At 58.6% G+C, this 54,918-nt stretch carries 41 protein-coding genes and 2 pseudogenes; 10 read left to right on the plus strand and 33 right to left on the minus strand.

The window, feature by feature from the left end; translation table 11 throughout:
* Positions 1–511 precede the first annotated feature (511 nt).
* Positions 512–814, minus strand: a complete 303-nt coding sequence (locus HYH07_RS36895) for a hypothetical protein (RefSeq protein WP_409363931.1) — start codon at positions 812–814, stop codon at positions 512–514.
* A 492-nt stretch (positions 815–1,306) separates the two neighbouring features.
* On the opposite strand from HYH07_RS36895, the gene HYH07_RS32830 reads away from it, so the two are divergent.
* Positions 1,307–1,666, plus strand: a complete 360-nt coding sequence (locus HYH07_RS32830) for a hypothetical protein (protein ID WP_220006347.1) — start codon at positions 1,307–1,309, stop codon at positions 1,664–1,666.
* A gap of 992 nt (positions 1,667–2,658) precedes the next feature.
* Positions 2,659–2,958: a hypothetical protein gene (locus HYH07_RS32835; RefSeq protein WP_220006348.1), complete on the plus strand. Its 300-nt coding sequence runs from the start codon at positions 2,659–2,661 to the stop codon at positions 2,956–2,958.
* Between the two features lie 127 nt (positions 2,959–3,085).
* Here HYH07_RS32835 and HYH07_RS32840 read toward each other — a convergent pair whose 3' ends face one another.
* On the minus strand, positions 3,086–3,361 hold the full coding sequence (locus tag HYH07_RS32840; protein WP_220006349.1) for a helix-turn-helix transcriptional regulator: 276 nt from the start codon (positions 3,359–3,361) through the stop codon (positions 3,086–3,088).
* Positions 3,362–3,789: 428 nt separating this feature from the next.
* Here HYH07_RS32840 and HYH07_RS32845 point away from each other — a divergent pair, with 428 nt between their 5' ends.
* Positions 3,790–4,860 (plus strand): serine hydrolase, encoded by a 1,071-nt coding sequence (locus HYH07_RS32845; RefSeq protein WP_220006350.1) that lies wholly within the window; start codon positions 3,790–3,792, stop codon positions 4,858–4,860.
* Between the two features lie 262 nt (positions 4,861–5,122).
* On the opposite strand, the gene HYH07_RS32850 is transcribed toward HYH07_RS32845, so the two are convergent.
* The 8 genes from HYH07_RS32850 to HYH07_RS32885 all read right to left on the minus strand — a co-directional run bounded on the left by HYH07_RS32850 (position 5,123) and on the right by HYH07_RS32885 (position 14,631).
* A complete protein-coding gene (locus HYH07_RS32850; protein ID WP_220006351.1) occupies positions 5,123–6,064 on the minus strand; it encodes a sulfotransferase domain-containing protein in 942 nt (313 codons plus the stop codon).
* 52 nt (positions 6,065–6,116) lie between these two features.
* Complete coding sequence (gene cysC / locus HYH07_RS32855) at positions 6,117–7,985, minus strand: adenylyl-sulfate kinase (protein ID WP_220006352.1); 1,869 nt, start codon at positions 7,983–7,985, stop codon at positions 6,117–6,119.
* Positions 7,985–8,881, minus strand: coding sequence for a sulfate adenylyltransferase subunit CysD (gene cysD / locus HYH07_RS32860; protein WP_220006383.1), 897 nt, complete (start codon positions 8,879–8,881; stop codon positions 7,985–7,987). Before cysD ends, cysC begins: the two co-directional genes overlap by 1 nt.
* Positions 8,882–8,883: 2 nt before the next feature.
* A complete protein-coding gene (gene leuD, locus HYH07_RS32865; RefSeq protein WP_220006353.1) occupies positions 8,884–9,561 on the minus strand; it encodes a 3-isopropylmalate dehydratase small subunit in 678 nt (225 codons plus the stop codon).
* A gap of 3 nt (positions 9,562–9,564) precedes the next feature.
* Positions 9,565–10,986 carry a 3-isopropylmalate dehydratase large subunit gene (locus HYH07_RS32870; RefSeq protein ID WP_220006354.1) on the minus strand — a complete coding sequence of 474 codons (1,422 nt, stop codon included), beginning with the start codon at positions 10,984–10,986 and terminating at the stop codon, positions 9,565–9,567.
* A 139-nt stretch (positions 10,987–11,125) separates the two neighbouring features.
* The gene (locus HYH07_RS32875; protein WP_220006355.1) at positions 11,126–11,425 is read right to left on the minus strand and encodes a chorismate mutase; all 300 of its coding nucleotides are present in this window, start codon (positions 11,423–11,425) and stop codon (positions 11,126–11,128) included.
* Positions 11,426–11,497: 72 nt separating this feature from the next.
* Positions 11,498–13,555, minus strand: coding sequence for an aminodeoxychorismate synthase component I (gene pabB, locus HYH07_RS32880; protein WP_220006356.1), 2,058 nt, complete (start codon positions 13,553–13,555; stop codon positions 11,498–11,500).
* Positions 13,556–13,761: 206 nt separating this feature from the next.
* Positions 13,762–14,631 carry a prephenate dehydrogenase dimerization domain-containing protein gene (locus HYH07_RS32885; RefSeq protein WP_220006357.1) on the minus strand — a complete coding sequence of 290 codons (870 nt, stop codon included), beginning with the start codon at positions 14,629–14,631 and terminating at the stop codon, positions 13,762–13,764.
* A 339-nt stretch (positions 14,632–14,970) separates the two neighbouring features.
* Here HYH07_RS32885 and HYH07_RS32890 point away from each other — a divergent pair, with 339 nt between their 5' ends.
* Both HYH07_RS32890 and HYH07_RS32895 read left to right on the plus strand, forming a co-directional pair.
* Positions 14,971–16,317 carry an isopropylmalate/homocitrate/citramalate synthase gene (locus HYH07_RS32890; RefSeq protein ID WP_220006358.1) on the plus strand — a complete coding sequence of 449 codons (1,347 nt, stop codon included), beginning with the start codon at positions 14,971–14,973 and terminating at the stop codon, positions 16,315–16,317.
* Positions 16,318–16,336: 19 nt separating this feature from the next.
* Positions 16,337–17,173, plus strand: coding sequence for an aspartate/glutamate racemase family protein (locus HYH07_RS32895; RefSeq protein ID WP_220006359.1), 837 nt, complete (start codon positions 16,337–16,339; stop codon positions 17,171–17,173).
* A 170-nt stretch (positions 17,174–17,343) separates the two neighbouring features.
* On the opposite strand, the gene HYH07_RS32900 is transcribed toward HYH07_RS32895, so the two are convergent.
* The 3 genes from HYH07_RS32900 to HYH07_RS32910 form a co-directional block, all read right to left on the minus strand.
* On the minus strand, positions 17,344–20,748 hold the full coding sequence (locus HYH07_RS32900; RefSeq protein ID WP_220006360.1) for an amino acid adenylation domain-containing protein: 3,405 nt from the start codon (positions 20,746–20,748) through the stop codon (positions 17,344–17,346).
* 514 nt (positions 20,749–21,262) lie between these two features.
* Positions 21,263–22,315 (minus strand): serine hydrolase, encoded by a 1,053-nt coding sequence (locus HYH07_RS32905; protein WP_220006361.1) that lies wholly within the window; start codon positions 22,313–22,315, stop codon positions 21,263–21,265.
* 119 nt (positions 22,316–22,434) lie between these two features.
* Positions 22,435–23,466 (minus strand): MupA/Atu3671 family FMN-dependent luciferase-like monooxygenase, encoded by a 1,032-nt coding sequence (locus HYH07_RS32910; RefSeq protein ID WP_220006362.1) that lies wholly within the window; start codon positions 23,464–23,466, stop codon positions 22,435–22,437.
* A 10-nt stretch (positions 23,467–23,476) separates the two neighbouring features.
* On the opposite strand from HYH07_RS32910, the gene HYH07_RS32915 reads away from it, so the two are divergent.
* A complete protein-coding gene (locus HYH07_RS32915; protein WP_220006363.1) occupies positions 23,477–23,752 on the plus strand; it encodes a hypothetical protein in 276 nt (91 codons plus the stop codon).
* A gap of 228 nt (positions 23,753–23,980) precedes the next feature.
* Here HYH07_RS32915 and HYH07_RS32920 read toward each other — a convergent pair whose 3' ends face one another.
* The 13 genes and pseudogenes from HYH07_RS32920 to HYH07_RS32980 form a co-directional block, all read right to left on the minus strand.
* On the minus strand, positions 23,981–25,549 hold the full coding sequence (locus HYH07_RS32920) for an MDR family MFS transporter (RefSeq protein WP_220006364.1): 1,569 nt from the start codon (positions 25,547–25,549) through the stop codon (positions 23,981–23,983).
* A 222-nt stretch (positions 25,550–25,771) separates the two neighbouring features.
* A pseudogene (locus HYH07_RS32925) lies at positions 25,772–26,686 on the minus strand (prephenate/arogenate dehydrogenase family protein); the annotation flags it as partial.
* Entirely contained in the window at positions 26,683–27,786 is a 1,104-nt protein-coding gene (locus HYH07_RS32930; protein WP_220006365.1) for a histidinol-phosphate transaminase, read from the minus strand. The pseudogene HYH07_RS32925 and the gene HYH07_RS32930, both read right to left, overlap by 4 nt.
* A 90-nt stretch (positions 27,787–27,876) precedes the next feature.
* Positions 27,877–28,698, minus strand: a complete 822-nt coding sequence (locus HYH07_RS32935; RefSeq protein WP_220006366.1) for a D-alanyl-D-alanine carboxypeptidase family protein — start codon at positions 28,696–28,698, stop codon at positions 27,877–27,879.
* A 146-nt stretch (positions 28,699–28,844) separates the two neighbouring features.
* The gene (locus HYH07_RS32940; RefSeq protein ID WP_220006367.1) at positions 28,845–29,678 is read right to left on the minus strand and encodes a radical SAM protein; all 834 of its coding nucleotides are present in this window, start codon (positions 29,676–29,678) and stop codon (positions 28,845–28,847) included.
* 182 nt (positions 29,679–29,860) lie between these two features.
* Positions 29,861–31,240: a nucleotide disphospho-sugar-binding domain-containing protein gene (locus HYH07_RS32945; RefSeq protein ID WP_220006368.1), complete on the minus strand. Its 1,380-nt coding sequence runs from the start codon at positions 31,238–31,240 to the stop codon at positions 29,861–29,863.
* A gap of 55 nt (positions 31,241–31,295) precedes the next feature.
* Complete coding sequence (locus HYH07_RS32950; RefSeq protein WP_220006369.1) at positions 31,296–31,526, minus strand: MbtH family NRPS accessory protein; 231 nt, start codon at positions 31,524–31,526, stop codon at positions 31,296–31,298.
* Between the two features lie 70 nt (positions 31,527–31,596).
* Positions 31,597–33,435: an ABC transporter ATP-binding protein gene (locus tag HYH07_RS32955; RefSeq protein WP_220006370.1), complete on the minus strand. Its 1,839-nt coding sequence runs from the start codon at positions 33,433–33,435 to the stop codon at positions 31,597–31,599.
* A 33-nt stretch (positions 33,436–33,468) separates the two neighbouring features.
* Positions 33,469–38,115 carry a non-ribosomal peptide synthetase gene (locus HYH07_RS32960; protein WP_220006371.1) on the minus strand — a complete coding sequence of 1,549 codons (4,647 nt, stop codon included), beginning with the start codon at positions 38,113–38,115 and terminating at the stop codon, positions 33,469–33,471.
* Positions 38,116–38,380: 265 nt separating this feature from the next.
* A complete protein-coding gene (locus tag HYH07_RS32965) occupies positions 38,381–39,673 on the minus strand; it encodes an isopropylmalate/homocitrate/citramalate synthase (protein WP_220006372.1) in 1,293 nt (430 codons plus the stop codon).
* A 37-nt stretch (positions 39,674–39,710) separates the two neighbouring features.
* Entirely contained in the window at positions 39,711–40,799 is a 1,089-nt protein-coding gene (locus HYH07_RS32970; protein WP_228749912.1) for a TauD/TfdA family dioxygenase, read from the minus strand.
* Between the two features lie 61 nt (positions 40,800–40,860).
* Positions 40,861–41,751 carry an NAD(P)-dependent oxidoreductase gene (locus HYH07_RS32975; RefSeq protein WP_220006373.1) on the minus strand — a complete coding sequence of 297 codons (891 nt, stop codon included), beginning with the start codon at positions 41,749–41,751 and terminating at the stop codon, positions 40,861–40,863.
* A gap of 30 nt (positions 41,752–41,781) precedes the next feature.
* Complete coding sequence (locus HYH07_RS32980; RefSeq protein WP_220006374.1) at positions 41,782–43,638, minus strand: amino acid adenylation domain-containing protein; 1,857 nt, start codon at positions 43,636–43,638, stop codon at positions 41,782–41,784.
* A gap of 483 nt (positions 43,639–44,121) precedes the next feature.
* Between HYH07_RS32980 and HYH07_RS36900 the strand changes: the two are divergent.
* Positions 44,122–44,222: pseudogene (locus HYH07_RS36900) on the plus strand (transposase); the annotation flags it as partial.
* A 403-nt stretch (positions 44,223–44,625) separates the two neighbouring features.
* Here HYH07_RS36900 and HYH07_RS36905 read toward each other — a convergent pair.
* From HYH07_RS36905 to repA, 6 genes are all read right to left on the minus strand, one after another.
* Positions 44,626–44,835, minus strand: coding sequence for a hypothetical protein (locus tag HYH07_RS36905; RefSeq protein WP_228749913.1), 210 nt, complete (start codon positions 44,833–44,835; stop codon positions 44,626–44,628).
* 45 nt (positions 44,836–44,880) lie between these two features.
* Positions 44,881–45,411 carry a ParB/RepB/Spo0J family partition protein gene (locus HYH07_RS32995; RefSeq protein ID WP_220006375.1) on the minus strand — a complete coding sequence of 177 codons (531 nt, stop codon included), beginning with the start codon at positions 45,409–45,411 and terminating at the stop codon, positions 44,881–44,883.
* The gene (locus HYH07_RS33000; RefSeq protein ID WP_228749914.1) at positions 45,401–46,207 is read right to left on the minus strand and encodes a ParA family protein; all 807 of its coding nucleotides are present in this window, start codon (positions 46,205–46,207) and stop codon (positions 45,401–45,403) included. Before HYH07_RS33000 ends, HYH07_RS32995 begins: the two co-directional genes overlap by 11 nt.
* 461 nt (positions 46,208–46,668) lie before the next feature.
* Entirely contained in the window at positions 46,669–47,901 is a 1,233-nt protein-coding gene (repC, locus tag HYH07_RS33005) for a plasmid replication protein RepC (protein ID WP_220006376.1), read from the minus strand.
* A 200-nt stretch (positions 47,902–48,101) separates the two neighbouring features.
* A complete protein-coding gene (repB, locus tag HYH07_RS33010) occupies positions 48,102–49,121 on the minus strand; it encodes a plasmid partitioning protein RepB (RefSeq protein WP_220006377.1) in 1,020 nt (339 codons plus the stop codon).
* Positions 49,118–50,332 (minus strand): plasmid partitioning protein RepA, encoded by a 1,215-nt coding sequence (gene repA, locus HYH07_RS33015; protein ID WP_220006378.1) that lies wholly within the window; start codon positions 50,330–50,332, stop codon positions 49,118–49,120. Before repA ends, repB begins: the two co-directional genes overlap by 4 nt.
* A gap of 1,564 nt (positions 50,333–51,896) precedes the next feature.
* Here repA and HYH07_RS33020 point away from each other — a divergent pair.
* From HYH07_RS33020 to HYH07_RS33030, 3 genes are all read left to right on the plus strand, one after another.
* Positions 51,897–52,142, plus strand: coding sequence for a type II toxin-antitoxin system VapB family antitoxin (locus HYH07_RS33020; RefSeq protein ID WP_220006379.1), 246 nt, complete (start codon positions 51,897–51,899; stop codon positions 52,140–52,142).
* The gene (locus HYH07_RS33025; protein WP_220006380.1) at positions 52,142–52,537 is read left to right on the plus strand and encodes a type II toxin-antitoxin system VapC family toxin; all 396 of its coding nucleotides are present in this window, start codon (positions 52,142–52,144) and stop codon (positions 52,535–52,537) included. The genes HYH07_RS33020 and HYH07_RS33025 overlap by 1 nt, the downstream gene beginning before the upstream one ends.
* Positions 52,538–52,820: 283 nt before the next feature.
* Complete coding sequence (locus tag HYH07_RS33030; RefSeq protein WP_220006381.1) at positions 52,821–54,020, plus strand: RHE_PE00001 family protein; 1,200 nt, start codon at positions 52,821–52,823, stop codon at positions 54,018–54,020.
* A gap of 424 nt (positions 54,021–54,444) precedes the next feature.
* Here the strand turns inward: HYH07_RS33030 and HYH07_RS33035 are convergent, their stop codons facing one another.
* Positions 54,445–54,657, minus strand: coding sequence for a hypothetical protein (locus tag HYH07_RS33035; RefSeq protein WP_220006382.1), 213 nt, complete (start codon positions 54,655–54,657; stop codon positions 54,445–54,447).
* Positions 54,658–54,918: the final 261 nt, after the last annotated feature.

Consider the following 54,918-nt stretch of genomic DNA (forward strand, 5'->3'; position numbering starts at 1 on the left):
CGGTCGCATAGATGAAGAAGTCATAATATTCGAGAGCCGACCCGATCCAGCCGCTTGCAGCGGCCTTCCTTGACTGGCTCATGTCATGGATCGCGCGCGTCGTAGCCATTAGGTTATTTGCTCTCGCTCAGTTGTTTGGCGACGTCCCGCGGGCGGGCTTCGCTGACAATTGGACAGCAATCGCGCGCTCTCATATCCCGCGCGACACCCGGGAGAGGAGGGCCACGGCTTTCGCTCCGTCCGGGGCAAAGTCGGGCCGCCGGCGTCGAGAACCGCGGCCGCGCCGGGGTGAGGAGAGCTTCCGGCAAGGGCAGACTGCATTGCATCATGCCGATGCCGCCTCCGACTTGACGAGTGTGAAGTACATCATTTGCTCCAGAGGCCGCCATGCGATCGCGGTAACACAACTCTAAGTTACAAACTGGCAATGCGCTTGAACGTCTTGGGCCACGATTGATCAATGCATGCCTCGAAAGCTGATCCCGCACGATCGACCTACAAAAATCACATTTCACCGAATAGAATCCGGCCGCAATTTGCCGCACTCGCAAACGCGTGATCGACCAGAGTTCCCTGCACTCGTCGCCGCGACGGCCGCGCTGAAGGACCGAATCATGGCCGTCGGCAATGTACCCGCGGCGATGTCCCCCGAGGAGTTCCGGAAATCCTTGCCGAAGCGCTTGTTGAGCTGGTCGGCTTCCCGGTGCTGCTGCGCGATCTCCTCCTCCGACAGACCTCCGGCATAGTGCGCAGACTTGGAGTGGTCGGCGACCCCGAAATACACGAACCCGTGCTGGCGCGTCGCCTTGGCCATCGTCCCGAGGGTCTCGGTGCCGTCCGAGGCATCGGTGTGGCAGCGCAGGATTCCGCGCAGGTCCTTAGGGGATCAAAATCGCATGGCATCGCCTATCAGGTGTCAATTTCCGCAGCGCAGGAGCTCTCTTAGGCGTTCTCACGTTCCCTGAACTTTCTTACCTCGGTGGAGGAGAGAATTGCTATGATGCAGCATAAGGCCGTCATGTCATGCGATCGCTATACTTTGGCTTGAATGACCCGATCTTGAGCTCGACGATCAAGTGTTGGCCAGTCGGATTGACGATCTCAGAAGCCGCCGAATTCATGCGCAACTACGAAGGCGCCAGCTCAAACGTTTCTCATCGAGATGATGGGAGCTTCCGATGCTTTGAGTCGCATGACGCAGGTAGAAACGCGGACGTTCCCATCGTTATTGCGGCTAGGGTTCCAAAGACTGAAAATTTCCAAGAGGACAAACGCCGTGCACTTGAAATGATCGATATTCAGGTCGTTGAGCGGGATTTCCACTTTTGGGGCGGTAACGTGTCTACTGAAGCGGAATTCCAGCCCCTACGTCAGGCTGATCGCAAACCTATTGTGGCGCAACAATTCCTTTCATTGCCATGTTCTAGGGGGCGATGAATCGCTCAAGGACTCCAGCGTTCGCGACGGCTTTTTGAAATTGCTGCTCGACTACTCCGGCTGGGTCCAGCTAATTGTCACGAAAGAGAACGGCGCCAATTGCGTATGGCTGAATTTCCGCGATGCAGCGGCTGGCTGGGATGTCATCGAAGACCACAGTGAAGAACTTTCATTTCTGATCACTCCGATCATCGAACAGTATCAACCAGACTACTCCAACGAGCGATAAGACGTTGCTCGACAATTCGAACCGACGAATTGAACTGCAGAAAACGGGCTCTGCCCGCGAAGCGCTGCCGCATCCGCGCACCACCACCGGCTAGAGTAGCGACCCAGTCTACACGGAGCAAACGAGGCGGACGATCTAAGGTGTGCCAGCCGGGCGCGGATCAGCGGGCCTGCTGATCAACAAGGTGCCGCAGAGCGATAGCGACATAGCGACCAGACAAGCGTCAGGAGCATTCTCAACGTTCAGGCGAGAAGCGCCTTAAGAGAGCTGACAGTCAGAATCTTCCCATATAATCAACGATTTATTGCTGATTCCGTAGACTCAAAATTCAACTCACTTTTGATTCCGTAGACTCAGAATGTGGCTTCTAAAGACTCAGAATTGATAGCGCATGTGTACTGAAATCCTTGCCCTTTTCTCTTTCCCAGACTCAAATCGCATCGGACGGCACACTTTACTTGAACACGCAGTGACCCAGTAGCAGTCCGGCGAGGCACCAGTGTCACGAGCGTGCGGGTCAATTCCGTCCCATTGCCGCGAGCACACCATCTTCTGATGCTTAAGTATCGGAACCAACCACATACACTAACTGCGAGGATCCCAACCGCAGCCTCGCAACTGCGCAGCTCGCTCGAATTTCCACGTCCATACCGTGTCCTTTGACTTCCTTGTCTACTCTACATAGAAAGTGTAAGACATTACTAGCTTCGAAGAGTGGGAGAATTTGTTCGTGGATGAACTTGTCGACGAAAATGTCGGTCGCAGTCTCTCACTTAAGCGTTTAGGCCCGCCTTCAATCGAAATTCAACGCGCACCGTTTATCGAGCTTTCTCTGCATTCAGCTCACGGTAGGCTGAGCGTTGCAACTCGCAACGGCGCAGGCACCTTCGGCGCGTAGGACAATCCGAAATATCGAATCAACAACTTCGCGTATGGCGCCCAGATGCCATCGCGTGACCCGTTATGCCCGGCGCAATGGAGGAGGGAGCGTTATGTCTGAAGGTCGTCAGGCGCTTTCGGATTTGTTTTGTGACGAAGCCGGAAGTTACGTCCCCAGCGAGAGTCTCGGCGGTCCTATGGACCAGATATTGCTAAGGCTAAAGAGTATGCCCCGACAAGCGGCAACGCGACATATCGGCTGGCGCTTGGTGGCGGCTTTTGCTCATGATCGAACCAAGGACCTAGTTTTCTGGGCTCTCTTATGTGCCCGCTTTCAGGGATGGGAAGGCGATGCTGATGTGTTTGCCGAGATGAGAAAGATGTTGTCCCTCCCAACCGGCACCATCGAATAGGAGCGAGTGGCTTCCGATGGCAGAACGTGAGAAATTCGATCTAAGCAGCGGCACCACAATGCGAGGGCTACCACAGGACGTTTCTCAACGGCCCAGACGGCTCGCGCGCAGGTAAACGCCTCATAGATCAGCGCTTCTTATCACCGGAGCGCCGCTTCGCCCTTAGAAAGGTTGGGTGAAACTCAAGATCGAGCTTGGAGGCCATCACATCCAGAGTTTCGAGAGTGGGATTTCCCTCGCCGTTAAGTAGCTCATGAAGAAACTGCTTTGAGATGCCAAGTTTCTCTGCAAATGCTTGCTTCGTCAGCTCGGCGTCCAAACGGTGTTGCTCAAGAGTTTCTGCCAGTTCTTGAGCAGCTTTCCGTATCATCCGATTGTTTCTGTTCGGTACACGCTCGCTCATTGGTCATAGCCCCCATTCCGCTCTGCAATTCGTCAGTCAAAATCTGCGCGACCAAGGCGCCTGATGCCACACATGGCTGTCATATTCTATTCGAGAAACGGATTAGACATCGGGAAACACGGGCAATTTTTCTGGCGGCGTAATACCTAAATACCTCTATCAGGTATATTCAGAACCGGCAAATTCCAAGGCACATCAAGGTCATCCAATCGCCTGAGCATACCGGCGCCACCGCGTTTGCAGTTGCCATACGCCGCTCCGCTCTTCTTTGACCTGCTGCTCGCCCGCTGATTCCATTTCGACAAATCGTTTGGATGTTTAACCGACAGCCCGAGAAGACGACGCCATTGCCCCGGTCCGATCATCAACTATAGTAGACTATCAACAGGCCCGCCCGAATCACACGTTGGACTAATAGCGGTGAGTTCATGCATCATGGCAATCGAGAAGACCGCGGCATCGGGTCGCGCCAAAGACCTGCTGTCGAACGAGCACCGCTGAGTGCACTCAAAATTGTTCTGACCAAATTCGTCGTTGCCGGATTGGCCCTTGCAGTGCCGATACAAGTTGTTTGGGCCGCCTCAGCCTACGTCGCGGCTCCCGCCACCAGCGAACTCGTCGCCGAATACGTTCGGGCAAACAAGCCGACTGCAATCATTGCGGTCCAAGCCGATCAAACGATTGCAAACTGGGGTGAGATACACCGCAGAGTCAACCTGCGATCGATTCGAAAGAGTTTGCTCTCTGCCTTGTACGGCATTGCGATTTCGGAGCACAAGATCAATCTCACCCAAACGCTGGAACAACTCGGCATCGACGACGTATCGCCACATCTGACTGCGATCGAAAAAAAGGCAACTGTCCGCGATCTATTGATGGCCCGCTCCGGGATCTTCCACGCCGCGGCCTACGAAACAGGCGACATGCGCCGAAAACGACCGGCACTCGGAAGTCACGGTCCTGGCAGCTTCTGGTACTACAACAATTGGGATTTCAATGCCCTTGGAACCATCTACAGGGTAGCAACGGGCGAGGACATCTTTCAGAGCTTTAGCCAACGCATCGCGAAGCCGATTGGTATGGAGAACTTCTCCGCAAACGACGGTCGATACGTGCGTGAGGCATCCTCAATTCATCCCGCCTATGTCTTCAACATGAGCGCTCGCGATTTATCACTGTTTGGACTGCTGTTTCTGGATGGTGGTCGCTGGCACAAACTGCAGATCATTCCATCAGCATGGGTCAACGAATCCACGACGTCCTATTCACGGACCGATCGCGATGATCGCGGCTACGGATATCTTTGGTGGACGCTGCCTCCCGAAGACTGGGGTCCAAATGCCTTCATGGCCTCCGGCTACGGGGGGCAATTCTTGATAGTGGCCCCTTCCAAACGACTGATCGCGGCTCAAACCGTCGACCTTCAAGACAACCCTCGTGGTGTTCGAGCTGCCGAGTTTCTCAAACTCATCGAAAAAGTTGCAGCTGCCACGCCCTAAGTCGCAATCTGGAATGACTGCAAGCCCTGCGACTTACCCGCCCATGCAGCATCGGATACGGCGGCTTCAACACGGCGAGTCCAGGATCGTCGGCCTTAGGCGGCGAGAGACGCAAAAAGAGGGCTGAATATCTGCTCGTCGGAGTTCGCGAGACGGGCGCGAGCACCACACGCCATCTGGCTGCAAGCGGGCCTCGCCGAGCCTTGCTCATCGTCATGATCGCCGCGGCCCGCCTTGCTACTCCGGGTAGTTCCGGCGCGAGCTAGCCCTTCACATCGATGCCGGCACAACCATGAGCGAGCCAATGAGCACATTCCCGAGATAGCATGTTGTCAACATTAGCCGCGTAATGGGCCAAGTCATCGTCCCTAAAGACTCCCTCCCATCTCCGGTTATTGCCGCGAAAGAAAAATCTCTCGGCCCCGCCGTCAAACATATCGGTCAATCCAGACAGCAAGACCGCCCCGTCCCGACTCATTGCCTCAAAGCTTGCGGCGTCCACCAGGGACGGCCAGAGGGCTTCCGGGATTACGATATGCAGAAAGTCCGCTATCCGCCTCATTTCGCCGGCCAGGTTGGCCTTTAGATCGTTATAGTGGACCAGCAGGATATTGGGGCGCGACCTTTCGCTCCAGAAGGTGCGCACGAAATGAAGAAAAGAGACATAAGGCCATCCGTCGCGTTGCTTCTCCGATACTCCCCGTCCGACCCATTCGTGGAAGAAGTCCGCCGGATCGGTGGGCGCTCTCGGAAATGCAGCTCCAATTGTTGGATCTGCCAGCCCAATTGCATCCAACATCCCCAATGCTGCCTGGCTGAATCCCGTGCAATGATTGTGGTATGACATGCAGGCATCGCGCCCGTCCCGAGCGACATAGATGTAATTCACCTCATCGTAGACCGGCAATCCATCGAGCGGGAGATGACTCTTGAGTGACCGCCGGCCCTCTTGCCGCTCGATCGAGGCAATCATGGACTCGATCGACGAGAGAGACCGTCTGTCAATTCGGGGGGAATTCTCTGGTATCGCCGCAGGCATCGGTGATTTGGAAATCAGCAGCCTCACGATCTGCTGCATCCAAGTCGTTCCGCACTTCGGATATGTCGCAACTATGATGTCGCCATGGCGAGGCAAATATTTGTCCCAATGGCGACTGTCTGCAACCCAGGTTCGATACACGCATTGGGCCGGCCTGCTCAGCATGTGACACTCCGCTGTTCCGAAACGCGAAGCGGTACCATCCGGAGTACCGCCACTAACCTACAATTCGCCGTGCCTTCAACATTTCGATCACTTCCGTTGCGGCGTCGAAAGCCGACATCGTTCGCGTCGGAATCACGATCTCCGAATTTTCAGGCCGCTGATACGGCGACGAGACGCCAGTAAATTCCTGGAGATGGCCAGCCAGCGCCTTCTCGTAGAGGCCCTTCGTATCTCTCGCGATACAATCCTCGATTGGAGCATCGACAAACGCCTCCAGATACTCGCCAGGCTCCACTAACTCTCGCACGAACTGCCGCTCTGCAGAAAACGGCGAGATGAATGCGCACAAGACTATGATCCCGGCTTCAACGAACAGCCTCGCCACCTCTCCGACACGGCGGATATTCTCCACACGGTCGCCGCTCGTGAACCCGAGGTCCTTGTTGAGTCCGTTGCGCACATTGTCCCCGTCGAGCAGCATGGTATGCACGCCGATTTCGTTCAGCCGGCTCTCGACGAGATTTGCGATCGTCGACTTGCCTGAACCCGAGAGTCCGGTGAACCATACAATCGCACCCCTTTGGTGCTTGATCCTTGCTCGGGCCATCTTGTCGACGGAGAAGGAAACGCGCCGGACATTTGCGTCAAGCGCGGAGTGAATCATTCCGGCAGCAACCGTCTGGTTCGTCGATCTGTCAATCAGAATAAGGGATCCCGTCAGCCGGTTATCGCGATAACTATCGAAGGCGACGGGTGTGCTGCTCCACAAGCCAACGCTTCCGATCTCGTTGAGAGATAGTGTCTTCGCGTCGACTTTCTCCCGTTTGGCCATATCGAGCTTGTGGTGAATAGCAGTCACAGTTGCGAGGGTCGATTTCGTCCCAATGCGCATGAAATAAGAGCGGCCAAACAGTAGCGGCTCTTCGGCCATCCAAATCAAATCTGCGGCGAAGCGATCCGAAACGTATGGCGGCTCCATTTGCGAGGCGACCATATCGCCGCGCGCAACGTCGACGTCGTCCGAAAGCTGCAACGTCACTGCATCTCCGGCGTGCGCCGTCTCGCAAGCACCGTCCTGCGCAGATATCTGCGCGATTGTGGTCCGTTGCCCCGATGGGTGAATCACCACTGCGTCCCCCCGCCTCATCGTGCCGGACGTGAGTGTCCCTGCGAGGCGGCGCTGTTCTTGTCCGCAACGGTTGATCCACTGCACTGGGAAACGAAGCGGGTTGAATGACCTCCGACAGGCGGTATCAATTCTTTCAAGATACTCCGCTAAAGGCATTCCCTGGTACCAAGGAGTACGCTCCGATCGTGCCGTGACGTTATCGCCGTAACGTGCGGATATGGGAATCGACGCGATCGTCGCAAAGTCCAATTCGGCCGTGAACTCCCTCAGTGCAACGTCAATTCGGTCGTATGTTTGGCGGTCGAATCCAACCAGATCAATCTTGTTGACTGCCGCAACGATGTGGCGAATACCGAGCAAGGAACAGATCGTTGCGTGACGACGCGTTTGAGGCAGCAATCCCTTTCGAGCGTCGATCAGGAGCACGGCGAGTTCCGCGGTTGATGCCCCACTGGCCATATTGCGGGTATACTGTTCGTGCCCCGGTGTGTCGGCCACGATGAACGACCGCCTTCGAGTCTGGAAAAAACGGTAGGCTACATCAATCGTGATGCCCTGCTCCCGTTCCGCCTCCAATCCGTCGACAAGGAGCGAAAACTCGATCTCCTCATCAGCGGCACCGTATCTGACCGAATCTCGCTTCAGGTCAACGAGCTGATCATCCAGAATTAGCTTAGCATCGTATAGGAGGCGACCGATCAGCGTCGACTTTCCATCGTCAACGGAGCCGCAAGTCAGAAAGCGCAACTGGCTGCTTGCGCACGTCGCGAGAAACGAAAATTTCTGATTCACTAGAAGTAGCCCTCGCGCTTCTTTCTTTCCATCGAAGCGCACTCGTCAGTGTCAATGAGACGCCCTTGGCGCTCGGATGTGCGGCTCGAAACTATTTCCCGAATAATTTCCGCGGCTGAGGCGGCTTCACTTTCGATCGCGCCCGAGAGCGGGTAGCAACCAAGCGTCCGAAAGCGGACTTTGCGCATTTCCGGCAACTCACCGGCACGGAGCGGCAGCCGGTCATCATCAACCATGATGAGAGCCTCGCCCCGCTTCACAACCGGCCTGACTTTCGAAAAATAGAGCGGCACGACAGGGATATTTTCGGCCAGGATGTACTCCCAGACATCCAACTCCGTCCAATTTGACAGCGGGAAGACTCGAATCGATTCACCGCGACGAATACGGGTATTGTAAAGACTCCAAAATTCCGGCCTCTGATGCCTTGGATCCCAGGAATGATTGGAGCTACGGAAGGAAAAGACGCGCTCCTTCGCGCGACTCCTTTCTTCATCACGGCGGGCACCACCAAATGCGGCATCGAAGGCATGGAGATCGAGCGCCTGACGCAGGCTTTCGGTCTTCATGACTTGTGTGTACATGACTGAGCCCGACATGATCGGATCCACGCCCCGCTCAATTCCATTGCGGTTGACGTGGACGATAAGCTTCACTCCAAGCCGTTCCGCGGTGTCGTCGCGGAACGCAATCATTTCGCGAAACTTCCACGTCGTATCTATGTGCAGGAGCGGAAACGGCAATTTGCCAGGATGGCACGCCTTGAGCGCGAGATGTAACATCACGCTCGAGTCCTTTCCTATGGAGTAGAGCATCACCGGATTTTTGAACTCGGCGATTACCTCACGCACGATTGCGATCGATTCGGATTCGAGAGCGCGCAATTTCGGCGACATCGTCATGAACGTGCCAGGTCCGTATTGTCGTTCAATGCGTCGCCACGGGCCCTTCGTGATAGATAGGCCCATGGCCGCTTCGCAGCATCGAGCTCCCGGAACCTCCCGATTTCCGCCTCGAAAGACAGCGTGACTTCGACTTCGTCCAGCCCATGAAGCAACATGCGACGAAATAGTTCTGGCGTGTCGAAGGTGAGTGCGATCCCCTCAGGTCCTATGATCTTTTGGGCCGCGAGGTCGACGCTGACGTTTTCCGTGCCCCCGGACTCGATCACTTGCGCCGCCAGCCTGGCAATTTGCTCCTCTGCGAGCACAACTGGCAGTATCCCGTGCCGAAAGCAGTTGCCGTAAAAGATTTCGCCAAAGCTCGGCGCAATAATTGATCGAAAGCCGAACCCTCGTAACGCCTTGACTGCCCATTCTCGCGAGGATCCGCAGCCGAAGTTTCGTCCCGCGAGCAGGATCACAGCCTTGCTCCAGGGTGCCTTGTTCAGAATATAGTTTGGATTCGGACTTCCGTCCTGCCGATAGCGGTGCTGCGCAAATAGTGTCTGCGCCCATCTATCGTAACCATCATCCACGGACCGCAGCAGTTCAGTTCCCGGGCTTATCTGATCCGTGTCGATGTCGCACTCCAGGAATGGTACAGCTGCGCCGCGAATAGCCACAAATCGTTCCACGCCTCAGACTCCAGTCATCAGTTCCTGCGGATTGATGATACGCCCAGCCACCGCGGCAGCAGCAGCGCTGGCCGGGCTGGCAAGATGCGTCCGCGTTCGCGGGCCTTGCCTTCCCGCAAAGTTCCGATTTGTGGTGCTTATGACGCGCAGATTCGACAGCCGATCATTTCCCATGTGCCCGCAGAGGCCACACCCGGATTCATGCCACTCGAACCCCGCATTCTTGAATATCTCATCAAGTCCCTCCCGCTCGGCTTCCAACTTCACAGCGCTCGAACCGGGAATACATATCCCCGTGACTCCCGGTGCAATTTTCCTGTCTTTCAGCACCGTGGCGGCGATGCGAAGATCCGATAGGCGCGCATTGGTGCACGAACCGATGTAGGAAACATCGATACGAACGTCCTGCATTCTTGTGCCGGGCGTAAGCTCCATATAGGTCAGCGCCCTCAGCATCTCCTGCCTGACCGCGAGGTCATCGTGATCCGAGGGATTTGGCACCACCCCGTCAATTGGCAAGACGTGCTGAGGACTGATGCCCCAAGTGACCTGTGGTCCTATCTCGCGACAATTGATTGTCTCTTCGCGGTCAAACCTCGCCTCGTCCGCTGTACACAGACCCCGCCAGTGGTCGACGGCTCGATCCCACGCATGGCCGGCGGGCGAATACTCGCGTCCGGCGAGGTATTGGAACGTCGTGTCATCAGGCGCGACGAAGCCATGTTTTGCAGATAGCTCGACGGCCATATTGCAAAGGGTGAGCCTTGCCTCGACGGGGAGAGAGCGAACAACGGATCCAGAAAATTCTACCGCATGACCGGCCCCGCAGTTCACCCCAAAACGTCCGATGAGATAGAGAATGAGGTCCTTCGCGGATACAGCTCGCGTGAGCTCTCCCTCAAACGAAATCCGCATCGTCTTCGGCTTTCGTTGGATCAGTGTCTGGGTCGCGAGAACGTGCTCTCCCTCAGTCGATCCGATACCCCACCCAAGCGCACCCACGCCGCCGACGGTGCATGTATGGCTATCGCCGCAAACGAGCGTCGAGCCGGGCAACGCAATGCCAAGCTCCGGTGAAATGACGTGGACAATCCCCTGCCGAGGATCTCCCACCCCAAAAAACTCAAATCCGTACCTCTCGGAACCTTCCCGCGCCTCCGCAATGAGTTTTGCTCCCAACTCAGACGGCGACTGCATCGCCCCACGGTCTGGTACGGTATCGATGAGATGGTCGATGGCGGTGAAGATCAACTCAGGCTGCGCGGGCCTTCGGCCCGACGCGACGAGCTTTCGTATTGAGGCAGCTCCGGTCAATTCATGAAGGAATAGACGGTCGATCTGCAGGAGATCCATCTCGCGCGAGATGCTCGCAATCACGTGCTCCGCCCATACTTTGTCAAAAAACGTCGTCTTCGCTCGCTCCATGTTTCCCTCAATCGCCCAACCGCGCCGCCTCACCACGTCCACAAGTCAATGAGTCTCTCCGCACTCGCCAGCGCCAGCCACGACTTTGTCGCGATCAGCGCTTTCTGTACCTCGGATCCAATTCATATCCGGCAGGGACTCAGGTCGGCCGCGCGCCAATCTCCTCCTCCACACGACACGCTTCTTCGACTAGAACCTCCCAGATCTTCCGAACGACCTCACCCCTAAGTCCTAGTGCAGCTCCCTGCGCCGCGCGCGAATCCAGCACGATCTGCACCCGATCGGGTTGCATTACGGGTGCTCCGAGCCTCTTCTTGAGCTCTCCAACCTGCCGAACAACCTCTGCTCGGCTTGCCAGTAGGCGCACCACGTCTTGATCGATGCGGTCTATCCGATCCCGAAGATCCAGTAGCCCGCAGGTCGTCGCCTCCTCTTCCACGGTCCATCTCCCTCCTTGGCTGGAACGTCGGCATCGGAACTCGCTCATGGCTTCAACGCTTGCAGCAGAGCATTACCCGGCCGCTCGCAAGGCGGGTACCGACCTGGTGAGCGCATTCAACAGGGCTTTTGCCTTGAGCCGCGTCTCGTCGAGCTCCTCCAACGGATCTGAAAGAGCCGTAATGGCGCCTCCAATCCCGATCGACAGAGAGTTCTCCCGAAGCACGATCGTCCGAATGACAATGTTCAGGTCCGCCGCTCCGTTGATGGAGAGATAGCCGATCGCGCCGGAGTAGATACCTCGTGGAGCGTTCTCCAATGCGTCGATGATCTCCATCGTTCTGATTTTTGGCGCCCCCGTCATCGATCCTCCGGGGAACATCGCTCGCAGCACGTCGATCGTATTTGCGCCTTGTTTGAGCTTCCCCTGAACTGTGCTGACGAGCTGGTGAACTGTCGCATAGCTTTCGATGGAGAACAGCGACGGAACGTTGACGCTGCCGATTTCGCAAACCCTTCCTAGATCATTTCGTATCAGATCAACGATCATGAGATTCTCGGCTCTCTCCTTCTCGCTTCCACGGAGGCTCTCGCGGAGCTGAAGGTCCTCGGCCGCAGACACGCCGCGTCTGATTGTTCCCTTGATTGGTTTCGATTGAACCATGCCGTCGCTCGAGCAGCGGATGAACCTCTCGGGAGACGAGCACAGTACGCTCGTGTCGCCGAAGCGCAGAAACGCGCTAAACGGAGCCGGATTGATAGATCGCAACGCCAGATAGGTGGTCAAATCATCTAACTGCGATGCTGGAGCAGTGATCTGATTTGTCAGACAGATTTCGTACGACTCGCCATCTCGTATCGCCTCTTTGCACCTCTCGATCAGGAAGCGGTATTCCTCATCCTCGCTTCGCAACACAAACGAACCGACAGCGCCTTCACGCTCCTGGTTCGTATGCACCTCGAACCCTTCACCCAACTCAGCCAATCGGCACTCGACCGATTCAACCCATTGGGCCGCTCTCTCTGCTTCAGTCTCATAATCGCAGCATACCAGCCAAATATTCCTCTCCTGATGATCAAAGCAAATGACACGGTCTGCAAAAATTTGCTGCACATCCGGACTCTCGCTTTTGTGCACCCTGGCGCCGGACGTCTCGGCCTTCAACTCATAACCGAAATAGCCAACGAATCCCGGCGTGAATTCAAACGGCAGGTCGCTGACGGGCGCAATCCTCAAGTCTCGCAGGCGCTTGTCGAGGTAGGTTAAGACGCTACATGCCTCCTCGATCGACTGGTCCCCACGCCTAATCACGAGCTTTGACGTGGAAACGTCGTAACAGACCGTTTCGGAAAGCGGCCCGCACGAATCCCCCATGAAGGAGAAACGAGACATGCCTTCCGTCACCAAGCTGCTATCAAGCCAGAAGCTGGGATTTGCCGTGCCGAACAGCGCGTTAAATACCCTATCCGGCGCAAGCCAGCGTTCGATCTTCTTGGCAAAGACACGGACGGTCTTCTCCGCATCGCGCACACCGCTTCTGCCGACGCTTTTAGTCGACACACCGGACAGCGAAAGGAAGTTCGAAAGCAGTGCTTCCCCGTGCTCGGTGCAAATCGACTCCGGATGAAATTGAACCCCCCACATCGGACGCTCTGAATGCCTCAGCGCCATCAGGAGTCCATCTTCTGACCAGGCCGATGCAAGCAGGGGCTCCGGCAATCGATCGGCAAGCAGCGAATGATATCGAACGACGCTAAACGGAGAGGGTATTCCGCGAAACAGCTCCGAACCGTCGTGACGAACCAGGCTCGTGCGGCCATGCATTGGTTCTGGCGCATGCCGGACATCACCGCCAAACACATGGCAAATCCCCTGGTGCCCCAGACACACGCCCAAGAGGGGCCAGCGACCATCCAGAATCGCATCGCGGGATATGCCGAAATCGTCGCCCCGGTCTGGACGCCCGGGCCCAGGCGAAATGACAATGTTTCCAAAATCCAATCGCGATATGTGCGCCCAATCCGCCTCATCGTTGTTGACGACAAGCGGCTCAATACCGCTCAGCTCCGCAATCATTTGATAGAGATTGAATGTAAAGCTGTCGTAATTGTTGATGAGCAACGTGCGCACTTCAGAACGCTCCAATGGGAAAGCTCTCACGCCAAAAGCCGCCGTTGCGACAAGGCGAACTGCGCCGCGCCGACTCTCGTCGAAACGCTCATGCGCGGCGCCTCGCTTCGATCACGCCACCCTCGACTGAGATCAAACATACGCCTCTCGAGCGGAGAGTCAACGATAGACGACCGGTAAGAACGGATTTGTCCATTCACCGGCCGTCACGCATCCATGCTTCGAAACATCGTCGCGCATCTTTCTGCCAGATGGGCCGCACAAGGAAGAAGGTTTTCGGAGGCTTTCGAAAGAAGCGCCAGGAACCTGTCGCGATCATCGGCCTGTATCGCTTCATCGATCACCGTTGCAGCCTCCAAGAACGCCTGACGCACCTCCTTGGAGAATTGATTCTCCCGCTGGATGCTCCAGTATGTATCAGCATGCCCACAAAGAATTCGTGCGGCCAACATCTTCACCACGAGGCTTGGCGGCGTATCGATGGCCACTTGAACGTCGCGGGTGGGCTTCGAGAGCGCGAGGGCAACGCTCAACACGGAGAAATGAACCAACGCCTGAATTTCTGCGGCCAACCGGTCGTGCTCATGACTCTCCAATTCGCAGACCTGCGCTCCCGAACCGCGGAGGAATTTTGCGAACAGATCTCCCCGGGCGCCACCTCTCCGATTTACGAGAACGATCGTTCGTCCGGCAAGCCCTAGATCCGGAGCGAACAGCGGATTTATCGAAACAAATTCGAAGAGTTCCTGTGGTTGGACCACGACAGCCGGATCCGACATCACCGACTGAATTGTTACGAGAAGGCATTCGGGCCCTATCGATGCACAAATCCTCGAAAATGCTCGTCGCAGGACCTGATCGGGGAGGCAGAGAATGACGAGGTCGGCAGCGGCCAATGCCTCCGACAGGAAACTGTCCGGGCGTTCGGCGTCTCCGATTGAACAACCCGGCGCTTCGACGACATCGAAGGCGGCGAGCTCTGCACATACGTTGGAGAGCAGCCCTCGAAATAACCGGCCGAAGCCTCCGTTAGCCCCCACTATGACTGCTCGAGCGGCGACGGACGATTGCTCCATGAGGCTTCAACTCCATGACACTTCAACTCCATGACACGTCCTGTCCCGCGGGTCGGAGAGACCCACTCGTCTCCGCGTCCCGCCTCTTTCGACGTAGATTGACGTTTCGTCGTTCACGACAGAACACGCAATCTGCAGCAAAAGGGTCTTTCATCCGCGCCCAATGGTGGTAATCTATAGACGACGATCTCGTTGCTCAAGGCTTTGCTCAAGGCCCTTCGGCAACGTGTCGTGCTTGGAATGGGCAGGTGTGAGGTTCAGGAGGGGAATGGCCCGCTGCTTGCCCGGACAAGCCGGCAGGATTATCACGCCATGCGCAGGTCGTAACTGGAGCATCCGATGCCCGATTTGATAAGAGAAGCCGCTCGGTCCGGAGTCGTGGTCTTTCACGAGGAAGTCGCCAGAGACGGCTCCCAGGGCAAGACTCTCATGCTTGGCCAACATCGCGTTTCGCTCGCCAAGCGGCATAGTTCGATTTTAGGAGCTAATGCGTCCAGACAACTCGTGTTCAATGCCGGATTTCCGAGTTGCGGGACGGAAGAGTTCGAGGCGGTACGGCAAGTGATGTCCGAAGTCGATTGCTGCTATGTCGGAGCATCGGGCCGAGCAACAAGAGACGAGGCACACCTGCTTCTTCGCGCCGTTGAGGGGGCCCGATTTGGACGGGTTTCCGTGGCCGTCCCGACGTCAGTGGCGATGTGCGCGACAATGCTGCATAAGCCGCCGCCGGCATGCATCGACGACGCCGTCGCAATCGTCAAGATTCTGATGGACGCCGGCACGGCCTCATGCGTCGATTTTGCGCTGGTCGATGCGACCCGATCGGATGTCGGGTTTGTCGCGGACGCCGCTTCAAGGCTGACGGAGGCCGGAGCATCCATGATCATCATTTGCGATACCGTGGGAGCGCTCTTCCCGGCCGAAAGCAGGCGACTATTTTCTCAATTGGTGGCCCGCGCGTCGGCTGAAGTGACCTTTGTTGTCCACATGCATAACGATCTCGGCTTTGGACTGGCCAATACGCTCGAGGCGCTTAGCTGCGGGATACGCGGAGTGACCGGTTCCTGGTTATCTTTGGGCGAGCGGGCCGGCATGCCGGCGACTGAACAGTTGTTGTTCGCGCTGGGGCACGAACCTGAACGTTTGCCTGAACGAATGGGCATCAAGGCCGACATTTGGATTGAACGGCCGAACTTGAGAGCCATCGTCCCGGTTGCCCGCTACGTTAGCCAGGTGACGGGACGAGAGATCCTCGTAACGGATCCGATCGTCGGCACTGGCGTCAACTCGATTTCTACAGGTACTCCATTTGTCAATCCGACACTTTTTCAACCCTACGACCCGCTGAGTATTCTCGGCATCGGGCCTACGATCCTCCTGACTCCGCTCGCAAGCAGGAGAATAGTCGTTGCGGTTGCTAGTCGTCTTGGATGCCGTTTAAGCTCCGCAGACGTCGACCGCGCCTTGTCATGGGTGAAGTCGGAGTCTTTCGACCGAGGCGTCGGCGTTATCGATGAGGCTGATTTCGCGCAGTTCCTGGAGGAGCTGGGATATCCCGCCAGCTCTTGTGCCTCCGTCCAGGGCCCTGCTCTCTTGTCCGCCGCAGTTGGCAATCGAACGGACCATGTTGAGCGAACGGGAGACCGACCATCATCGGCCAACATGGCCCATCGGCATGTCAAATGAGCCGTCCGCGGCGCGGAACGTGGGACAGGCGAAGCACGCGGCGAAGTCATTTTGGGGCAGCAACATGCTGATGGCGCTTGCTGCCAGATGGGCTCTGGACAAAGGTGGAAGAATGATCGGCGTTCTCGGCGGGATGGGCCCCGTTGCAACCGTAGATTTTCTCAACAAGATGCTGGCCGCCACGCCGGCTCGGACCGACCAGGAGCATGTCCCCTTTGTAACGTATTCTGACCCAGCGGTGCCGGATCGTAGCACTGCAATACGCGATGGGCGCGCACCGTCTCCTCTCCCTCGAATGGTGAATGGTGTTCGTGCCTTAGAGAAGGCTGGCGCCGATCTGATCGCGATTCCATGCAATACGGCGCATTATTGGTACGACCAGCTGACCGAGGCGACCAGTATCCCCGTACTCGACATGGTCGCGCTAGCGAGCAAGACGATTGCGGCAGACCTTGCCGATGGCGCAGAGGTCGGCATCCTCGCGACCCGGGGCACGCTTGCAGCGCGCCTGTATCAGAAGAAGCTCGAGCAACTTGGGCTTCATCCGCTCGAGCCGGCGCCGGACCGGCTTTGCGCGATCGATAAGGTCGTGTCTGCGGTGAAGGCAAACCAGGCCAAGAGCGCAGCATCTACTTTGAAGACGATTGCAGCGGAGCTGAGAGAACGAGGCGCCCACGCGATAGCTCTCGGGTGCACAGAGCTGCCCGTTTGTTGGCACTTCGTCGCGGCTGAGATTTCCGACTTCGGGATACCGATCATCGACCCGACTACGATCCTGGCAGAAGAATGCGTACGTCTGGAGCTCGCTATTCGGCGACGACGATATTCCGCCGCCCAGGATATGACTGCGGTCTAAACCGGCAGCTGGCGAACGCCTGTGGCCGGCCGTTCGGCCTTGGAGACCTATGCAGACCGTCCCCTCGGGAGACCTTTTGCACCGTTGCGATCGAGCATTACGGGCCAAGAGAACTCAATATGGCTGCCAGCTCCGATGCATTGGCCGCGACACCCGCAGCCTCGCTGAACTCACGGGAGATTTCCGCCTTCTGCAGATTCGATAATTAGGTCTATCATGGTCTCCAGCGGGTAGTTCTTTCGCCCCGTCAGCACAGCTACAATGTTCAACCTGGGTATCAAGATTGCGAGCTGGCGATGATTGCCGTTGGCAATATAGACCTGCTTGTGAGGCAGACACCAAAAGAAGTTTCTATAGGCCCGCCCACGATAAACCTCGCCTGATGCCTCCACCAATTGTCGCGTCCAGGCCATCGGCAACAGCCGTTTGTCCTTCCAAACGCCTCCACGGAGATAAAGGTATCCAATCTTGGCCAAATCTTCCGGGAGCAACGACAGCCCCCAGCCACCTATCGTGATCCCCTGGGGATCGCTGGCCCATTCAAAATCGACAATATTCAAATGATCGAACAGGTTCTTCTGAACAAATCTCGCCATGTCTACACCCGCGATTTTGGTGACAATCGCGGAGAGCAAATGCGCATTCGCGCTGCAGTAGTTGAAATATGTCCCGGGCCGATGCGACATTGGCTGCTCAGCAATGAACTCAACCCAATGGGCACCTTGCTTCATTCGATGCGATGTTTCGATGTCTTCGTCATGGGGCCCCAGAGGCTCGGTCCAATCAATCCCGGATCTCATATTCAACAGATGCTGGATTGTGATGTCCCGAAAGCTGTCGCGTCTTTGGAAGCAGTCAGGCAGAAATTCAACAACGCGCCGATTCACGTCACTTAGTAACCCTTTCTCGAGGGCTATAGCAATCGCAGTCGCAGTTACCGCCTTGGTGGCGGAGTTCAGGGCATGTTTGATGCCGGCGCGGAACGGGCTGACGTAAACGTTCTCGACAACAAATCCGTTTCTCGCGATCAACACGCTATCGATCTGGTTCGCGATGCCGAAGTCCACCAATTTCTTGATGGCTTCTGATTTCAGTCCTTGGCTCTCCGGACTCGTGACCTGCCATCCTGTGATTGGCCAGGGAATTGATTGTCCCTGGAGCTCGGATTGTCCTGCATTTGGCACTTTGGTGCCGGTCGTTCCCGCGGAGGGGCCTGCAAGAAGAGCTGTATATTGATCGCCAATCTCTGCAGCTGCCACACCAATCGATCGCTCACCAAGGCTTTCGCTGGGGAGTTGCAGGATATGATCCTGCGGTGCCAAGCGCCACAACCGCAATCTGCCGGGCGTCTCGTCGTGAGCCTCTACTGCACTTTGGCGACGGCCGCCCGTTATGCTCCGGGTTTGCCGCGGCTCTGAGGGATGCGAACCTGTCCAGTGCTCGACTGTCAATTCTTCCGACATGGCCGGCTTCCATGTCAGCTCGTGGTTCCTGGAAAAATAGTGTCTTACCGCTGACTTCAACGACCCGAGCATCAGGTCTCCAACGAGGCGAATAGTGTAGTAATCGCCCTTAGCATGCCGATCTCCACTCCTACGAACATGTGCCTCCTGTCGCGTCGGCAAAAATATCAACGCCTTTCTCGAGGGATCACGGGCCACCGCCTGATCAACAACGCCCGCCAGCCGGGAAATACTTGGGTTTTCGAACAGCGTCCTCAGGGGTAAATTGAGATGGAATGTCCGATTTACCCATGTCATCAGATGCATCGCGTTGAGGGAATGCCCACCTTGGTCAAACAGGCTCGCTTCCACGTCTACGCATTCGATCTGCAAAACATCCGACCAGATCACGGAGAGTGCCTCCTCGATCGGCGTTTGTGCACTCCGCGCAACCGCAGACGAGAACTTTGGCGCGGGTAGAGCCCGCCGGTCGAGCTTGCCATTTGGCGTCAAGGGCAGCGCGTCAATCACCACAATCGCGGCAGGTATCATGTGGTCTGGCAGCAGGTCGCCCAAATAGCGGCGCAACGTCGACGCTTCTGCGCTTTTATGTGCGGATGAGACGACATAGCCAATCAACTGCTTGTCGCCGGGCCGATCCTCACGGGCATCGACCACGGCCTGGTCAACCGCCGGGTGACGCACCAGCGCCGCCTCGATCTCGCCCGGCTCGATACGGAAACCGCGGACCTTGACCTGCTGGTCGCTGCGGCCGAGAAATTCCAGCTCTCCGTCCGTGCGCCAACGAGCGAGGTCACCCGTCTTGTAAAGTCGCTTCCCGACACCAAACGGATCTGGCACGAACCGCTCCGCCGTCAGATCGGGACGGCCAAAATAACCCAGCGCGATGTAAGGACTCCTCACCGCGATTTCACCCGTGTCGGCGGCCGGACGACCTGCCGGATCCAGCAGAACGATCTCGGCACCGCCAACCGGCCGCCCGATGGGAGCGCGCATCCCCTCGAATTTGGTTTCCACCTTCATCACATATTGCGATGCAATGGTTGCTTCGGTGGGACCAAAGCCGTTGATGACGCGACAGTGCTCGGCAGAACGAGCGCGCGCCAATTCGACGTCTCGCGCCGACACTTCCTCACCACCGAAAACGACGAAGCGCAACGCGTCAGGCACCTCGCGGGTCGAGCTGGCCATGGCGGCACGAAACAACGTCGGTGTCGAGTGCCATACCGTTGCGCCGGAGGTATGAAGCCAATCGCACAACCCTGCCGCGCCCCGCTTCTTCACATCATAGAGGCAAAGGCACGCTCCATTCAGGAGAGCGCCAAAGATGTCCATCACGGCGGCATCGAAGCCAAACCAAGGCAGCAGCGTCAGCCGATCATGATGGCTCAGTTCAAGTGCCCCCGCATACACGTCCGAGAAGTGCAGGACGTTGCGATCGCACTGCAGAACACCTTTTGGCACGCCCGTCGTGCCCGAAGTGCAAAGAATATAGGAGAGAGAGCCCAGATGTCGTTTTGGTGCATCGGCAAGCCGTTCCTGCTCGGATCGACGAGATATCAGGATGAGTTCGCAGCGACCGGAATTCTGCTGGAGGAGTTCATTCGCGTCCGGGTCAGCCAGAACAGCCGATGCCGCACTCAGGTCGAGTATCGCCTCTATCCTGGTCGGCGGATCACCGGGATTCAGCGGCACATAGAACTTACCAGCCTTGAGAATACCGAGCAAACCAGCCAGCGTAGACGCATCGTGCCCAGCGAGAAGCCCGACGGGCTCGGCATGGTGCTTGCGCACCCGGAGAAGCCTCGCGGCGATGTCGTTCGCCCACCCGTCGAGTTCGCTGTAAGTCAGGACTAACTCGCCATCCTGCACTGCAGGCCGTTCCCGGTGGATTTCGACCTGCTTCTCAAAGCGCGCAACCAACGACCGAGCCGCCGACATCGCAGGCTCTGCCATGAAGCGAGCGCCACCGACGCCGTCCGAGACCACCCGCTCTCGTTTATCGTTAGATACAGCCCCGGAGTCCGGCATCACGATTCCCTGCAGGTGCTCGTTCTTGGCGTTGCCGCTACGATTACCGACGCCTCGCGCTTTGGATGCAAGGCAGCCCACCGCTCACATTCACAAGGCCGGAGAAGAGCCGTTCGCACAGCCTTCCGAGGAATGTTCACGAGCGGACATCGATCTCCCCGTAGCAATACGCCATGTCCAATGGGTCGTCTATAGATTACTACCTCGGGGAGCAGAGCAAAATGCCTTCTAAAGATCGATATGATCGTTCATTGTCATCGGTTGACCCCGGCCAACCTCCTCCAGGCGACGCCTGGCAACGAGCTCCGTCGCGATAAGGCCAGCATCGCCCTGCTGGACCGGCGTTCGGTAGTCGGGGCCGACCGGCTCGCGTCCGCATGCGGCGCAGGATGTTGGAGCTCGCGTGGGATCAGATCTCGTGCTTCGAGGGCGAGCGCGCCTGCCTCGGGGTAGCGGAAGCGAGCTGCCGAAACGCCCTGTGAGGCGCGCCGATCGTTCAAATGCGTCCGTTGCGATTAATCCGCGGACGGCGGCTAGCGCCTTGGAAGTCGGCTGCCCAGAAGACGACATCGCCGTGCTCTGACAAACGGCCGTCTCAATCCTTCGAGAGCGCCGGCAGTATGTATTTGTCGAGGAGTTGAATTTCGGGCGCGACCATCTGGACGGACTCAAGGGAAGCATTGAAGACGACGATCATGTCCAGCCCTGGAACGATGACGACCTTTTGAGCATTGAAGCCCATCGCGGCAATCCACTCTACGACGCGGCCCTCGATCCGCGATCGACCTAACCACCACTGAAAGCCATATGATAATGGCTTTCGAGCTCCTTTGATTTGCTCTGCCGTCGATTGAGCGATCCATGACGCAGGAACGATCTGCTTCCCCTGCCAAGCTCCACGGTTCAAAACGAGCTGGCCAATTTTCGCCCAGTCGCGGGGACGCAGGCTAAGCCCTGTGCTGGACGTCGGAACGCCGTTGCTGAGGCGTCCATGCCAGTCGACGTCATTGATGCCGAGGGGCTCGAAGATATTCTCTCGCGCCAAGGCATCAACGGGTTTTCCTGACGCCTTTTGAAGAACGGCTCCGATCAGTTCTGTTGCTGCCCCGTTGTATTCGAAGGCGACCCCGGGAGCTCGTGCAAGGCTCTGCTCGAGCGCGTGCCGATAGGGATCACGATCGTGGTGCAAGATTGGATGCGCCAGGGTTGAATTTAGCCCGGCCGACATCGTCAGGAGGTTACGTAGTGTGATTCGATCCTTTGCCGGGGTACGAAGACTGGCATACTCTGGGAAATATGAAAAAATGGAAGCGTCCAGGTCATCAATCAAACCACGATCCATTGCAATTCCAACCAGAAGCGACACCACGCTTTTTGTCATCGAATTGCCGTCATGCTTGACGGTTGCATCGAAGGACGAGTGGTTCGGGTAGTTGAAGTAGCGTTCGTAAACGACTGCGCCATGGCGAACGACAACGATCGAGTCGACGTTGGGGAGCTTGCCATCAACTACCCCTTTTCCCATTGCGCAGAGCATGCCGGCATCAAGCCCCTGTTGCTCCGGCGAACTGATGCGCCATCCGTCGTGGACATCTGATGGTCTGCCGCACTCGGGGCTAACTTCGCCGCCGATTGCGAAGGCGATCATGGAGAGAAATAGCGACAGGGAAGTCGAGGCGGCAACCAGGCGACGCGCGGTGAGCCTCTGTCGTCCACGACTGCCGCCCAGAGAGCAGCAGACCCACCAACATATCTCGTGCCCGTACACTATTGAAATCGCCGTTTGAGCCACTCGACACAGTCAAGGCTCGACATGACCGAATCGAAATCCACGCCGAAGTCGACGAGACAGGCAATTTCATCCACTCCCGCCTCACGAAAGTGACCTACTTGCTCGAGGCAATGCTCCGGCGGACCGATAAGACCAACACGTCCGATCATACGATCGACGGCGCGCGAAATAAGGAATTGCTTATCTTCTTCGCTCGCTTCAACGGTGAGCCCCAACCCCTTGGCTCTCTCCGACTGCAGATCGAGGTTCGTCAATAGATATTCCGCGTATGCCGGCTTGGCTTTCGTTTCGATCGCAGATACATCTCCAATATAGGTATGAACCATAAGGGTTACGTGACCTCGCCCCGTCGCGCCACTCGATGCGTAGGCGGCACGATATTCTCCAATCTTGGCACGCAGCATCTCCATGGACTGATAATTCATGTTCGTAAGAAGGTTTGCGCCGAACCCACCCGCTTTTGCAAACGTTGCGTCCGTTTGCGCCGTGATCCAAATGGGAATCCGAGATTGCGCCGGTCGCGGATAGATCGCGACCGAGACCTCTCGACCTTGCCCGTTGGGCAAACCAATCGATCGGCCTTGCCAAAGCTGCTGGACCGTTTCGATGCCTTCATACATCAGCTCGCGACGATGCTCGTACGCCTGCGGACTGAGAACGAAGTCGTTGATATGCCAACCGGACGCGAACGACACCCCTACGCGGCCGCCGCTCAAATTGTCGATCATCGCCCATTCCTCGGCCACACGCAGCGGATTTTGCAAGGGAAGCACGACACTACCCGCCCGCAATCCGATGTTTGTGGTGATGGTGGCCAGCGCCGCACTCGTTACCGATGGACTCGGATATAGTCCGCCGAACTTGCTGAAGTGCCGCTCTGGCGTCCATACGGATTCAAAACCGTTACGATCCGCATAAACGGCACTTTCGCGGAGCATGCGATAACAATCTCCATGCGGCTCGACCCATTTCGCGGAAAAAAAGAATAGGCTGAATTTCATCGGCATCGCTTCTTTCGTGCTCGTTTTTGTTGTCAGCTATGCCGTGATGATCGGCTTCAATCTTGAGGATACCGTTGGGTCCGCGCCGTACGTGACCACCAGGTCCGACTCACCTCTTCGTTCCATGGGAGGTCTGGAAGACGACGAAGGAGTGCTCATCCAGAAGCTCCACGAACTCGACTTGCTTCCCACCTCGCAGCAGAAGCTCGACGGTAAACCAGGAATGGCTCGCCATTCCGCGTTGCAGGTAGATCACGATCCGATCAAAGTACGCACGATGCGCCCCGAATAGGTCGTCGATAGATTACCATTGGCGCCCCACAATGGGAATAGCTTTCTTCTGCTCTGCGCATTGTTCGTAGCTATCGGCTCCATCAACCTGCACGGCTCCAAACACTGACGTGCTGCACCGAGTTTCCTGCCTTGATAAAGAGACTATCGCCCGCCCGGATAATCGTTTGTTATCGGTCATGACCGCCGGTTTGCTCGAACCGGTAGCGAAGAACTCGCAACCCGACAGCTATCTTGCATCGGGCGGGCGATTGGCGGTACCGCCATGAGCGCGGAGTGGAAGTTCGGGTAGAAATAGAACTGCGACGAATGCAACGACGACGATGCACGCACTGACGCAGAGTGTCGTTGCGATCGCGTGCCGACAAATCGAGATGAGAGCAGCGTGGGATTCAGGGGACTGGCTCAAGACCAGCGAAAGACCTTCTGTATTCGAACCAGAGGCGGCATCAACCCCGACAGACGTTCCGTTTGATGCGTTAAGGTGCTGAGCAAGGATTGCGCCCGCACTCGCAACCCCGACCACGCCACCGAGCGAGCGAAAGAAGGCTAGCGTTGCCGTGCCTACCCCACGGTGGATCACGGGCAGCGCATTCTGCACAGCGACGCTCATGTTTGGCATGACCAGACCGAATCCCAGCCCGAGCACGAAGAGCGACGAGCCGATGGTGGCAATGCGCTGCTCAGTGCCGACCTCCCAAGCCAAGACCGCCAGCGTCACGCTAGCCACAGCCAGGCCGGCTGTCTGCGCTGGTTTGTAGCGCCCCCAACGGAGCAGGACACGACCGTTGACAACTGATGATACGACTACCCCAATCATCTGAAGGCCCGTCAGCAAGCCGGAGTCGGACGCGCTGATGCCCATAACGATTTGGAAGAACAGCGGGAGCAACAGGCTTCCGCCCAGCATTCCCATGAACGTCAGCGTCATGACGATGTTGGCGACAACGAAGAGACGATTGTCGAAGAGATCGAGCGGCAGGACCGGCTCAGGCACGCGACGCAGGTGTAGGACGAATAGAGCTGTGCCGAATACGGCAGCAGCAGACAGCCCTCCAATTTGAGGTGAAAACCACGGCCATTCAGATCCACCGAGGGTGAGGATCAGCAGAAACAGGATTGTACAGCAGGTCAGCAGAGCAACTCCCAAATAGTCGTTCGGTCGCACGAGAGTGGGATTAGGCCTGCGGAGCGATCTGCCGATGACAACAAACGCAAGCGCGCCGGTCGGCAGATTGACGTAGAAAATCCAGTGCCATGAGAGCCAATCAGTGATGACGCCGCCGATCACGGGTCCTAGGACACTGCAAACGGCGAAGACGGCGACGATTGCTCCCTGTCTGCTGCCTCGCTTGGCCGGTGGCACCAGATCCCCAATAATGATTTGGCTGAGCGGCAAAAATCCACCTGCTCCAAGCCCCTGGATCGCTCGGAAGATGATCAACTGTGTCAAGCTTTGGGCAGTTCCGCTCAACGCCGATCCGAGCAGAAAGATCGTGATCGCGCCATATATCAGCGGCTTGCGGCCATACTGATCGCTCAGCCTGCCATATAGCGGCATCGCAGTGGTTGAGGCCAGCAAATAGGCTGTCACGACCCAGGATAGTTGGTAGATGCCGCCGAGATCGCCAACGATGCGCGGCAGTGCTGTGGCAACGACGCTTTGATCAACGGCGCCGAGTCCGAGCACAATCATGAGCCCAATGAAGACGGCACGAATTTCACGCGCGGTCGGCTCCTCGGGTGGCAGGACGCTGGTCTCTGATTCAGCCAAGATCCGCAGGGTTTGCTCCGTCATTGGTCTATTTGCCCAAACGGCCCGGTCTCATGGCAGATCAATCGCGGTCGATCTCAGCAACGACGCAAGAACGGAGTAGACACCTGTCACGAGCTCACAACCAAATGCTTCGGTTCCCTAGAGCGCACGCTCCATCGAGGAGCTTTTCTCCAGTTCATCGTACCGAGTGCCGCCCTGATCAATTGGCGAATACTCAAGGCTACCAGGAACGACACTGGCCTCTAACGTACCATCCGGAGTGCTTCCAGGGACAGCGGCCGACGCCTTGCCAAGCTCGGGCAGGCTTCGGCGGATTTCGCGGGCTCGTGTGAAGTGATTAAAGTGCGCCTCGCCATCACCGCGACGGATTGCCCGCGTCAATTTTGTCAGATCCTCGTTGAAGGTGCCGAGCATCTCGAGCACCGCCCCCTTGTTGTTGAGGAGGACATCGCGCCAAGCCGCTGGGTCGGATATTGCGATGCGTGTAAAATCGCGAAAGCCGCCGGCGGAGAATTCAATGACCTCGGACTTTGTGACCTGGCTAAGTTCATCCGCGGTCCCAACGATCGTGTAGGCCAGCAAATGAGGAAGATGGCTCGTGATCGCGAGCACGAGGTCATGATATCGAGGCGTCATGATCTCAACCCGGGCGCCAAGCGCGGTCCAGAATTCACGTAGCCGTTCGATCGCCCGAACGTCGGCCCGCTCCGGCGGGGTCAGGATGCACCGTCCGTTGACAAACAGCTCGGCGAGGCCCGACTCGGGGGCGGCGCACTCCATGCCGCCGACTGGATGAGCTGGAACGAAATGCACACCGGCTGGCAGATATGGAGCCATATTTGTTACCACGAGCCTTTGGCCGCACTTACATCGGAGACGATCGCACCGGGCTTCAAGTGCGGTGCAATCTCCTTTGCAACTGCCGCACAAGCGCTGGCGGGAGTGCAAACGATAACAAGGTCGGCGTCACGCGGCCTCTGCATTCGTTTCCAGGACACCGTCAACGATCCCGAGTTCGGCGACGCGCGCGCGTATCTTCGCTGAGCTTGCCGCTGCAACGATCCTGGACGCTCTCCCCCGCAACCGCGCAGCCCGTGCGATCGAACCGCCGATCGGGCCGAAATCGATGAGCGCCAGCCTGTCAAATTGTTGGATCACGCGGGACTCCCTGCCATGAAGTCGCGCAGGGCCTCGACTACTAGCCGGTTCGCTTCCTCGGTGCCAATCGTCAGCCGCAACGCATGTGGCAAGCGGTAATTTTTTAGTGGACGCAGGACGAGACCGCGTCGGGTAAGAAACCTATGGGCTTCCTCCGCGGTTTTTCCTGGCTCGATTGGGAAGTGTATCAAGACGAAGTTCGCAACGCTATGCGTGACCTTCAACCCGACCCTTCCGAGCTCCGGTATGAGCCAGTCCCGCCATCTTTCGGTATGCATCTTCGACATCTGTTGATGCGCTCTGTCTTCGATCGCCGCGGCCGCAGCCCGCATGGCCGACGTCGAGACGATAAATGGCGGCCTGATCCGGTTGACCGCGTCGACAATGTGAGCCGGCCCGAACATCCAGCCAACCCGTAACGCTGCGAGACCATGGATCTTGGAGAACGTGTGAGTCACGACAGTGTTTTCCGTGCCCGCCGCGAGTTCGATACCGGACTCGTAGTCCCTACGGGATACGTAGTCCGAATAGGCAGCGTCCAGCACAAGCAGGACATGCGAGGGCAGGCTCGCGCGCAATCGCTTGACTTCATCAGACGGCAGATAGGTTCCGGTCGGATTGTTCGGATTCGCGAGCCATACGATCTTGGTGCGAGGGCCGACCTTCGAGAGGATCGCATCGACGTCAGCTGCGAATTCGACCTCCGGTGCAACGACATTCGTTGCGCCGTTCGCCGAGGTCGCAATCGGAAAAACCATAAAGCCATGCGCAGTCGAGATCGCCTCATCACCAACGCCCGCGAAGGCTTGCGCTAACAGATTGAGGATGACATCCGACCCCGCCCCGCAAACAATGCGATTCGGATCTATTTCGAAAGCCCGGCTTATTGCTTCGCGGAGGACCCGCGACGTTCCCTCCGGATAGTCACCGAGATGCGAGGCCGCCTCTTGGTAGGCCTCGATTGCCTTGGAAGAAGGTCCGAACGGCGATTCGTTGGCTGAAAGCCTGAACAGCTTGCGGCCCGGATCCGGCCCGACACTCTTGTTCATCGTGTACTGCGGAATATCAAGAACACCAGGCCTGGGCACAGGGTGAGACATTTTTCAACTCCGAACTGGCGGTGCGCCGAACCATCGCCTATTGCAGGCGCGGATCGGCGTTGGCATGTGAGGGTGGTTTTTCGATTTCGATCATTCGGCAAATGCGGAATCGAGCAGGATTGCCATGTGGTCGTCCCTGGCGACCGGAGATCGCCCGCCCAGCACTATGCCGACGAGACGTCTGCCATCTTGTTTCGCCGACGCCGCGAGGTTGAAGCCTGCGGCGCGGACGTAGCCGGTTTTTAGTCCGTCCATGCCGGGGTAGCGTTCCATGAGATGGTTGTGAGTGGCGATGGTGCTCCCCCGCCAATTGAAAGCCCTGCGGCTGAAATATGGATAGAATTCGGGATGATCGGCAATCAACGCGCCGGCAAGGATAGCCAGGTCGCGTGCGGTGCTGCGCTGTTCTGGGTCCGGAAGCCCCGAAGCGTTGCGGAATATGGAATTTTTCATTCCAAGCTCCTTTGCCTTTCGCGTCATCGCCTCGGCAAACGCGTCTTCCGTGCCACCCTGTGCTTCGGCGAGAACAACGGCTGCGTCGTTCGCCGACCGTGTTATCAGCGCCAGAATCGCGTCCTCCACCCTCAGATGCTGTCCCATCCTCACGCCGAGCTTCGTAGGGACCATGCTTTCTGCCCGCTCGGATACAGGAAGAAGCTGTTGCAGCGTCAGGGTGCCCTTCTCGAGCGCATCGAAGGTGAGGTACAACGTCATCATCTTGGTCAAGGAGGCTGGGTAGGTGATCCGGTCCGGGTCATCCTCTTGAAGGACCTGACCGCTTTTCCAATCGACGACAATCGAGGAGTACCTGACACCCGCGTCGACCGGCAGCCCACCCCGATGGTGTGACCGATGCGCGGCCGTCGCAGGGACGGCCGACAAAAACGCAGCAACCGCCAATCCCAGGGCCACTCGGGTCCTTCCATCAGGTCGAGAGAGCGATGGCCACTGTGACGAGGCAAACCGTTGCATACTATCTCCTTGCGACAGACACGGATTGAACGACGCATGCATTGCGTGCGTCCCGTTTGATGCGATGGGCGAGCGAAGTTCGGCGGCTAGCTTAATCTGCGGGGTGGCTGCTCTGGCCTGCGCTGTCCTCGAGGAAGGAGCGGATTCTGCAGTTCGAATGGCTCCAGCTTGCTCGGGCACAATCGACAGACCTCCTCCTCTTCGCGACTCAGGAACGCCGTTAGCTCCTCATCAGAGCAAGCCGGATCCAACGCCTTGTAGCTATGCGCCAGTTTGATCCATCTCTCGTCGATCTGATTGCTCTTCGCGAGGAGCTCGAAGTACGCGATCGGCGGACACTTCCAGAGCTGCCCCTCGAATATCTGTCTACATCTCTTGCCCTCACAGGCTTCCCATGCCGCCCGGGGCTCGCCATCAGGGAAGGTGACGCTTGATCCGGCCGCCCAATAGCGCCGAGTCCACCGCGCGTCGGCCGGCCGGATTCGAATATCCAAGCCGAAGCGCTGCTGCCACTCGGCGCAGATGTCCCTAACGGGAGCAAACCGGCTTTGATACTCCGCTCCGCCGTGATGGGACGAGACCTCAATGTATGCCCTTTCAGAGATCGGTGCCATGATCTCAGGCAGCTTCGGATGTCTCTTCAGCAGGAAGCCGTTCGTGACAAGTCGTATCCTGCTATCTGGCCATAGCTCTCCCACACTCTGAACGATCTCGGCAAGATTCGGATTCAGGGTTGGCTCCCCACCCACTATGGAGAATATCTTCGGCCTCAGTCGGGAGGACCACGGCATCATCCAGTTACGGCAATCGTCATCGCTCGGACCCCCGCGCAGTCCCAGCGACGAGTAGTGCGAACAGCTCTCACACGAAAGATTGCAGCCGTCCCAAGCATGGATTTCAAGATTGGCAAGCTCAAACATTCTGTCACTCCCGGTAACGCGATGGACCCGATGAACGTATATTCAACCACCTACACAACTCAGCTCTTTGCGTTCGAATACTGAGGTTCTCATCCAGCACTGCCCGATCGGCGAGACGGCCAATGCGCACGAAACCGGTTCGTCTGGTCTCGCTACGAGCCGTCCAGAGACAGCCGCCCATGTCATGCGGCCTCACCCGCGGCGAACGCACATAGTTTCCGAACAGCAACGTTATTCTGATCGTACGCTTTGAAATGCTGGCTCATCTCTTCGCATCTCCGCTTGAACGTCGGATTGGCGATCACATGATCGATCGCCTTGCTAATCGAGGCTGGCGTCGCGCTGTGGATCGCAGCGGCCAGTCCCAATCCGTGATAAACGACGCGAGCGGCACAGCCAGGCTGGTCGGCGCGACGCGGATAGACGATCATCGGGACACCCAGCGCAATGGCCTCCTTTAGCGAGCTCCCTCCTCCATGAGAGATAATCAGGCTCGCTCGTCGAAGAATCGCGGTCTGCGGCAACCAACCGTGCACGCGAATTGACGTCACCCCCGCGGGGACGCGGCTCTGCAGCACGCGCGCCTCCTCCTCTGCACCGGTCGCTATCACGAGCCGATACCTTTGATCGGAAGCCACCGCGTCGATGACGTGGCGATAAAAATTGAGAATCATCCGGTCGGGAACACGCCGCACCGTGCCCAGACTGCACAGGATCAATGGCCCATCTCCGGGGGGAAGATATGCCGAGCAGTCCGCATCAACATCGCGAAGATCCACGCAAGGCCCCACGAAATGCGCGTGCGGATCGAGTGGACGCACTCGAGGAAAGTCAAATTCGCGCGCCTGCAAGACAATTTCAGGCACGTCGGCCAAGCGAAGATCGAATCGGATCGGACGGGTTCGCCAATTTCGAGAAAGAGGATATCCGACCATCCTGGAAGTGAATCGATGACTGACGCGAGGCGCCAGACCCGTAATGAGCCGACGAAGCGCAAACTCAAGACGATCCCTCGCGTCAACGATCCAACGATAGGCCCAGGCACCGAGCACACGCAGCCGCCCCATCGGTGTTTGATCTGGCACCAGCAAGCTGGTGTATGGAGGAATCGCGGGGTCGAAACTGAACAATGGCTTGGTACTGACCGACACCGCCCTGACATTGTGCTCCCAGAAGAATGGATAATACTCGAGGACGAACGGATCGAAGATCACCAGATCTGGACGAACGTCGCGCACGATAGAGGCAATCCTCTCTCGCCCATGCTTCAACACAACAAGGCGCCTCTCGATGGTTGACCGACGGCGAAACAGGCTTGACCAGCTCATCCTCGGACTCGCGAGGGGAAGCCACGTCTCTTCCATGGCCAGAACGTTCTCGCGACGCAGGATCGCCGCGCTGGTCCGACTGCCGATGAACAAGACATTGTGCCCCGCCTCCATCAGGCGCTTCGCCAAGCCCAGCACTCCATGCAGGTGACCTACGTATTCATCGACAACGAAGAGGAAATTCGCTGCCCGGCGAGCCGGTGACGTCGTGGTGGCTATCGGCTCAGCACTCATTCCACACTTCATAAGCCACCTCCTCCTGAAGACGGTCGATGGACTGCGCGATTGGTTAGCTCGTCGCCGCCCAATGAACTCCGCCGTCGCTCTCCGTCGCTTCGGCAATCCTCAAGGAGCGCGGCCGCATGTCGGTCCAAACGGTCGCGATGAAGGCCAGCACCTCTTCTCGAGAACCCGGCTTTCCAACGCGACTCCAGCCCGCCGGAGGGGCCGCTTCGGCCGGCCAGAGCGAGTATTGCTCTTCGTCATTCATCACCGCGATATGAAGCTGCTCGCTCGTCATGTTGAGTCCTCGTTTGAGATGATAAGTTGAGCCGTTCTGATCCCACCTGTTTGCGCTTCGTACGGACGCCCTAGCCGGACGTTGCAGACGACAATTTATGCTCTCCCGTCTGCTGGCGCCAAAGCTCGGCGTATCGCCCCCTGCGCCGCAAGAGATCAGCGTGCGTTCCTTCTTCGACGAGTCGTCCTCGATCCAGGACAACGAGACGATCGAGATGAGCGACCGTCGACAGTTTGTGCGTGATCACAATCGCGGTCTTGTCGTTCATCAACTCGCTTAGCTGCTCGTGGATGACCGCCTCGGCCTCCGCGTCGAGAGACGACGTCGCCTCATCCAAAATCAGGATTGGCGCGTTCTTGAGAAACACTCGCGCGATCAGGATTCTCTGCCGCTGCCCGCCCGATAGTTTCGCGCCGCGTTCACCCACGTGGGCGTTGTAGCCACGCCGCCCCTTCCAATCGGTAACTCTTTCTATGAAATCGTGCGCGTGCGCTTTTTGGGCGGCGGCCACCACCTCTGCATCGGTGGCATCCGGCGATCCGTATCTGATGTTTTCGACTATGGAGCGATGAAGAAGAGAAGTATCCTGCGTTACCATCGAGATGTGCGATCGCAAGCTCTCTTGACTAATCGACGCGATATCTTGTCCGTCGATTGCAATCTGACCGCTTGTCGGATCGAAAAACCGAAGCAGAAGGTGCGCGAGCGTGGATTTCCCAGAACCGGAACCGCCAACCAGACCAACCTTTTCTTTTCCAGCGATGTGAAGGTTCAGCTTGTCAAACAAACCGCTATCGCGCCCGTAATTGAACCGTATGTTCCTGAATAGAACGTCGCCCTCCCTCACCTGGAGTTCCCGCGCTCCCTCGGGATCATTGATCTGAACCGGATGAGCGATCGATCTCATCCCCTCTTGGACTGCTCCAATGTTCTCGAAGATGGACGCTACCTGCTGAATGATGGATTCGGACATCGTCACGATGTGCCAGCACAGCGGCGGGATCATAACCAGTTCGTTAACCGCAAGACGTCCTCTATCCCAAAGACCAATGGTCAGGCTGCCCGTGGCCAACAGGAAGGAGGCGTTCAGGATGGAGAGGGCAATGCTGAGGTAAGTTTGCAGGCCGAGCAGTTTGTGGTGAGTCGTTGTGTGTGCGTCTAGCGCCTCGCGCACATAGTGGTCTTCCACGGACGGGCGCGTGAACAGCTTGATGGTTTGGATATTTGTGTAGGTGTCGACCATGCGCCCCGTCACAAGTGAGCGCTGGTCCGACATCTCGCGCGAGCGTTGGCGCATTCGCGGCAGGACGCAGGCGAGGATTGCACCGAAAGCCGCAAACCAGAGTATTGTCGGAATCGCCAGCCAAACGTCCGCGAGCGCCAGGAGCAATATCGCGCTGGCACCATAGATCAGCGCATACCAGATCGTTTGGATCGACATCACGACGCTGTCGCGCAGCGCCGGACCGGTCGCGAGTATTTGACTTGTGAGCCGCCCGGCGAAATCACTCTGAAAAAACGACCAGCTCTGGCGCGTCACATGCCAATAACTTTGCCAGCGAACCAGATTGGCGGTGTTCGCCGCGATAGCCTGATTTGCCACGAGTTTGTACGCCGCCGATATCGCAGGCCTCAGCAGGACGATTGGCGCCGCCGCCAGGACAATCATAGGCAAGTGACTATGCAAACTACCGCGCGGCATCTCCGTCACCAACCTGACGATCCAGCCGATGAGAGCCGGAACGAGCGCGTCCAGAACCGCCACGAGCAGGCCCGAGACCAACAAAACCACGATCGGCCATCGAAACTGCCGAAGGAAAAACCAGTAGAATCTCAGCAATCCCTGCGGAGGCGCACCGGGTGCCCCGGAGATGGTTGGCTTGATCCAGTTCTCTGCAGCCTTGAACACGTGAGCCTCTCATTGATCCGATTGCTCGGGGAGCTATTCCTGCTGCCCCGCGACAATCGCCATTCCGATCGTCTCATGACTGAGAAGCGCCTCGACGGTGACGGACGGATCACGAATTAAGGCGTCCAACACCTCGATCCAAAGGGTCATCAACCGATCGGCAGCCGACGCGCTGAAGCGCATCGCATCGACTCTCATCTGACACTCCGTTGTGAGGCCGTCGTCGACGAAGCCGAGGTTCAGGGCGCGCTTGAGATTGCTGATGCCGGGGTCCGCCCGCCGGTGTGCCTTGACGTCCCGCAACATCAGCGGCGCGTCCGCCGTCATGAAATTCATCGCCACTTCCGATATCGGCCTGCTGAACAGGGCGTCGCTTCCAGTCAAGGCACGGTGGATCAGTTCAAAGGGCGTTTCCTGGCGTTCGTACCCCTCTGTGAGCGCAGTGTTCACGTGCCGGAGCAAGTCGATTGCCGCCATATCCGGGGTCGATCGGGTTCTTATCGCCAGGTAATTGAAGAACCGGCCGACGGTCTTCTGCGTGGATGCATTACGTCGGTTGGCAGAGGCAACTAACACGACCACGTCACTGCGCCCAGAACGGGCCCGGATCAACAAGTGTACTGCTGTCATGTAGATAGCCATCGGAGAGCATCCGACCCGCTTCGCCACTGCCGTCGCGCGTTCACGTTGCGGGCGGGATAATGGGAAGATGCGTCTGTGCTCTGGTCGCGTCGCTTGAGACAGCGAGTCCGCGCCGTCAAGATCGGCGCCAACGGCGAGAGGGGGTGGCGGCGCAGCAAGCGTTCGTTTCCAATAGGCGATCTGCTCGTCAAGGCTTCCATCACGAAGCAGTCGCTGATGCCAAAGCGCGTAGTCCGCAAATTGCAAGGCAGGCTGGAGTTCCAGGACCCTGCCATCCAGCGCCGCATTGTAGAATTCGGCGAGCTCGGACAAAATAATCTGCATTGACCAGCCGTCTGAAACGACGTGATGAACAACTATCGCAAGCACCGCATGGTCGTCGCCAACTTGAAGCAGCAACGCCCGCAATGGGCGATCGTGCTTGAGATCGAATGACTTTCGGCAGGCCGTTTCGAGCGCACTGTCGATCGCCTCACCTTTCATGTGGCGTGCATCGACAATCTCCAGGACCTGAAGCTGCGCATCCCCGACGATTTGGACGACCTGGCCGCGATCGCATCCGAACGTGGTCCGAAGCGCTTCGTGGCGCTCGACGACTCGTCGAAGAGCGGCCTCCAGTTGGTGCACCTGAAGCGGCCCACGGAGATCGGCCACGTATGAAAGGTTCTCGGCGACGTGATCGACTAGGCTTGCCTGCTGGGTTTCACTCCCCATCGCTTGATACCAAAGTCGCAACTGCCCTGCGGTCGCAGGAACAGACGCCGGGCGCCTCTTAGGGACGATATCCATCAGGAGCGCGGCTTGCGGCCAGCCCTTGAATTCGTCGATCAACGCGGCTTGCTCCGCAAGGGTCTTGGTCTCGAAGATCGACCGAATGGGAATATCGCAGCCCGTATGCTTGCGGATTCCGGCCACGAGCCGCGTTGCCAAAAGCGAGTGGCCTCCGAGATCGAAGAAGTTGTCGTTGGCACCGACGCGATCGATGCCCAGCACCTCCGCCCATATGCGCGCCAACGCGGCCTGCAGCGGTGTTGCCGGCACGACGAATTGTTCTTGACGATAATCCGGAGGCGGAAGAGCCTTGCGATCAAGCTTGCCGTTGGGCGTTAGTGGCAGGCCCGGAAGGACGACGAAAGCGGAAGGCACCATGTAGTCGGGTAGACGGCTGCGGGCAAACTCACGCAGATCGGCGCTCGAGGGGGACGGCTGTTCGCCGGTGAGAACAAGGTAGGCAACAAGACGCCGTTCGAGGCCGGGACCATCCTCTCGAACGTCCACGACAGCCTGACTTACCGCAACATGGCTCAACATTATCGCTTCGACCTCGCTAGGCTCGATACGAAAGCCTCGGATCTTCACCTGCTGGTCCGTCCGGCCAAGGAACTCCAGCTCTCCGTCCCGGCGCCAACGAGCGAGGTCACCCGTCCTATAAAGCCGCTGACCAACGTTGAATGGATTTGGCACGAAGCGATCTGCCGTCAGATCCGGGCGCCCGTGATAGCCCCGTGCAAGCCCGATGCCTCCGATGTATAGCTCACCTGCGACACCTACCGGTACCGGCTCGAGGCAGCGGTCTAAGACATGCAGCTGGGTGTTGGCGATTGGCCGGCCAATCGGAACCAAAGCCTCATCGGGCAGAGGCCGACATGCCCAGAAGCTGACGTCGACGGCCGCCTCGGTTGGACCGTACAGGTTGTGCAGCCGGCTTCCCAGTGCGCCCAAGAAGCGATTCTGCAGATCCGATTGCAGGGCTTCGCCGCTACACATTGTATCACGGAGCGTGGCGCATTGAGCCAAATCCGCTCCGTCGAGAAAGGCCCGCAGCATGGATGGGACGAAATGGACGATTGTGATGCCCTGCTCACCGATCAGCCTCGACAACGCTAACGGATCGCGATGCGCGCCTGGAGGTGCCACCACGAGCCGCGCGCCATACAGCAGTGGCCAAAAGAACTCCCAAACAGAAACATCAAAGCTAAACGGAGTCTTTTGCAGGACACGATCGGTCGAGTCGAGCTGGTAGACGTCCTGCATCCAGGTCAGCCGATTGACGACACCGCGATGCGGCTCCATGACTCCCTTGGGTCTTCCCGTGGAGCCCGACGTGTATATGACGTAGGCGAGATTATCGGGATGCACCGGTACGGCGGGGGCACAATTAGGCTGCGCACCAATCGCTTCCGCCTCACTGTCCACACACATGATCGAGATGTTGCTACTCGCCGGCAGCCGGTGCGCCAGCGTGCTGTGCGTCAACACGACCGCCGCACGGGCATCGCTCAACATGTAAGCCAACCGGTCAGCTGGGTAGTCGGGATCTAGCGGCAGATAGGCACCACCCGCCTTCAGAATGGCGAGCAGTCCAACGACCAGCGCGGTCGAGCGTTCCAGGCAAAGCCCAACCACCGCCTCGCGCCCCAACCCCCGTTCGCGCAAATGGCGTGCCAGCCGGTTAGCCCGTGTCTCCAGATCTCCGTAGCTGATCCTTTCAGCCCCGAAAACAACAGCTACCGCCTCCGGCGTGCGCAATACCTGTTCGGAGAACAGTTCGTGGAGGCAGCGCTCTGCCGGGTATGGCGCCGCCGTCATGTTCCATTCCACCAGCGTCCGTCGCTCTCCCGCAGTAAGCAGTGGGAGCTCCTTGACCGGGCGCTCCGGATCGGCCAGCGCCGCCTCCAACAGGGTCTCGAAATGCGCGACCAGGCGCGCCGCTGTCGACGCGTCGAACAGATCTGCGGAGTACTCAAGCACGCCGGCATAGCCGTCACCCTCTTCGCGCAGCTCAAGCGAAAGTTCGAACTTGGCGAAGGCGGAGGCAAATGTAGTCGGTGTCACCTCCACACCCTCAACGTCCGGCAGCGTGGAGGGCGCCGTCTGAAGCACAAATGTGACTTGAAAAAAGGGATGATGACTTAAGCCCCTGGGGGGCTGAAGTGCCTGGACCAGCTTCTCAAAAGGAACATCTTGATGAGCGAGGGCAGCGAGCACAGTCTGGCGCGTGGCCCTTAAATGCTCTGCGAAGCCGCATCTGTCTGGCACCTCCGCGCGCAAGACCAGCATGTTGACAAAGCACCCGACGACATCCTCCAAATCCCTACGAGAACGACCTGCGACGGGGACGCCCACCAGGATGTCGTCTTGGCCGCTCCAACGGGCCAGCACCAACTGATAGACAGCGAGCAGAACCATGAAGGGGGTGGCTCGTTCTCGTCGGGCGAGCCGCTTGATCTCGCAACCCAGAACCTCCGATATGCTGATCGGGATGCCTCCACCCCGCATCCGTGGACTTCTCGAGTGAGGGCGATCGGTCGGCAACTCTATCCGTTGCGGGGCCTCAGCCAGCCGCTCCCGCCAGTAAGGCAAGTGCCTCTTCATGACGGTATCCAGCCATGCCCCCTGTTGCGAGAGCGTATAATCGAGGTATCGCGAACCGAGCTTTGGCAGCCGGATTGGTTCACCTGTGACCTGACTGTTGTAGAACTCGAGGATATCTCTGAACAGAAGGCCCATCGACCACTCGTCGGAAACAATATGATGTATGACGAGAACAAGCAGAGTCTGATTGAGGTCGATCTGCAGAATCGCGACGCGGAAAAGTGAATCGCGAATAAGATCAAAAGGCGCCGTCCGCAGCATGTCGATGGTTTCACGCAGGCCATGCTCTCGCTCCTCGCCGGCATGGTCGCGGTAGTCCAACATCGTGATCGGCCACGGCCCCTCACTCGGCGTCACTACTTGGACCGGATGTCCATCAACAACCGCGAACCGACTGCGTAACCCCTCATGCCGCGCGACGGTCCTCTCAACGGCGCGACGAAGAGAGGTCGTATCCACCGTTCCACGCAAGATCTGCGCCGCCGTGATGTTGTACGCGCCACTCGGCGGATACATTTCGTTGACGATCCAGATCCGCTCCTGAGCGCTCGAAAGCGGCGTGCCTTGCCAATGAATGCGGTAGCCCCCGCTCGGGACATCCGACTCGGCCGTTACAGGCTCGATCACAGCGCTGACCGACCCCATTTCTTCACCGATCGACATTCGACAGTTCCTTCTTCACGTCGAGCCACGAGTTGATTGCCCGCAAAGCTTGTCCGGATATGTCTTGGATGTGTGGCTTACGTCCACCGGCTCCGCGTCATTGGCGTCGAGACCCGAACGTGATCCATTGGTCGCACCTGAATTTCTCTTGATTGCCGATCGGCGGTGACGGGCCCTGCAAAACCTCGGCGAAGGTTGGATGAACGGAACAGGACCGCAGCACGGCTCGATCGGCATCGCCAATTACTTTTGCCCGACCGCGTTCTCACTGTGACGCCACCATGTGTGGTCGCCTGACGTCCTCCATATTGAAGCTCGGCTCGGTCGTGTCGTGACGTTTGGCGGCTCGAAGGTTTGAGACGAAGAAACAGAAGTCTTCATCGTCGATCAATGGCACACGTCGCATGTAAGCCTCGGACTTCACCCACCTTAGACAGATCTCCGTCTCTGCCGGGCTCAGGTCGAGATGAAGGCGCTGTGCGACGGCGGCGATCACACGCGAACTGGCAAGCGGCGTCAGGAGAACTTGTCGAGGAATGCCGAGAACGGCTTGCGGATCGAAGGGTTGAAAAACCGAGGGATCGGTGAACGGCGTGCCCGTCGAAATGGAATTGACTCCCTGGCCGACGATCGGGGTCGTGGTCGTCAGAGGAACCCCTGTCGCCTGACTTACATAACGGGCGATCGGCGGAATCCCACGAAGATTTGGCTGCGAAAACCAGATCTGATCTCTCACACCAAGTTTCCGCAACAGAAGCTCCGGCTCATGTCCGAGTACGAACAGAAGTTGTTCAGTGGCAGGCATTCCTGAACGTTCACCGAGACTGAGCCATGAACTGGTCAAGCCGAAGATACCCGCGCGCAATGCCTCCAGAGTATTGACCAGACCAAAACCGAGATCATTGTGCATATGCGCGATGAAGGACACCGCGTCCCCGGTTCGCGACTTGAGGTTTCGAAAGAACTCTCCCGCCTCATTCGGAAACAGAGAGCCGACCGTGTCGCAGAGTATGATCATGGATGCGCCGGCGTTGGTCAGCGCCTCCGATGCCTCGGCAACGAAACCAGGGTCGGCTCGCGTGGCATCGGCGAGGGCCACATCGACGAAAGCCCCGTCGGACCTGTCGAGGATGTACCTTACGACATCCAGCGCGCGGGCCAGGCATTCGTCCGGGTTCATGTGGAGCAAGGTCTCGCACATGCGCGTAGAAACCGGCACGGCGATGAAAATGCGTCCATGCCTTGCTCCCTTGACTGCCTTCAAGAGAATATCCGCGTCTGCTCGCTGGGCGCGGCCGGCGGCGCCCACATAGCACTCGTCAACTTCATCGATGACCAGGCGGACCGCCTCGAATTCTTCTTTGCCGATGCTCGGGAAACCGGCATTGAAGACGAGTTGACGACACGCTTGCGGCCCGAAGATCGCACTTTGTCGTTTCGCGATGGCGCTCCTCTGCGCGCCGGTCAGCAGAGTCTTACCCTGAGCCCCATCACGGGCTACTTCCTCATGAAAGATCACAATCCCAGATTGCGCAGCGTCACGAACGAGATCGGTCACCTGGTCTGCTCCATATTTTTAAGGCTTCAGCCGCCACTCAGGCATCGAACGATAGGCCGTGGATTTGGGCCAACCGCCGCTGGTAGCCCGTCACATGGTCGACTATTCGGTTCCATCGCTGGGCACCGCCGCGCACAGTGCTGGCCGCGGTTTGATTCCAAAAGCCCCCGAACGCGCTGTCCAGCGGTCGACTCCCGGGAACGGCGAACCACAACCGAAATAGGTGCCGCTTCATATCCGGATCCGAATGATCGTCGTAAGAAGATCTCCGATGATACACCACGTGGTTGTTGACGAGTTGAAGATCCCCGACCTTCAACTTCATGGCGATGTGATACTTCGGATCAGAGGCTAGCTTCTGGATCAGATCGATCGCCTCCAACTGCGCTTCCGTAAGGCGCGGAACGTTTGGCATCGTTGCGGCCTTGAGAATCCGAGCCTTGTAGTAGTGGCTTGTGAAAAATCCGTCGGCACATCCGAATATCGGACAGGCGTACACCCCTCCTGAGCCAAGCTCGGCAAAATGGAACGGCTGATAGAGTAGATCCAAAAGGTCCGGCCGGCGGCTGCGAATCGTGTCATGGATCGCGCGAGAACTACACAAGAAGCTTTCACCGCCCGCAGCCGCGACGCGACGACAAAATAACGCTACGACATCGCACGGATCGACGTGGTAGGCGATTTCTTCCGTGCTGCCGTTTCCGCGCAAAGTGGTTGCGCTTGACTCGCCGCGATCACGAACGTCATGAATCAAGGCGCCGTTTGCGTTTTGAGGAAGCGCGACACCGACATGCAAGCCAACGCCCCACGCCATCAGTCGGGCTTGATCCTCGGAAAGATCCTCGACTGGAAGACCTCGCAACAACGCGAACCCACGCCCAGTCTCGAGCGAGGATACGACCGCGGCCAGGCGACGCCCCATAACAGGCAGAGGGAAGTCTTCCGGCGTAAGATCATGTTGAGGTCGACTCATTTTTTGAGCGATCGCGAGAGCTCGCCTCAGTTCCTCACGCTCTTCGTCCGTGAGCTCGTGGATCCAGTCGTGCACTCCGGCAATTTCGGCCCCGAACCACCCCGAGGCCGGAACAGTGATATCGGCAGAAAGTGCAGGATGGGAATTTCTCATCACGCATATTCCTTCTCTTCAACTTGCGGCATGTTACGATCATCGAACTGCTTGCCAGTGCTCATGGGTGCTCTACTCCCGCCCAAGCTTCGATGCGCTCGACGACACGAGTGAGGTCATCGCGAGAACTCCCCTCCGTCATTGCACGACGAAAGAGCTCCCAGACGGCGCGACCGACCGACATTGGTACGCGCAAGCGCTCAGCTTCTCGGAGACAAGCGCCAAGATCGTTGCTGACCAAGCTCATCGCAGCCCCGAAATCAAAGCTTCGCGTTAAGACGTGCCGCGGAAACTTGGTCATGGTGACGTCGCTGCGGGCCGACCCGGAGTTCACAACTTCGAGAATGGCCGCGGGATCTAGCCCCGCCTTTGTTCCGAGCACGAGCGCCTCAGCCGCCACCGCCAGGTTTGCCGCAGTGATGGTGTTATTGATGATCTTGAGAATCTGGGCTGGCCCTGGCTCCGGCGCCACCGGGACGATATGCGTTGCGTAGGCCGCGAAGAGCGGCTCGATCGCCTTCAACGCCGCTGCGTCCCCTGCTGCCATAACGGTCATTCTCCCCTCACGCGCACGTGCGGGACCGCCCGTCATGGGTGCGTCAAGGGTTACGATGCCTCGTCGGCCCAAGGCTTCGGCAAGCTCTCTGATCAGATCAGGGCCGGTCGTTCCGATATGTACGTAATATCTTAAGCGGGACCCGTCGATGATCCCGTCCGCCCCTAGGACGACCTGTCGATATGCATCGGGTGGATCAACGCAAACGAAGACGACATCACACAGGTCGGCAATTTCAGCGACAGAAGATGCTCGCCGAGCGCCCTGGACGATAAGCGGCTCGCAAGCCGCGGCGTTGATGTCGAACACAGTGAGTGCCCCCCTCCGCAGCAGGATCCTGTGTGCAATCGGTGAACCGATGGCTCCCAGACCGACGAATCCAACGCTTCCCACCATAAGAGTCTTCCCCGAAGAATGACCGCTCGTTCAATCGCTGAATGCGGCTCTTGATTCGGGTGGATCCAGCGAAATGCCAAGCGGGTCAGCAGACGTCCGCGCGATTTCGCGGGTGAAATCACGCAGGCAGTTCGCCTCAAACAACGCGCGTAGCTCGATCTGGATGCCAAGATCAGTATGGAGACGCGCCGCGATCCTCATCGCGGAGAGCGAGTGGCCTCCGAGATCGAAGAAGTTGTCGTTAGCGCCGACGCGATCGATGCCGAGCACCTCCGCCCATATGCGCGCCACGGCAACCTCTAGTGGCGTTCTCGGCGGGACAAACTGCTCTTTATGATAGTCCGGAGGCGGAAGAGCCCTGCGGTCAAGCTTGCCATTGGGCGTCAGCGGAAGGCTTGGAAGGACAACGAAGGCGGACGGCACCATGTAGTCTGGCAGGCGGCTGCGGCAAAACTCACGCAGATCGGCGCTCGAGGGAGCCGGGTAGCCACCATCTAGAACCAGATAGGCAACGAGACGCCGTTCGAGACGATCCTCTCGAACGTCGACGACAGACCGGTTTACCGCCACATGGCTCAACATGACCGCCTCGACCTCGCCGAGTTCGATACGATTGCCTCGGATCTTCACCTGCTGATCCGTCCGGCCAAGAAACTCCAGCTCACCGTCCGCCCGAAAGCGGCCGAGATCTCCCGTCCTGTAGAGCCGTTCTCCAACACCAAATGGATTTGGTAGGAAGCGTTCCGCAGTCAGGTCGGGGCGCTGGACATAACCTCTCGCTAGGCCAGCCCCCAGTATGAATATGTGTCCAACCTCGCCAGACTGCACTGGAATGAGCGCATCGTTGAGTATCTGAACCTTCGTGTTCGCGATCGGCTTTCCAATCGGAAGCGTTCGTTCGAGGCTGCTCGGGCCCACGGCGTAACGAGTTGTGGTCATCGTGCATTCTGTTGGGCCGTACTGGTTCACGATCTGCACTTGCGTTCCGAAGCACGTTGAGACCTCGGAAATCAGAGCTTGATCCAGAACCTCACCGCTGACCAGAATGAGCCGCAGTCGAGATTTGAGTTCCGGTGATGCGTGCATGCACAGCGCTCGCAGAAGTGAGGGGGTACTGCTGAGGAGCACTGATACCGTCCCGGATTGAATGATCCGGGTCAGCGCCTCGGGATCCGGCGTATAGCGACCAGGCACGATGTGAACGCTGGCGCCGGCATTCAGCGCGCCAAAGATGTCTCGCACCGAGGCGTCAAAGGAAAGAGTGGAAACGGTAAGCGACCGGTCCTGCCGCGAAATCTTGAAGGTCTCTTGCAGGCTCCTGAGATAGTTCACCGGACCGCAATGAGGCACCATGACGCCCTTGGGGGCGCCGGTTGATCCTGAAGTATAGACGACATAAGCGAGATTCAGGTCCCGCGGTCGCCGCGCAGAGCGGACATCGGTCGCCCCTGATGCATGGGAGTCGTCCAGGCGAACGATCTGGGCCGACGATGTGATGGAGTCGAGGCGCCCGCTTAAAGCGCGATGCGTGACGACGACCCGAGCCTCGGCGTCGTCCAGCATGTAAGACAGGCGCTGGAGAGGATAGTCGGGGTCAAGCGGCAGGTAGGCTCCTCCAGCCTTCAGAATGCCAAGCAGACCGACGACCATGTCGATCGATCGCTCGATGAACAACCCAACAACTGCGTCGGGCCGAATGCCCATCAGTCGCAACCGCTGCGCAAGGAGATTTGCTCGATTGTTGAGTTCGCCGTAGGAGACGGTGATGCCGTTGCAGTCCAGAGCCGTCGTGTTCGGCACAAGAGCGGCAACCCGTTCGAAGTCACAATGCAGGAGTACGCCATTCGACCCTGCATCGCCTTCGGAGGAGAGTTCGTGTGCGGGCATTGAGCTCCTCGTTGACAACAATCAGCTCCAAAGCGGGCTCAGGAAACGGCAACCACTGGTCGCTCTGTCTGGCGACACGTCCGGCAAAAACCCTTGATGGTCGCTCGGCATGATTGCGCGAGGCTGCCGTTCCAGGACGCAGGCAAACAACCATCTCGGTAGAGGGAACCAAAAACGTCCATGACGTGATCACCTTCTACCAGATCGAAATGGCGGGCCATTGCGCACCTCCTGAACCACGCGCCTGCGCATCCAAGACCGACGTCCTGTCGATTTGGCCTAAGCAAAGGGTGATAGTCGTCTATAGTTTACCATCATTGAGCGGAGATGGAAGTGCCTCTCTACAAAATTTGTGATCGCTCGAAAGACGACGCGATGAAGTCTGAAAGGCCAAGCGAAGACATCGCAGGTTCGCTCTAAGGTCTTGTGACCATCAGGGACGAAACGAGGCGATCTGCTTTCTGAGCTGCTCGCGCAGTCAGGTACCGCGGCCGGATCTGGAAGACCCACGTCGGCGCAGTCGAGCTGCGCATCCCCAAGCTGAGCAGGGGCTCTTACTCCCTGGCTTGCTGGAGCCGCGCCGGTGCTCTCGAGGGCATCGGCTAGGCAGCGGGTGCTATGGGGATTTGATGCTGGCGCCGCCCTCGATGGTGGATGCGATGCAGGCGGGATATGATCTGCGAGTAGGTTCGCAAGCGATGTCGGGAGCATGCAATAGGCATCTCGGCGGCTGCTCGGAGTGCATCAACAGGCTCTCACCGTATTGATGACCGTGATTGGATCGAGAGCGGGCTCTGCCGGCGTGGAGCCAGCGCCGTCGGAGCGGGAAGCTGCGAGGTCGACGGGAGGCTTGGGTCATGAGGTGTCGATCCTATCCGGCGCAGGACGCCACCTCGGCTGACAGCCGCGCGCGAACGCCTCGATCACGATCATGCGGGCGCCGCAGCAAGGGCATGAGCAAGGCAGCACGCGTGGCGAATCCGTGCGCTATCCGGCTGCTCTTGCGGGCCGGCGGCGGGCGGGGTGACATTGAGGAGTGCGCGGGCGGTCGTGATGTTCTCGGAGCCCGTAGTGGCGAATACGGTGGAAGCCCTTGGGCAGCACGTGCGTGATGCGGTAGTCTTTCCAGCGGAACGCAATGGCGCCGTCGTCGGCCGCAACGAGGCGGCGGTTCGAGATGGCGACCATCAGAGCCATGCGCTCCAATCCCAATCGCGATGTAATACATCGCTGGCGCAAAGCCTATCCTGCACTAGAAAGAAAAAAAGCGCCCCTTGATGTTGGTTCAAACCAACACTCTCTGCATTCAGCGCTCACCACTGTAAGGCGATCGAGGGCCCCTGCCCTCTGCGCCGAACTCTCCTCGTCGCGGTCGCTTGGCGGGGTTGGCATCGCGAAGACCGATACGCCGGCAGCCGAGGAAACGAAGGCACTAACTGACACCGGCACTCTGGACCGCGACTTTCCAGCAGCCTTAGTGAACGCAGGCATTTCACGAAGCCCTGCGCGCTGCGCGGCGCGGTACCGGCGCGCGCCCATGGCGATGACAGAGCGTCCATCTTCACTAGAACGGCGAAGCACGATAGGTTGCAGTACGCCATGTTCAGCAATCGATTGGGAGAGCTCCTCCAATTCCTGTTCGCTGAAGGTGCGGCGTGGTTGACCGGGGTCTTCGTCAATGCAGTCAATCGCGACCAGGAGCGGCCGCCCCGTTGCTGCGCCAGGGTTTGCCGCAACGTGGACGAGCTCCCTGAAGCTGAGATCAAGCGTCATCCGTCGTCTCCTGACCGAGCCGCTCTACGATCTTGGCGAGAACTGCGCGGATTTCCCGACCGGCTTCTTGCGCCGAGCGACGCTTCAAGCTCCACACCGGCACCCGCTCCGCGACTGCTTCGGCATAGCCGTCCCGTGCAACGATCTGGCCTGGGAACACGTACTTGCCCGCTTCGCGCAACAACTGCTCCAAGTGTGTTCGTTGACGCGGCGACTTGGTATTGAAGTTCGACGGCAGCAGGCCGAGGAATCGCGTGTCCTGACGACGATAACGTCGTTGCACACCAATCACGGTCTGCATCAGGCCTTTGACACCCTTTACGGAATAATCTTCCAGGTAAATCGGCGCCAACACATGCGAGGCGGCGATCAGGCAAGCGACGCTGCGAAGGCCAAGGGATGGCGGGGTGTCGATCACGCAGACATCGAACCGGTCGGCGGTATCGGCGAGATTCTGCTGCAGGGTTATGACGGCAGCAGCATTGTCGCGGTCGATATCCGTCAAGGAGCTGTCGGCCGGCGCTAGTGTGATGCCGTTGTTTTCACCAGCGACAAACCGGGTCCCCGGCTTGAAGAGGTCCGCCGCCGAAATCGATCCTGTATGCTGCTTGAGCGTGTCGGTCGCATTGCCCTGCGCGTCAACATCGATCATCAGAACCCGCCGGCCCGCTTCCGCCATGAACCAGGCCAGATGCACGGCAAGCGACGTCTTGCCGACGCCGCCCTTTTGATTGTTGACGACGATCGTGTTCACCCGGTGGACCTTGATGAAACCATCTGCAACCGTTCCATCCATGTTCCTCCAAACCGTGCGGCGCCTATCGAACCGTTCCCGATCAGACCGGGCCTCTTCATCCTCCGTGTTGGTTTGAACCAACACTCACTTCGGACCAGCGGTGCCGTAGAATCCTGAAAGCCGGGCATGCTTACGCTAAGCAATCAAACTAAGTGCGCGCGCCGTAGCCGTGTTGGTTCAAACCAACACTGAGATCGGCGTCACCTCGCGATTTTCGGATCGTCTGGGAAGACGAACAGACCGACTCCCACCAAACCCTGGACGAGGGCAAGAGCCGCGCGGCGCCAGCAGACCGAAGGCATCAAATATTTGTGCCGACGGCTCGAGCGGATCTCCGCTGCCGGATAAATCCCGCAAGCGGATTCCCCTCCATTGGTGAGGCGGCGCCGACGGCCCTAGATCTCCCCGGTTGGAGCGATAGCTCCAGCCGGAATCGAATCCAGCCGTGTGTCACCCATCGCTCACGCTCGTCGCTTTTCGTGAAGCCGGGAATTGATCTGCGACATCAGGATCGGCCCAAGAGAAAACTCCCCTACCTCCGCTTTCCGCGTCAGCCCGCGCAAATAGCCGCCAGCCGATCGTATGGTGGTGCTACGCTGCAAGATGCAGGCGACGACGACCGCCGCTTGCGTTTCACCCAACACGGTTTGCGCCTCCTCCCACGCGCTCGGGCTGATCCCCAGCATCGATCGCACAACGGCCGCGGCGGCAAGGAAATCGCGCCAGTTCGAAATTCCCCCCTTCGCATAATCGACGATATCCGGGCATGCGTTCAGCACCATTCCCAACGGATACGTACTCTCGGCAACTCGCGATGGTTGAGGTTTTGGCTCAGCTCTCGCCGCCCTGCCTTCTCGGAGGCTAGGTTCAAGATCAATGAAGGCATCGGTATTTGAATTCTGTATGTGGTGCTCGGAATGGGACTCATTGGCGCTCGGATTCTTGGATTTGATGTGTGCTTCCAGAAGATTGAGCACGTCGTCCGCAAGTTGCGACAGTTCGTCAGCAATCGGCTCGAGCTCCTGGCGCGTCGCGGTGCGCGGAATCTGAGCGACCATTGCGCGGAAGGCCGCATGCACCTCCTGCCAATCGGCGGGCCCCTGCCCTGCCCTTCGCGTCGGGACACCCTCCTCAATGCCAGTTGCAATCATCTTCGCGATGTCGCGCCGGCACAGCGTGATCCGCTCACGCACGAGCTTATGCGCCCGGGCTTCGGCTTCGATATCAGCCGCCAGGCTCTCGAACTCTTCCGAGCGCACGACGAGCGGGGATAGATCGAAGCCGAAGGCGAGCTCGATTGCGCCGGCATCGTCCTTCCGCGCATACCGCTTCCCATTTGGACTGTCGCGCCGAACGATCAGCCCCGCATCGACTAGCACTGCGAGATGACGCCGCAGCGTCGATGCCGGCATGCCGTGCGCCCGCCGGCTAAGTTGATGGTTCGACGGGAAGACGATCAGATCATCCTCTCCTGTCAGCGCCGTCTCAGGATGGAACGTCAGGAGCGCGTTTAACACCGACAGCGAGCGCTCCGACACCCCAAGGCGCGGCCGTGCCGTGCAGATGGCGTGGAAGATCTTCCATTTGTGCACGATCTTTTCGGGAGGGCGTTCGGTTGCGATCATTTGGCTTGCCACATGGGCAAGCGTCAACGATCGCCGCCCAAAAGGCGTCGTTGGAGAGTGTGACTGCATGTCTTTTGCCTCAGCTGGGCAAAGGAAACCTGCTCGCCGAAACGACGATTAAAATCGCGTAGAAACGCTTGACTGCGATTCGCGAAAGTGATTCTCTGTCAGTCGCCAAACTTGAAGAGAAGGGCTTCCGGAACTCCGTTTTCGGGGGCCTTTTTCTTTTGCCTTGTCTGCTCCTGGTTCGTGTTTGCGGGACGAGGCTGTTAGGCCTCGGTAGTTTCCTGACCGCCGCTCGTCTTGGAAAAGGCGTCGAACAGGGCCGGGATTTGGTCGACGAGAAATGCTGCAAATGTCGCCGAGACATTCTTGTCGAGGGTAAGCTTCAATTCGCGCTCGACGTGACGTACGTGCGCGATCTTATCGCCGGATGCGGAAAAGACTGGCTTCTCTTCCGATGGCTTCGATGTCCCCGCAGCAGATGGACGGCTTGCCGCTGTGAATGCAGCAAGAAACCGAGCGTCGGTTTCTCGCTCTGCAAATTTCGGTTCAGCGATGACCGCCCTGACACGTTTGAGGGCCGCTGCATCCCTGATCAGTTCAGAGAATGATTGCCAGCGGCCGCGGCCAACTTTCGGAGCCTTTCCGATTGCTTGAACAACATCGGTTGGAACTGACCGGGCCACGGCGAGAAGTTTCGATGCCTCAGCTCGATCAATCGACAACGCATCCTGCACGATTGACCGGCTATGCCCGGCATCTTCGATATGCATTGCGAAGGTGGCGCGCTCAATGAAACTCAGATCTTCCCGTGGTGCGTTCTCGAGTCCTTGCGCCACGACGAGCGCTTCATCTGACAGCGCTCGCAGGATCGCTTTGACCGAAATGCCTAGTTCGCGTGTGGCACGGACGCGGCGATGACCATAGGCGCTCTGGTAGCGCCCTTTTGCTTCAGGATGCTCTCGAACGAGAATGGGCACCTCTTGACCACGCTGTGCGATCGACTGCTTGAGTGCCTCGAACGAGCTATCATCCTGGTCGCGAAAGCGGTCCGCCAGCGGTGACGGATCGATGAGCGAGGGGTCGATTTCAAGGATCGTCGCTCCGGATGCAATTTTATCGCGAAGCTCCTCGTTCTCTTTCTCGACTTCGGAAAAAGAGTCTTTCAACGAGCGGACTGAGCCCGACGAAACCCGTGGCAACGCGGCGGGCATGTTGTCAGCTGACAACGCAGTTGATTGCGGGGCCGTGAAAAGGCTTTTGATAGTGTCAGTACGTTTGCTCATCGACCCCACACCTTCTTGAGAAGTTGCGCGATTTCAGCATTGACCGCGTCGACCGATTCCAATGCCCGGTCGTAGGCGCCCCGCCCTACGGCCCCGCGCTCCAGCTCATAAAGTGATTGCTTGGTGAGACCAGCATTGGCGATCGCGGTCGATTTCCACACCGTGGCCTGGAGCACATCCGATCCAAAAAGGGTTCGGAGGAGAGCCACGATTTGCGCTTCGGGCACGTCGTTGGGATCGTGACGCGTGATGACGTACCGGATGAAATCGTGATCGAGGCGCCCACCCGCTTCCTCGATGACGGACATGAGGTCCGACGTCATGAGGAGAAATTGGCTCATCGATGCAACGTCGACCATCTGAGGATGGATGGTCACGAGCATCGCGGTCGCCGCGTTTAGCGCGCCCATCGTCAAGTAACCAAGTTGAGGTGGGCAGTCGATGACGACGACGTCATAGTCGTCGGCGACCTGATCGATGGCGCTGGCGACACGGCGAAAGAATAAATCGTGCCCGCGTTCACGCCGCTCAACCATTGCTCGAGGCGTGGTGTGCTCGAACTCCATGAGCTCGAGATTGCCTGGAACGAGACCTATCCCGTCAAAATAGGTCGGTCGGACCACCTCTCGCATTGGCCGCCGGTGTTCGTCATACCGTATGGCGCCGTAGAGGGTTTCGTTCGCCGCGATGTCAAACTCGGGCTGGTAGCCGAACATGGCAGACAGCGAAGCCTGCGGATCGAGGTCAATCGCAAGGACCCGAAAGCCGGCAAGGGCGAGGTATTGCGACAGATACAGCGCTGTCGTCGTCTTGGCGGAGCCACCTTTGAAGTTCGCGACTGTGATGATTTGTAGCTTGTCGCCTGGGCGGCGGCGCGGCAGAAATTCCAATGCTTCGCGCGGGCGCGCGGTGGCTAGATACCGTCGCAACTCATGAATCTGAGCCAGAGTATAAGATCGCCGGCCACCGATTCCCGTCGTTGGGGTCGGCCCAAGTCCGTCGAGAGAAAGTTGTCGAAGGTACCCATCGGATACGCCCGCAATTCGCGCGACCTCCCCTGAGGTGAACGACCGGAGCGATTTGCTCGCTGAAGGTGGGAAAAGCGTCGTCGCGAGCGATCGCAGCTGACCGGAAAGAATGCCGGCATGCCGAGAGATCCGCGCAGACGCAGTCTCACTCATCGTAACCGAATCTTCCGCTAAGATCGCCATTTGCCTTCTCGAGACGGCTTCTGCGCGTCAGACGCCTAATCGCCGTCTTGAGAGATGGCCACGATTCTCTGATTTGAGCAAGAAATAAAGGGTTAACGAGTTCTTAACGCTCGATGGCGTGCCTAACGGCGAGCACCGGCTTTTTGGGCGCGTCGCCTGTTGTTGTCAGCTGACAACAATGGCCCCAGCCAGCCGAACGAGCCTCTACTATAGCGCGATTCGGGGAGGCTGCATGGATCTCAAGCGTCATCCGGTACGATGCCAGCCAGTGGATCAAATCTTGCTATCGTGGGATAAGCCGGGGCTCTTTCCCCGCACCGCAAACCCTCGCTTCTGGGAGTCGGCGGCACCGGCGCTTGGCGGTCGTTGATCTGCGGCGCGAGCCGTCCCTATTTCTCGCTTCCCAGCAAGTCGTTGCCCGGATGATTGCATGCCTCGTAAGGTACGGTGGCTCGCGCCTGATGCCGACGACCGGCGGTCCCCGGAAAAGCACCTTTCCCCTCTCGTTGAACCGCCGAAGCCAGTGGCGAGCGACGGAGTGTTTGTGATGTTGGTTCGCCAAGTTCAGCAGCGCGCTGGGCCGTCGCAGTCTGGATTAACGCCCCGCTGCGGCACTTCGCTCGGCCGCTGCCCGGCGGGGCAACAAGCAAGCCCCACACGGTAGCATGTCGTCTCCGGCAATCAGCTAAGCGAGCAAGGGTCGAGTAATCGACCGAATGCATCCGGTCATTCGCGCTGTTGCCGGACCACCAACTGCTAGGCCGGCCCCCGCGACGGCGGCCGCACGTCATCGGCCCCACATGCGATCTGTTTCGGCGAGGGAGGCCAATGCGCAGTCAGGCCAGCACGTTAACCGGCACCGCATCAGATCTCATCCTGGACGAGGCGTTTCAATCGCAGGGAACTTATTCCCATCGGGAAAGCCGCACAGATTGTTGTCAGCTGACAACATCCCGTGGTCCAGCCCGCGCAATGGGATAGCGCGTCGCGGTCGGATAGGCTGCGGCACCGCCGGACCTTGGGTGATCACGGCCAGCGTCGGGGGGCGCATAACAGCGAATACCCCGGGAAGAACCAGCCAAAGAGCAGGTTGATTCACAGCATCCGGCGCCCGAACTACACTTGATTGGTAGACAGCAAGGCAGACCTAAAATCCAATCTCGCGGGGTTCGGGTGACGCCGAATGCGGCCGATCGGAAAGTCACCTCGCGCGGCGGTCTTGGGTAGCAGTCCTTGGAAAATTGTTGTCAGCTGACAACAATTTATGCCCTCCAGCCACCGACCCGCGTCCTTCCGGGCCCGTAGATTCGCGCCCTGATGAATTCAGGGTGCTGGGACGAGGTTGACCTCGGCCGGAGTTCCGGTCGAGGCCATGGCGTGTGGTCCTCATGGGGAAACAGCGCCCCGAAGCGGAGGGTGGCATTCATAGAATGCTAACCATAGAAATCTACGGCCTCCGCCCATCGTACGATCTTCTCCATCAGATTTGGCGAAAACACCGGCCTCACGCGGTGTATCCGGGATGATATATAAGGATACACGATACGCGCTAGAGGATGGCCCCATGGCCTTCCATATCAAGAATCCGGAGACCGACGCGCTGGCCCGCAGGGTCGCGGCGCTGAAGAAAATCGGATTGACAGAGGCCGTACACACGGCACTCGCTCATGAACTCGAGCGCGAGCAGGGCAAGCCGTCATTGGTCGAACTGGGCGTCCAGTTTTGTCGTGATTTGAAAGCAAAGGGCAATCCGCAGAGCGGCAAGCCTGCTGATAAGGCATTCCGCGACAGCCTTTATGAGGATTCCTGATGTTCATCGACGCTTCGGCGCTCACCGCGATGCTGACCGATGAAAACGAGGCGCGCGAGTTGCTGGCGCGCCTGCAGCAAAGCACAAGCCGGCTGACCTCGCCGCTAGCCGTGTGGGAGTCGGCGATTGCCATCGCCCACGTGCTCGACCTGCCGATCGCCGCGGCGGCCGAAGCGATCGAGAGCTATCTCGCGCTGATGGAAATCAAGATGGTGAACGTTCAGCCGGAAACGGCCCGCATTGCGCTCGGCGCCTTCGACCGCTTCGGCAAGGGCCGACACCCGGCGGGGCTATATTTGGGGGACTGTTTCGCCTACGCCTGCGCTCGCCATCTCGGTGAACCGCTGATGTTCAAGGGCGCCGATTTTCCCCAGACCGACATCGAGGCGGCCTGACAAGCGCTACCATCGAAGTGAGCCTAAGCGTGGCAGAAGCAATGAACGCTGATTCACGACGAAGCGCCCGAACCTGCGCTGGGAAGCCAGCCTGATAGCCACGACGTTGATCTAGCCGACGAGGACCCGGAGCTCGGATGTCGACGGGTTCCTGAAGAGGGCAGGGGAGCTGACCAGCGGCGCATCTTTCACGGCGGTTTGGCGCCGCCCGGTGCTAGCCTGGCTTAACGTCGTCAGAACAAGTCGTGGGGTTGCAAGCGGACGGTCCGCAACCGACGTCGCTATGACGGAAGCGAAAGCCGTGTTAGCTTCCGTTTCGTTGGTTTCCATTAAGGTTGTCAGGACCTTGCTGCCCACCTACAAAATCCCCGATCCGCTGCCCTGGGCCCAGCTTGCCGGGCCGTTCGCCGCCGCCGAGGATGCCGTGGCCCGCCTCGACGAGCGGCTGGCCAAAAGCCCGATCCGCGACGGCGCAATCAGCCGGACGCACTTCACGGATGCCTGCGCCAGTCTGTGGCTGGACGGCGAACTTGTCCACCTCGAAGACCTCGTGCTCCACGACGCCGGCATGGACGTCCGCGCTCCCACCCATGAGCTGACCCGCGCCCATGCCGTGCTGCGCGCGCGCCGGCGCATCGCGGAGGCGAAGCCCGATTGGGCGCTGTCGGCTCAGGGGCTCGCCAGCCTCCGCGGACGGGGCGAGCGAGAGCAGGAGACGAGCAACCGGAATGAAGGTGAGGGAGGTTTTGAGATCGACGAGGCCGCGGAGCGGGAGGAGGTGGGTCTCGAATTGCCCCTCGGTGTCCTTGAGACCGATCCTCATCTGGCTGCCGCTTTCGACGCAGTTGACGCAGCGAACGCTAGAGCGGAGCGTAGGCTCGCCGACGAGCCTCGGTTTCGGCCGGAGCGGGATTCTCTCATCCACGATCCCGACTGGGACGAGGAGGGACGCCTCGATCACTGGCGCAACGTGGTCGAACAGACTCGCGGCTTGCCGCCGACCCTAGCGGGGGCGATTGCCGCCGACGCCTGGGGTGAGATCGAACCGCTCGAACACACGCCTTGGCTCGGACGCCTGCTCGCCGCGGCCTTGTTAAGGGACCGCGGCAAAACGCGCTGGCATCTGCCGTGCCTGCATGCTGGGCTCAAAAACATTCCGCGTGAGCGCCGGCGGCCACGCGACGCCGCAGCGCGTTTGGTCGTGCAACTCGAAGCCATGACGGCCGCCGCGGAGTCTGGCCGTAAGGACCACGACCGCTGGCTGATGACCAGAAACCTGCTCGCCCGCAAACTCGCCGGCCGTCGCGCCACTTCAAACCTGCCGGCTCTACTTGACTACGTGCTGACCAGGCCGATCGTCTCGACGGGCATGATCGCGGCAGAACTCGGGATCACTCTCCGTGCTGCCCAAAACCTGGTCGCCGAGCTCGGCCTGCGCGAGGCGACGGGGCGGGGACGTTATCGGGCGTGGGGCGTCCTGTAGCGCGCGAAAGCCGGTGCTGGGGATGCCCGGCCGTTGCCGCAGCGCCCGAATGGTCGCTACTGGGCGTGCCGCACTTGAATCGGCTTCCCGGGGTTGGGGTGCCGTTGAGGGTGAAGTTTCCGATAGTAGCCGTGTTCGTATCCTTTTTCGTTCTCGGGCCGCGACCATCGCGACCTCGATGGCTGTCGTTGACCGGAGGCGATCGAGCACCAACGTGCATGGAGGCGCATGCGGCGCGGTTGAGGCGCCGATGGCCGATAATGTGGTCAAGTCCAGATGCTTTCCGGGGTAACAATCTCGAACGGCACGATGCGTTGTTCGATCGATGCGGTATCCCTGCGTTCCACGAGATGCAGCATCACCTCGATGAGCTGGAGTGGCTTTTTTATCGAATGGCATAGGGCAGCTGTGATCAGACCCTCGGTCAAACCCTTGCGCGCTTCAGGACCATATCACGGCAAATGATGCGGATGTCCCGCTGCCGCTCAACGGGCAGCTCGCGCATGGCGCGCAGCACGCCAGAAATGCCGCCACCATTTACCAACAGACCGCGAAGGTCTGGCTCCTTGTCGATCAATCCGCGAAAGATCGAGTATGCGTTTTCTGGCACCTCGTGGGTCAGGATCGTCTCGGCCACTTGGAAATCCGGCGCGTGGTATCAAGGGTGTATTCCTCAAAGAGATACCGCAAGCTGCCCATTCCTTTGTGACCAGCATCCTCCGAGCTATTGTCGACATTGTAGCTCATTAGTGGCCCGAGGTCGCCATTCGGCAGGCCAAGGTCTCGCGAATGACGCCATAGCGATGCTCGTGGGTTGCAGATGTCGATAATACAGGTGACCGATACCTGCGACTTCGATATGTTGCAGTTGCTGCCAGGTTGAGGGGAGTCCAGCCAT

Source organism: Bradyrhizobium sp. BR 10261, assembly GCF_019455395.1.
Classification (GTDB): domain Bacteria; phylum Pseudomonadota; class Alphaproteobacteria; order Rhizobiales; family Xanthobacteraceae; genus Bradyrhizobium; species Bradyrhizobium manausense.

What these genes read in the sequence shown, in the direction of transcription:
- HYH07_RS36895 (WP_409363931.1), bottom strand. Translation starts at nt 814, where the DNA reads ATGGCCAAGGCGACGCGCCAGCACGGGTTCGTGTATTTCGGGGTCGCC.
- HYH07_RS32835 (WP_220006348.1), top strand. Translation starts at nt 2,659, where the DNA reads ATGTCTGAAGGTCGTCAGGCGCTTTCGGATTTGTTTTGTGACGAAGCC.
- HYH07_RS32840 (WP_220006349.1), bottom strand. Translation starts at nt 3,361, where the DNA reads ATGAGCGAGCGTGTACCGAACAGAAACAATCGGATGATACGGAAAGCT.
- HYH07_RS32845 (WP_220006350.1), top strand. Translation starts at nt 3,790, where the DNA reads ATGCATCATGGCAATCGAGAAGACCGCGGCATCGGGTCGCGCCAAAGA.
- HYH07_RS32850 (WP_220006351.1), bottom strand. Translation starts at nt 6,064, where the DNA reads ATGCTGAGCAGGCCGGCCCAATGCGTGTATCGAACCTGGGTTGCAGAC.
- cysD (WP_220006383.1), bottom strand. Translation starts at nt 8,881, where the DNA reads ATGTCGCCGAAATTGCGCGCTCTCGAATCCGAATCGATCGCAATCGTG.
- HYH07_RS32870 (WP_220006354.1), bottom strand. Translation starts at nt 10,986, where the DNA reads ATGGAGCGAGCGAAGACGACGTTTTTTGACAAAGTATGGGCGGAGCAC.
- HYH07_RS32885 (WP_220006357.1), bottom strand. Translation starts at nt 14,631, where the DNA reads ATGGAGCAATCGTCCGTCGCCGCTCGAGCAGTCATAGTGGGGGCTAAC.
- HYH07_RS32890 (WP_220006358.1), top strand. Translation starts at nt 14,971, where the DNA reads ATGCCCGATTTGATAAGAGAAGCCGCTCGGTCCGGAGTCGTGGTCTTT.
- HYH07_RS32905 (WP_220006361.1), bottom strand. Translation starts at nt 22,315, where the DNA reads ATGATCGCCTTCGCAATCGGCGGCGAAGTTAGCCCCGAGTGCGGCAGA.
- HYH07_RS32910 (WP_220006362.1), bottom strand. Translation starts at nt 23,466, where the DNA reads ATGCCGATGAAATTCAGCCTATTCTTTTTTTCCGCGAAATGGGTCGAG.
- HYH07_RS32920 (WP_220006364.1), bottom strand. Translation starts at nt 25,549, where the DNA reads ATGACGGAGCAAACCCTGCGGATCTTGGCTGAATCAGAGACCAGCGTC.
- HYH07_RS32930 (WP_220006365.1), bottom strand. Translation starts at nt 27,786, where the DNA reads ATGTCTCACCCTGTGCCCAGGCCTGGTGTTCTTGATATTCCGCAGTAC.
- HYH07_RS32940 (WP_220006367.1), bottom strand. Translation starts at nt 29,678, where the DNA reads ATGTTTGAGCTTGCCAATCTTGAAATCCATGCTTGGGACGGCTGCAAT.
- HYH07_RS32945 (WP_220006368.1), bottom strand. Translation starts at nt 31,240, where the DNA reads ATGAGTGCTGAGCCGATAGCCACCACGACGTCACCGGCTCGCCGGGCA.
- HYH07_RS32950 (WP_220006369.1), bottom strand. Translation starts at nt 31,526, where the DNA reads ATGACGAGCGAGCAGCTTCATATCGCGGTGATGAATGACGAAGAGCAA.
- HYH07_RS32960 (WP_220006371.1), bottom strand. Translation starts at nt 38,115, where the DNA reads ATGTCGATCGGTGAAGAAATGGGGTCGGTCAGCGCTGTGATCGAGCCT.
- HYH07_RS32970 (WP_228749912.1), bottom strand. Translation starts at nt 40,799, where the DNA reads ATGAGAAATTCCCATCCTGCACTTTCTGCCGATATCACTGTTCCGGCC.
- HYH07_RS32975 (WP_220006373.1), bottom strand. Translation starts at nt 41,751, where the DNA reads ATGGTGGGAAGCGTTGGATTCGTCGGTCTGGGAGCCATCGGTTCACCG.
- HYH07_RS32980 (WP_220006374.1), bottom strand. Translation starts at nt 43,638, where the DNA reads ATGCCCGCACACGAACTCTCCTCCGAAGGCGATGCAGGGTCGAATGGC.
- HYH07_RS36905 (WP_228749913.1), bottom strand. Translation starts at nt 44,835, where the DNA reads ATGGCTCTGATGGTCGCCATCTCGAACCGCCGCCTCGTTGCGGCCGAC.
- HYH07_RS32995 (WP_220006375.1), bottom strand. Translation starts at nt 45,411, where the DNA reads ATGACGCTTGATCTCAGCTTCAGGGAGCTCGTCCACGTTGCGGCAAAC.
- HYH07_RS33000 (WP_228749914.1), bottom strand. Translation starts at nt 46,207, where the DNA reads ATGGATGGAACGGTTGCAGATGGTTTCATCAAGGTCCACCGGGTGAAC.
- repC (WP_220006376.1), bottom strand. Translation starts at nt 47,901, where the DNA reads ATGCAGTCACACTCTCCAACGACGCCTTTTGGGCGGCGATCGTTGACG.
- repB (WP_220006377.1), bottom strand. Translation starts at nt 49,121, where the DNA reads ATGAGCAAACGTACTGACACTATCAAAAGCCTTTTCACGGCCCCGCAA.
- repA (WP_220006378.1), bottom strand. Translation starts at nt 50,332, where the DNA reads ATGGCGATCTTAGCGGAAGATTCGGTTACGATGAGTGAGACTGCGTCT.
- HYH07_RS33020 (WP_220006379.1), top strand. Translation starts at nt 51,897, where the DNA reads ATGGCCTTCCATATCAAGAATCCGGAGACCGACGCGCTGGCCCGCAGG.
- HYH07_RS33025 (WP_220006380.1), top strand. Translation starts at nt 52,142, where the DNA reads ATGTTCATCGACGCTTCGGCGCTCACCGCGATGCTGACCGATGAAAAC.
- HYH07_RS33030 (WP_220006381.1), top strand. Translation starts at nt 52,821, where the DNA reads ATGACGGAAGCGAAAGCCGTGTTAGCTTCCGTTTCGTTGGTTTCCATT.